Below are 56,069 nucleotides of genomic sequence, written 5' to 3'. Positions count from 1 at the left end.
TTAAGCGGCAAGTACCCCTTACGAAAGCCTGAAGACCTGCGCCACCACACCCTGCTGCACATCGACTGGAAGGACGCCGAGGCGAGCTGGCGCATGTGGCTGCTGGCCGCCGGTTTGCCCGGCATCGACCCGACCCGCGGGCCACACTTCACCATGGAAAACATGGCGATGCAGGCTGCGCTCGACGGCCAGGGCGTGGCGCTGGTCGGCGACATCGTCGCGGCCGACCATCTCGCCACCGGCCGCCTGGTCCGCCCCTTCGACCCGAGCCTCAGCACGCCGCTCTCTTTCTCATTTTATCTGCTGAGCGCGAAAGACAGCGCCGAGCAGCCCAAGGTCGCCGCCTTCCGCGACTGGCTGCTCGAGGAGGCCCGCGCCGCGCGGCCGGACGTGGATGAGGGGACTTGAGATCGGTGAGGGGGCGTGAGGTTGGGGCACGCGGCGACTTGTCCCCTGCGCTCAAATTGAAACAGATGACGCACAAATGAAGGCCTGACTTCGGCCAGGCTTCCCACGCTATTCTATTGCCTCGAAAATCGCAGTAACGCAGCGCCAAACAACGTGATCATGGTGGACACCACCTTCGCAAGATCGAGTTTCTCTTTAAGAAAGAAGACGCCGATCAGGAGCGCGATCACGATGCTTGTTTCGCGCAGCGCGGTGACCAGGGCGATCGGTGCTTGAGTGAAGGCCCACATCACCAGCGCATAGGCGGTAAAGGTTGCGCCGCCACCGATAACCGCAATGCGTTTGGCCCGCCTTGGCACGGCCCACAGCAAACCCGGCCGGGTGAGCGCGATAAACCCTGCAAACAGTACGACGTTGCCTATAGTAATCCAACAGTAGAAGCCGAGAGATGATCCGGCGAGGCGCGCGCCAGTGCCGTCCACCAGCGAATAGGACGCGATAAAACAACCCGTCAGCAGGGCCAGCAGGGTTGCCTTAGGATTGCGCTGCCCATCTCTTCCGCGCACCAGGCAGAGGCTCATGATCCCTGCCGCAATGATCAGAATCGCCAGCATCTCGTTGGGTTTCAGCTGGACGCCCAGAAACAGCACCGAGATTCCGCCGACCAACAGAGGGGCTGTGCCGCGGGCAATCGGATAAACCTGGGTCAGATCGCCGGTCCGGTATGATAGGAGCAGAACCAGATGGTAGCCGACGTGCAGAGCGATGCTGGCGACCAGATAAGGCCAGCTTTCAGGTGCGGGCGCTGGCACGAACGGCAGGAGCCCCACGGCTATTGGAAGTGACCCCAGGACCACGGCTGTCATGGCCAGATGCTTATCGTCGCCGCCTTTGACCAGTGCATTCCAAACTGCGTGAAGTATGGCGGCTGCGATGACTGCGAGAAACACGGTAACGCTCAACTGCGATCCTCTCCAACTGAAGTAAGCAGGCTAACTTGATTCTCGAATCTTATGTACCGAAGGTTTCTTCGGTGAATGACGCTAAACAGATCCCGCCGCTTAACGACGTTACGAACTCTGTTCCTTGACCCGTCGCTCGCGGTAGAAGGTATATATCCCCATGCCGACGACGACGAGGCTGCCGAGCAACGTCCAGCCGTCGGGGACCTCGCCGAACAGCAGCAGGCCCAGGAGGATCGCCCAGATCAGCACGGAGTAGCGGAAGGGAGAGACGAAGCTGACTTCGCCCACCCGCATGGTCATCACGGCAAAGAGGTAGCCGAAGAAGAGGAAGCCTGCCGCTCCCGCCAGCAGCGCCAGGGAGTTGCCGCTGACCGGCTGCCAGGGCACGGTCAACGACAGGAGGCCGCCGACCGACGTGATCGCGATGGAGGAACTGAGCGCGACATAGGCTGAGGGAACACCGGACGACAGGCGCCGGGTCGAGAGGTCCCGCAGCACGATGAAACCGACCGCCGCGACGGCCCAGAGCGCATAGGCGTTGAATCCCTCACCGCCCGGGCGGACGATGATCAGGACGCCGGTAAAACCCACCGCGATCGCCGTACAGCGCCGCCAGCCCACCTTTTCGCCCAGGAAAATTGCCGCCGCCAGGGTGACCGCCAGCGGCAGGGCCTGCAGGATGGCCGTCGCATTGGCGATCGGCATGTTGAAGAGCGCGGTCAGGAAACAGAGGGTGCCGCCGACCTCCCCCACCGCCCGCACCGCCATGATTCCGGCGTCGCGGCGTGACGGCAGATAGAACAGCCCGCCGCGCTGCCGGACGAGCAGGCCCACCAGCAGCGTCGCAAAGATGCCGCGCAGGAAGATGATCTGAAAGAAACCGAGTTCCCCCGAGATCAGCTTGATGGTCGCGTCGTTCAGCGCAAAGCCCGCCATGGAAATGGACATAAAGAGGGCGCCGCGGACATTGTCGGAAAGGTTATGCATAGGCGGCGGAGATTAACCGATCGGCGATGCTGTTAGCCATGCTGCTTCTACATCACCCTCTCGCTCTGCTGCCGGAGCGACTCTAACTTTTCGAAAAAGGAGGGGAGGAGCTCATCCTGACGCTGATCACAGAGCGACACCAGATCCTGCTCAAACCCCGCTCAGTAATGAGATCAAGCAACCAATTAAAGTCGCGGGTAAGAAAGCAACGACACCGATACAACACATGGGCTCTCTTTTGATAGGTAGTGCCCATTGCAAAAACTTAATTAGCGGAGCCATCTGAGCGAGCAACCTAATTGTGAAAATGCCAGAGACGTACACCCAAAGCCAAATAGATGTAAAGAATGTGGAGTAAAATAGTATTCCAATTGTAAATGCAGAATTTCCAGCGGGAAGTAATAATATGCCTTCAGGGAAAACTGCCGAGAAAATTTTGGAGACAGAATAGTTTGCAGGATTTCCTCCTGCAAATATTATAATGCTTGAGGCGACGATAGGTAAAACCAAAAGGAAGATTGTTGATGTGAAAATGAGATCCAGAAGAAGGATGATTGCGATTGGAGCCTTCTTTGAGCTCAGCAGGTTTATAAGAAAACGAGTTTCAATTAGAGAAATATAATCTGGAACGAAGTTGATCGGAAACAAGGCTAAAATAAAAACAACCGTTGGTGTGAACCCCAGCGTTTTCATAACTACAAATAAAATGAATACGTCATCTGGATGGACTACATACCAGATAAAAATCATTATGCAAACAGACGCTGTGGACATTTGACAGGAGCGTAAAAAGAACTTCCAGTGGAAGCGATTTGCGCCGAAAAAACGATCAAACACTCGTATGAATTGTATCCATATGTTATCAGTTTTGCTTGAAATTTGAATTCCAAGTAAGTAGTTGGATAACCAATGTTTGAATTCTTTTTGCAACCATTTGTCGGATTTGCAAAACAAGCAAAGCAGCGCGGCGGGAAATACCGCGCCGATACCAATCCACTTGAGTGTATATTCTATCATGCTCAATGCCACTTTTCTGCAGTAAAAGTTGCGACCGCACCAGAATTGGCATTTCGACTAGCCCTAAAAATTCGATGGATTTCTACTTTTGGTCGGAATGTTGGAGCGTGAGAAGTCTCTAATATTGCGGCATGTAAGAAGTTACGTAGTCAAGAGGCGGTCGGTCAGGTCGATGCTCTTTTCGATGCGCCAAAGCCTGCATCGGGTGCGGTTTTTTGCCCCTTTTTAACACTCAAAAATCAAGTGCCTTAGGTGCGGTGGTTGCTGATTTAATCCTTTGATAGGCTAGTTCGTTCTTGATCTAGGGACAGTGCTTGCAATGCTGCAACGTCTGCCTTCTCGAGGTTTGCTCGAATAATTTTAATTTCGTCTTGTAAAATCTTATGAGTACTTGACTGCAATGCTTCAAGTTCCGACTCAGCTGATACATCACCATTCTCAACTCTTTTAAAGAGCGGAGCCGCCTCTCTATTAAACTCACCCTTAACACTTGCACGTAAAGATCGAAAAGCGCTGCCTGCCTCGACTTCTGCAACAAGCCTCTTATGATTCGACGTAATGGTGTCGAGAAACACGGCAATTAGCACCGATATGCCAATTGCCTGATGCCATGTCGCTAGTAAGCCGGTGGCGACGACGAGGCTTCCGCCTGCTCCTACAGTCTTTAAAGCGTAGGCAAAGGCAACGCGCCATTTTCTAATCTGTTCTCCTCGCCTTTGCCCTTTTACAGTGGTTTGATAATACTCATTTATCCCCTGTTCTATAATGGTCATCTCTGGCATCGCGGCCTCATTTTATTGCTCCAGTGTTTGGTTTGAGGAACTGGCGCTAGAAATTTGGACTCTAAGTTTCAACTGGTCAGTAACGCCGGTTGTATCTTGTATATTAATTACTAGGGATCCTGTGACGTGAGCCCAAAATTTCTCGTCGATTGAAAACCTCAAGCGCTCATGTGCTCTAACGATGTGTCCACCACAAGCTGAACATGGACCAAATCTTGGAGGAGGTGGATCATCAATAAAACAGCTCAATGTGACGCGGAACGGACCGTCGCCAGACAGGCTTAAATAGCGATGTTGGTTATTAAAAACCGGTTTTGGGTCAAATTCCTCAATGTTTATCATTGGAGATTCCCATTTATAATGAGTTTTGTATTTGCAATTCCGAATAATCGAAAGATGCGATTTTCAAAACTAGCCGATTTGATCACTTGCAATGAACTTCTTCGCAACCCAATGTCATAATCATTTTGCGAAGTAGATAGGACACATTACACCCGGAAAAAATGTAAGTCCAGATCTGCAAAGCAACTATTAATAGTGGTTCGGATGCAAAGACTTTGGGGATAGTGCTTATTGGTCGAGCGCAAATCTCACTTTACGCGACTTTTACCTGCGACTAATGCACAAATTTTAACTTGGTCCTGAACTCTCAACAGGACGTCAACAAATGCCTGACGTTAAAATTCTAGCAATTCGTCGTCCTCGTCTTCGTCGTCATATATGTCTTCGTAACTACCAGTCGGAGATTCTATTGCAGACATCACGCTAGTGGGTTCTTCAATATCCTCAAAAACAACCGGCACAGCTTCGGAATTATAAAATGAAACATCGTCATCATAGAGTGTTTTGAAGAACTCATACCCTTGTTGGTTCTTTGTCTTAATTTTAAAGCCAAATGCGCGATCTGCTTCATAGGCAAGTAGCCAGTTTGCTCCCAGCATTGGTTTGTCACCAATTCGATCCAATATGCTTTCTTTGGGAAGTCTAAAATTAAGCTCGCAAGATTTGTGAACATCTAGAGCTAGTGTGCTTGGGAAGGGGCCACATTTTGTGATCACGAGTTCAAAAGTTTGCTGAGAGATCTTTGTCTTAATTTCCTTAACTAACCACAGTGCCCACGTGACCTCAGAGTCGTTTCCTGTTCTGGCATTGTACACAATAGATTTCTCTGTTACTCGACCCCACAGGTTCAAATCAACACCCTCTACTCTGTGGCGCCAAGCAACTACTCTAGCGACGTAATCCCAGCAATGCGGGAAACTTATAGCAGATCTTACAAGGAACGGTTCAAGCAGATCCCAGTATTTGACCCAGATAGAGAGTTCGTCAATTTTTCTGAGTGCAAATTTAATAATCCCTTCGTCTGATTTTGCGTTTGAAGTTCGAATGATTTCATCGAGAAAATGGACGAAATCCGCACGCTTTTGACCTTTGCTTGAGCCATCAGAACCCGAAAACCGTTCAATTTCGCGGCGTATCTCGACCGGCCAAAAAGGTTCGAGATCTTCACTTGAGTTCAATATACAAGTCTTCGATTCATTGATGTCCAATTCAAAAGATCGAATTGCATCACGCATAGAACTAAGAAAGGTTGCTGCATCATCCTGATTGTCAGCGCCGATGAATACATCATCGACGAGACGGAGCATTGGTATTTCACGGCTGTGCATTTGCCGGAATTTTGTGTCAATCGCTACGCCAATAATCTCAGAAATAAGACGCGAAAAATCTGGACCAACTGGGATTCCAACAGTTTGTCCGTCTTGTGCCTGTCGCACAATGTAATCAAGTTGGTTGCCGAAAATCGTACTTGAATCGGGTTTTCGATCTTTTTTTGATTCTGATTTACCGTGGAGAGCCCAAGGTATAGCGTGAGTATATATTGAATGGTAAAAACGGGATATATCGGTTTTTACGACATATTTAGATGAAGAAAAGCACTGTCGGCGCATTTTGTGGAATTCTGGAAAGCTTGATATTGTGAGAGGCCTACCATCAGACACTTGAAATTTCGGGTTTGAGCAGGTGTCTGATGAAATTGATAAATGTTCGTCAATTGCTTCCTTGTGTTTTTTGAAAAATATAGCCGCGTCGATCATGAATACTGGGTTTGGCATCGTAAAAGTACGTCGCTGTCCTCCACGCTTAGAGGCATTGTATCGACATGCTTCCGTCGGGGCTTTGGAAATAAAATCACCGTCGCCGACGGGCCCTAGCGATGCTTCATGAAGGTTTGTGACTTGAAAAACTGGAGGTAGATTCTCGGGAAAAAATCCGCGCTCTAGCATCTCCTCTACGAAGTAGGTTTCGTTGTTGCCGATAAACGTCACCAATAGCTTTCCTTCCATACAGCATGGAATTGCAAGATAGCCGTACTATTATTAGGTGTTGAGATTGTAATGCATTAAAGCTCAAAATTGCAGGTATTTTGTATCGCGAAACTCTGGTAGCCTCGCTCATCTGCTTTCATGATCTTTAAATTGTTAGAAAATTTTGTTGAAAGTCACAAGGTAAACTCTATCCCTACAAACCCTTCCTCGCTGCCTCCACAGATTCCGCAATCACCTCGTCATCCCCAATGTGATTCGCCAGCAACAGCACCAGCCGGCTGTTGAAAGCCTGGCTCTGCTCGGGCGTCAGATCACGATGGGCGTCGATCAACACCTGATAGATGTCGTCCGGGCGGGTGAGGCGGGCTTCGCTTTTTAGCTGGGCAGTCATCTGCTGGGCGCTCATGCGGCGGTTCCTTCCTTCTCAGCGTCTGCCTCGGCACTCGCCGGGCCTTTCCCCAAGGCCCGCTGCAGCGCGCCCCGGATCGCCTGCGGGTCGGCCTGACGCCAGCGGGCGGTGACGTGCTGGTCGGGACGGATCAGGTAGAAGGTGCCGGGGCGGGAGTCATAGCGGGCGTCGGCGAGGTGGTCGCGGTCTGTGAGTGCGCCCGCCGGGGCCGTCGTGCCGGGCGGGAAGACGGCGACCAGTTTCACCGGCATCTCCAGGGCGGCGAGGTTGTCGCGCAGTTGGGCGAGGCTTTCGGCGGTTTCGGTTTCGCGGGCGAAGTAGAGGGCGCAGAAATCGCCGCCCAGGTGATGCAGCAGCCAGGTATCTTTGCCGTCCAGCGTCACCGGCGCATCGACGCAGGGTGCGCCGGGGATCATGGCGCCGATGAAGCCCGGGCTATCCGGTGAGTTCAGGCCGGAGTCACTGTAGGTCGAGGGCAGGGACAGGCGGCCCGAGTTCACCAGACGTCGCGCGAAGCCGTGGTCGCGGGCCAGGTCCAGGACGGCGTCGCGGAAGGCGCGGCTGGCGTCGCTTTTCGGGGTGATGAAATCGGTGCTGCGGGTGGAGTTCAGGATGTTTTCGTCGGCGGCGAAGGCGCGTTCGTCGTGGTAGCTGGCGAGCAGGCTTTCGGGGGCTTTGCCGTCCAGCACCAGATCCAGTTTCCACGCCAGGTTATCGATGTCCTGCAGTCCGCTGTTGGCGCCGCGCGCGCCGAAGGGCGAGACCTGGTGGGCGGAATCGCCGATGAAGAAGATGCGGCCATGGCGGAATTTTTCCAGGCGGCGGCATTGGAAGGTGTAGACGCTGACCCACTCCAGTTCGAAGTCCACGTCATTGCCCAGCATGGCCTTCAGGCGCGGGATGACGTTCTCGGGTTTGCGCTCTTCCTCCGGGTCGGCGTCCCAGCCGAGCTGCAGGTCGATGCGCCAGACGTCGTCGGGCTGTTTGTGCAGCAGGGCGGACTGGCCCTTGTTGAAGGGCGGGTCGAACCAGAACCAGCGCTCGGTCGGGAAGTCGGCCTTCATGATCACGTCGGCGATCAGGAAGCGGTCCTTGAAGATCTGGCCCTTGAAGTCCAGGCCCAGCAGGCGGCGGGTGGCGCTGCGCGCGCCGTCGGCGGCCAGCATGTAATCGGCGACCAGACTGTATTCGCCGTCCGGGGTTTCGATGGTGAGAGTAACGCCGTCTTCCCTGTTGTCGACACCGACGAGTCGGTTGTTCCAGCGCAGATCGATCTCCGGGTGCTTCAGGACTTCGCGCACCGTGAAGGCCTCAAAGTGGTACTGCTGCAGATTGATGAAGGCGGGCATGCGGTGGCCTTCTTCCGGCAGCAGGTCGAAGGCATAGAGCTGTTCCTCGCCGAAGAAGACCTTGCCCTTCTGCCAGGTCACGCCCTTTTCCACCAGCGCATCGCCGACGCTCAGCCGGTCCATGATCTCCAGCGCCCGCTTCGACCAGCAGATCGCGCGCGACCCGGTGCTGACCGTGTTGTCGTCGTCCAGCACCACCACCTTGCGGCCCCGTTGGGCGAGGTCGAGCGCGGCGGCGAGCCCCACCGGCCCCGCGCCGATGATCACCACCGGATGGCGCACCGGCGTCGCGGCCGACTGATCCGGCGAGGGCTGATAGGTGAAGTCGGTTGCTGCTGTGCCTTCGGACATAAGTGCGTCCTCTATTGTTTTGTTTAGCTCGGCACCGGCCCGCTCCCCCTCCCGGCCACCCACAGGATAATCGCATTGGGTGGCCGGGAAGGGGGAGCGGGCTGGTGCCGGTTTCGGCGCTAGCCGAAACTTAGTCAAACAACTTGCCGGAGCCGGTTCGGCGTCAGCCGAACTTAATCAACCTACGCTTCGGCAAATTTAACTTCCTTGTCGCGCTCCAGGGCGGCCCACATTTCCATGTCGCGTTCGGCGGTCCAGATGCGCGGATCGGTGATGCCCTGGGCTTCGTCGAAGGCGCGGGTCACGTCGAAGGGCATACAGTGCTCGAAGATCACCCACTCGCCGTATTTCTCGGACAGTTTGGCGAAGGTCTCGGCGTAGACGGCGTTCAGTTCCTTCTTTTCGGCCACGCCCTGTTTGACGGCTTCGAACATCTCGCTCAGGAAGGCCTGGGTGCCGTCGATGGCCTTGGCGACATCTTCCGGCGTTTCCAGCGCGTCGCCCCGGCCGGGGATCAGTTTCTGGGCGTCAAATTTGCGCAGGTTGGCGAGAGTGGTCGGCCAGTCGGTCAGGTAGGCGTCGCCGGTGTAGGGCGTTGCGCCGAACTCGACCAGATCACCTGAGAAGCAGATCTTGTCGTCGGGCAGCCAGGCGATGATGTCGCCCTTGGTGTGGCCGCGACCGATGTGTTTCAGTTGCACTTCGCGCTTGCCGAGGCGGATCGTCATCTCGCTCTCGAAGGTCATGGTCGGCCAGGTCAGGCCGGGCACGGATTCGACTGAGTCGAAGAGACGCGGGAAGCGCTGGACTTCCGATTTGAAATCCTGTTCGCCGCGCTCGACGATCAGGTCATAGGTGCCCTGGCTGGCGATGATTTCCTGCGCGCCGTAGGCCGAGGCGCCCATGACCCGCACCGCGTGATAGTGGCTGAGCACCACGTGCTTGATGGGCTTGTCGGTGACGCTGCGGATACAATTGATCAGGGATTGCGCCTGGACCGGCGTGGCCTGGGCATCCATCACCATCACGCTGTCATCGCCTATCACCACACCCGAGTTGGGATCGCCCTCGGCGGTGTAGGCGTAGACGCCTTCGGCCAGTTCGGTGAAGGTGATTTTCTTTTCCTGCAGGTCGCCCTGCGAAGCAAATTTGGCGGTCATGGTTCTCTCTCCTGCGGGGTGTTGTTTAGCTCTGGTGCTTCACGACCTGCTGGTCGATGGCGCCGAAAATGGAATGGCCGTCCTCGGCCAGCATCTCGATGCGGACCCGGTCGCCGAACTGCATGAAGGGGGTCTTGGCCGCGCCCTCGTCGATGATCTCCAGCATGCGCTGTTCCGCCAGACATGACGATCCGGCGGAGCGGTCCAGGTTCGAGACCGTGCCCGAGCCGATGATGCAGCCGGCCATCAGCTTGCGCGACTTGGAGGCGTGGGCGACCAACTGCGGGAAGTCGAAGGTCATGTCGACGCCGGCGTTGGGCTTGCCGAAGAGCTCGCCGTTCAGGTGCGTGACCAGGGGCAGGTTGACCTTGCCGCCGTCCCAGGCATCGCCCAACTCGTCGGGCGTGACCGCCACGGGCGAAAAGGCGCTGGAGGGCTTGGCGTGGAAAAAGCCGAAGCCCTTGGCCAGCTCGGCGGGGATCAGGTTGCGCAGGGACACGTCGTTGACCAGCATCAGCAGCTTGATGTGGTCCTTGGCGTTTTCCGGGGTGACGGTCATGGGCGTGTCGTCCAGGATCACGGCGATCTCGGATTCGAAATCGATGCCCCAGTCCTCGCTGCCCAGCACCACGTCGTCGCGCGGGCCGATGAAGTTGTCGGAGCCGCCCTGATACATCAGCGGATCGCTCCAGAAGCTCGATGGCATCTCCGCGCCGCGGGCCTTGCGCACCAGTTCCACGTGGTTGACGTAGGCCGAACCGTCGGCCCATTGATAGGCGCGGGGCAGGGGCGATTCCAGGGTGACCGGGTCCAGCTCGAAGGCGGCGCTGAGTTCACCGGCGTTCAGCTTGGCGTAGACCGCTTCCAGTTCGGGCGCCTTGGTCTCCCAGTCCTCGATGGCGGCCTGCAGCGTGGCGGCGATGCCGGGGACTTCGACGGCATGGGACAGGTCGCGGCTGACCACGATCAAGGTGCCGTCGCGGCTGGCGGATTTGATGCTGGCGAGTTTCATAGGGATCTCTCTGAGTCTTTTTGTGTTGGTTTTAGTTGTTTTCGATGGCCGTCAGGTGACGCACGTTAAGTGACGCGCCAGCTTTTCACGTAGTCCGGCTGTTCGATGCCGCTGGGCAGGTCACCGACCTCCAGGGCGTCGCGGGTATCGATCATCACCGCGTATTCGTCGGTCGCCGCCTTCTTGGGTTTGAAGGCACCCGCCAGGGCTTTCGGGTGCGGGCCGTGGGTGAAGCCGCAGGGGTGGAAGGTCATCATGCCAGGATGGATGTTGTCCCGGCTGAAGAAGTCGCCTGCGTGATAGAACAGCACTTCGTCGTAGTCGTCGTTGTTGTGATAGAAGGGCACCTTCAGCGCATCCGGATCGCTCTCGAAGGGGCGCGGCGCAAAGGTGCAGACCACGAAGCGATTCCCCACGAAGGTGGTGTGGGCCGAGGGCGGCAGGTGATAGCGGTCGCTCAGCAGCGGGCGGATGTCGCGCACGTTGATGCGCACCGGCGCCAGGTCGCCTTTCCAGCCCACCGCATCCAGCGGGTTGAAGGGGAAGGTCACGGTGCTGATCTGATTGCGGCGCTTGATGGCGACTTGCCAGGTCTTACCCGAGCCGTTCTCGCCAGATTCCTTGCCATCAGACTGCTGGTCCTTGAAGGTCTCGTTCAGCGCCGGGACGTCCAGCATGGCCGGATCGAAGATCGCGTGCGGGCCGAGCATGCCCTTGTCGGGCAGCATGTAACTGCCGTTGGTGGCTTCGATCAGCAGGGCGGTCATGGGCTCATCTGATTCCAGCCGCCACATGGTGCCGCGCGGGATCATGATGTAGTCGCCGGCTTCGACCTCCAGATGACCGAAGTCGCAGAAAAGGTCGCCCTTGCCCTGATGCAGGAAGATCAGCTCGTCGCCGTCGCCGTTGCGCGCGAGTTTGTCCATGGTCTCAGGGACTCGCCAAAACCGAACCTGAACCGAGGCATTGTGCAGCACGTCGCGGGCGTCCCAGGGCGAAGCCTCGATCTGGTTGATCAGGGTCAGGTCGAAGGCGCGGGGGCGTAAGGGGCCTTCCCAGTCTATCCAGCCGGTTGGCGGGTTCTTGTGATAGATGTGGGCGGCCGGGCCGAAGAAGCCTTCCTTGCCCATCTCCCGCTCGTAGGTGCCCTCGGGCAGCTTGGCGTGCGCCTGCCGGGACGCCAGTCCCTCGATATGTTGAAAAGAAATGTGGCGTTTCATCCTCTGGCGCTCCTTAGAATTGAGTTCGGGCCAAGCGGGGTGTGAGTCGGTTTGCCGGCGCGCGGATCACTTTTGGTGGGAGGGAATGGCGGGTGGCAGCCGGTCCGCTCTGTCGCCCTTTCAGCGCGGCGCCGGACGTTCTCTCCCTATGATCGCGTCTTCCGACTCTTGGTCTGACCCTCTGCCCGACTCTCGGTCTTACTCGCTGTATGACCATCCAGCCGGCGTTTCCTAACAGCGGTGTTTTCCTAGCGGCCCGTTTTTGGCTACTCTTCGGTTGCAACCAAAATGGTTTCATATGAAACTAATGTCAAGTCGTGTATCGCATCACCGGTGGAGTCTCGCCGGGGTGCCGGAAATTCGGAGGCCCTATGGCCGAAAAAGCTGACTCGATGGAACGCGCGAAACGCGGCCGCTCCGAACGGGGGCGCCAGGAGCGGGAACGCGGGACCCGCCGGCAGGAACGCCGCCCGGCGACGGAGCCTGCCGAGACGCAGGCCGCCGCTTCGCTGAAGCAGGGCTCCGATGCGGCCGTGTTGGAGCTGGACAACTTCCTGCCTTACCGCCTCTCGGTGCTGAACAATCTGGTCAGCCGGGCGCTGGCCTCGCAGTATCAGGCGCGTTTCGGCCTCTCGATCCCCGAGTGGAGGGTGATGGCCAATCTGGGCCGCGCGGCGCCCCTGTCTGCCAATGAAGTCGCTGAACGCACCTCTATGGACAAGGTGAAGGTCAGCCGCGCCATTTCCCGGATGCAGACGGCGGGTCTGGTCAAGCGCGAGACCGACGCGCGAGACAACCGGGTGAGCAGCCTGAAGCTTTCGGCCAAGGGCAAGCGCATCTATGACAAGATCGCGCCGATGGCATTGGCCTGGGAGCGGGAGTTCCTGTCGGTCCTCAGCGAAAAGGAAATCACGGCCTTCGATAAGATCCTGGAAAAGCTGGACAAACGCATCCGGGAGTAGTGATGTCTGTGACATTTTTCGGTCAAAACGACTTGTTTTGTCTCAAATTTGCGATATCGTCGGGATAGAAATTCGATTTTAGATTGATATTGGCGAGGTAGGCCTATGTTTTCGGCGACATCGCGTCAGGTTTCTCTGGCGCTCTTTTTATGTGCAATTGCGGTTGGAATCGCACCTGCGTCTCTCGAGGCGGAAGAGTCGACGCTCTATACGCTTGGGAAGTATACAGCGTTTGCGCGCCATTGTGGCCATCATGACTTGGTCAATGAACTTCAATCACGCTATGGCAGTCTTGAAGAATTCAAGACCGGCCGCCACAAAAACGATCTGCAAAAATACGACCGCGTCCGACTCCCTTGCGGCAAGTTAGAAAACGTACTTGAGAACTTCCTGGTGGAGGTGCGGTCGAAAGAAGCGAAGTAGTGGCGGGGAACGAGAGGCTGAAAGACTTCAGAGCGGGGTATAAAACGAAAAAACACCGCTCCTTCAAAAGGGCTGCGCGCCAGGTTGACTGCCAAGAATTAGCCGTGTCACTGGATGCCTTTCTCGATGGTGTGCGCGAAGGTGAGGCCTGGGCCGCTCCTGATTTAAAGCGCAACAGTCTCGTAGACCACCCGCACCCGGCATTCTTTGAGCCGGCGGGCAAGGCATCCGATGCTCCGCCGCAACCGCCTGTTTTCTGCAGACTTGGAACTTTCTTGGAGGTGGCTTAACCTCCTGATTGTTGCTTGGGTGGAGGCAAAAATGAAGTGGCGGGGGCGCAGGCAGAGTTCGAATATCGAGGATCGCCGTGGCAGCAGTGGTGGCGGCAGATCTGGGCGTATCTCGTTCCCCATGAATCTCGGACGACGGGGCAGGGGTGGCCGTCGCCGTGTGGGACGGCGCTCCGCCGTTGGTGGCTTCGGACTCGTTGCTGTGGTCGTCGTCGCATTGCTCTTCGGTGTCGATCCTTCCATGTTGCTAACTGGTATGCAGGAACCGGCAGGTGATGCTCCATTCACCCGCTCTGCATCGAGAGACTCCGGGTCTGATCCGCTGCGCGACTTCGTGGCTGTCGTTCTCGCCGATACCGAAGATGTTTGGCACGTCTTGTTTGAAACCCAGCTCAAGCAGCGATACCAGGAGCCAAAGCTCGTTCTCTTCTCCGATGGTGTGCGTTCAGCCTGTGGATCGGCCAGTTCAGCGGTGGGGCCGTTCTATTGTCCGGGCGATCGCAAAGTTTATCTGGACCTAGACTTTTTTCGTTCGCTAAGAGAGAGGTTCCATGCGCCCGGCGATTTCGCACAAGCCTATGTGATTGCGCATGAAGTTGGGCATCATGTTCAGACTCTGCTGGGAATCTCGCAACGCGTCCGCGAGGTCCAGTCCAGCGTGAGCAAGGTGCAGTCGAACGCTCTTTCCGTCCGGCTGGAGTTGCAGGCGGATTGTTTTGCCGGCGTATGGGCCAACCACGCTGAGAGAACGAAAGCGATTTTGGAGCAAGGAGATATCGAGGAAGCTTTGGGGGCTGCCAGCGCCATTGGCGATGATACTTTGCAGCGTCAGGCGGGTGGCCGGGTCGTGCCGGATTCCTTTACGCACGGCAGTTCCGAACAGCGGCAGCGCTGGTTTCGGCTTGGCCTCAAGAATGGGCGACTTGAGGCCTGCGATACTTTCAATGCGAACTCGCTTTAGCGGGAACCTTTAGTCTCGTCGGCGCCTATGCTCAGATCCTATCCCGCCTTTACGCAAAAGGCGCAGCAACTGCATCGACCACCCAGAGGCCGTCTTCCTGGCGCCAGCGGATGAACATCAAATCCTTGATGTCGGGCAGATCCGGTGGGGAAAACTGTTGTTCGCCACTGCGCTGCCAGGGGTGGCCGCGCGTCGTTTCGACGAAGTCTCTGATACTGTCACCGTCGCCTTCAAAAAAACTCTCATAAAGGCCACTGCGTTCTGCAAGGTCACGGCGCAGATCGAAGAGGCTGTGCACGCTGCGTGCTTCCGCTTCGCCGAGGGTGCTCTGGAAGGTCCAGACGCCGCGCTGAGGAAAGAGCGTCGCGAAGGCTGAAGTGTCCGAAGCCTTCAGGGCGGCAACGAAGCGATTCATGGCGTATTGCAACGCCTTCTGTTCGCCTTCCGTCAGAGCTGGCGGGGCGGGGTTGGCCTTCGCCGGCGGTTCAGGGGCTGTTTTCTCGGGGGCTGCGCAGCCGGTCAGGGCGAAGCCAAGAAGCAGTGCCAGCACGGGAACCAAGGATTTCAAAGTCATGTGACGATCTCCCGGTTTCAACGACAAACGATTTCGCGGCTGTACGCGGTCGGCCAGCGGAAGCCGAGCAGACGGCGTTTCGGATAGGCGCGGATCGAAACCTGATTGCTCGGGCCGCCTTCGTCACCACGCTGATTTCCACCCAGCAGGATAATATCATTGCCGTCCACACCGACAAAGAACGCGACATGCCCCTGCCAACCCCGTCGTGATCCACGCCACAAAATGGTGACGGCCCCGTACATCGGTGCATCGTCCGGCAGGGGATTGCCCCACTTCAACCAGGAGCGCGCGGTCGGTTTGTCGGTTCCCGGGATGGAATTTTGCTCCATCACCCAGTTGATAAAGGCCGAACACCATTCGGACTCGTCGTTCTGAAATTGCCACTTGGTTTTCATGGTCGAGAAATATTCGACGATCCGCGGATTGTGCGCGTTGCCGGGCAGTTCCTTGACGCCATATTCCTCCAACGCCTGCTCCATCCAGGGAAAGCGCATGAAGTTACTGGGCGACATCATGGTTGGACCAACGGCTTGCATGAAAAGCTCCTTCAATTCCAATTGTCACACACGCCGAATGTGTTGAGTGGCTCCGCCAGAATGCGGTGGAGTAGATAAAATTATATGTATACAAATATAAATCGAATATAGGACCAGACTCGGCAATAGGCAAGTCTCGGTTTTAGGCCTCTGGACAGCAACGCTTTGGCTTCCAGCTTTCCTCCGTCCATAATCTGCTCTCAATGGCAAAACCGCGGCGACCACGCAGCAACCTGTTTTGAGTATTGGAGGGACCCCATGAGCCGAACGGAGCTTTCAGGGCGATGCTTGTGCGGTGCCGTGCAGTACCGGATTACCGGTCAGCCAGACGATGCCTTCTATTGCCATTGTGAAAGCTGCCGGAGAAGTTCCGGTGCGCCGTTTGTAGCCTGGGGGCGCGTGCCTCAAACCCGCTTCGAGCTGACCCAGGGCGCATTGTCGAAATTCGCCTCGTCGCCGGACGTAACACGAAGCCGGTGCACCGGATGCGGTACCGAGATTCTGTACCAGCACAAGGATTGCCTGCCTGATCTCGACTTTCCTTTGGCAACACTGAATAACCCAGAAGATGTAGCACCCGCCTATCATGTTAGGACGGTGGAGAAGTTACCCTGGGTTCAGTTGGGTGACGGACTCCCGAAGTACGAGGCGTGGCGCCCGAAGAAAGACGCATAGGGTGTATTGCGCGGCTGTTTTAGGCCTTATGCCGCACCATCGCCTGCTGTGCCACCCGGCCGACGGCCGGGCTCTTGTCCTCGGGGGTTGCCAGGATCTCCTCGTATTCAAACCATTCGGCTTCCGAGACGTCATCGGCTGCAAGAGGCTCTCCACCCAGATAATCGCAGAGGACGGCGACCAGAACGTAATGGTGCTGCAGTTCGCCATTCTTGCCCCGGATAATCACATCGACCGAAGTCAGGGTGTCGCGCGCTTCGGCCTCGATGCCGGTTTCCTCGCGCAGTTCGCGGATCGCCGCTTCCATCACCGTCTCGCCACGTTCGATCTTGCCGCCGGGAAAGCCCCAGAGACCCTTGTCGGGCCTGTTGTTTCTGCGCACCAGCAAGAAATGCGACTCTCGAATGACAACGGCGAGGGCCGCTGGGATTGGTCTCTCTGTCATGCGGGGAAATCCGTCTGGCCTTGGAATGGCCAGACTACGTCACTGCCGCGCGAAAACAAAATGAATGCCTCCTGTCGGATTACTGACCGCTCCCGCGTCTAGAAAGTGAACGCACCGAAATGCAAACACGCGGTCGCGTGTATTTTGTTCGGTCGGTGCGACGGGAATTTTTGGAGGTAACCGCCATGACGCTTTCCATCACACCGCTCTTTGCGGGGCTCCTTATCGTGGTTCAGGTTTTTATGACCGCCTTTGTCGGGCTCTATCGGGTCAAGTCCGGCATTGAATTTCTTGATGGCGGAAACGTCACCATGACCCGGCGCATGCGGGCCCATGGCAACTTCACCGAGACCGTGCCGATTGCTCTCTTGGTCATGGTGTTGGCCGAGTTGCTCGGTGCGCCTGCCGTATTGTTATGGGCCGGCGGTGCGGTTCTGCTCATCGGGCGCTTGATGCATGCCTACACCATTGTGAAGTATGGGACCGCGGTGGGACGGGCTATCGGTATGGCCATGACAACTCTGCCCATGGCCGCATTCGGGGTTTTTCTGATTTGGGCCATGCTGGATCCTTCTGGTATCTGATTCAGTTGGCCATCTGATTCAACAGGGAGATGCCAATGCCTTACGACCCCCATCTTGCCGATTTGATGCGCGTGGCGCTGGAGCCGCGCCGGGGTATCACAGAGAAAGCCATGTTCGGCGGTTTCTGCTGGTTTCTGAACGGCAATATGCTCTGCGGCGTCGAAGTCGGCCGCTTCATGTTTCGGGTCGGGAAGGAACGGGAGGCCGAAGCGGTCACGCGGCTGGGTGCGGAAGCTGTCGTTTTCAGCGGGCGGCGTATGGGCGGCATCATCTGGGTCGATGCGGATGCCTGTCTGGACGCAGGACTGGATGGCTGGATCGACCTGGCGTCGCAGTTCGCCGGTTCCTTGCCGCCGAAATAACCGAAGGGAGCAGACATGCAGGCGAACGGTTTTCCCGGGTTCCCGGCTGCAGGGATCAAATTTCTGCAAGATCTGACCGCCAACAACAATCGCCCCTGGTTTGAGCAAAACCGGGCCCTCTACAAAAAAGAACTTGAGGCGCCCGCAAAGGCGTTTGCCGCCGCCATGGAAAGGGAATTGGCGCAACGCTTCGGCGTGGACTTTAAGGGCAAGATCTTCCGGCTGCACCGGGATCTGCGCTTTTCGAAGGATAAGACGCCATACAACACGCACCTGCGTATGGCGTTCTTTCCTTTTGACGCTGCGCAGGACGGCCAGGGCTTCTATTTCTCGCTTGAGCCGGAGTGCCTGATTCTAGGTGGCGGCGCGATGGGCTTTTCAAAATCCGGGCTTGAAACTTTCCGGCAGGCGGTTGTCGATGATGCGCAGGGCCACAGCGTCGAGGCTATGCTCGTGGGACTGGTCGAGGGGGGCTTTCGATTGGAGGCGCCGGAGTTGAAGCGTGTACCGGCCGGTTTCGACAAAGCTCACCCGCGCGAAGCCCTCTTGCGCAGAAAGAGTCTGACCCTGTGGCGCGACCTGTCAGACCATGACGGAGTAACGAATCCTCGGGCAGTGGCGTTTTGCGCAGGCGTTTTTGAAAACCTCCGGCCGCTGTATCAGTTCCTGGGCGCATTGCGAAGTTGACGGAGTGCATACGGGCCTCGCTCATAAATATTGCATGTATACGAATGAATAGCTATATTCACAACTTCGATATGGGTGAAATCGTGAGGAAAATCCTATGGCCGTCTCTCCAGCGTCGCCGTCCACAGTCAGCGCGATCGAAAAGGTTCTAAAGGACAGCAAGGCGAACAAGCTTGTGGATTTTATCCTGGGATCCATCCGCGTGACGCCGGCTCTAATTGCCGATGTGGGAACGGCCTTGAGCAGTGGGAAGATTGCCGTTGTTGTCGATCCCGCGCTCGCGCACAACGCCCGCTATCACGCGAAGCTCAATCAGTTTCAGTTGAAGAAGAACATCTCCACTCTCGATCTCCTGGACAGAGCCCTGTTGATCCATGAAGCGACCCATGCGGTCAACGACATGCGCAAGCTCGGCAAAACGCTTAACATTGACGATGAAGCCGCAGGCTACATTGCTCAGGCGCTCTATCTCTATGGCAATCATCCGGTAAAAACCGACCGCCTGAAGGACGCGAAGAATGCCGCTGCCGATAAGCTTTACGCGGCTGCCTACAGTGCGGCGGTCGCGATCGTCGGAAAGAAAAATGCGGCTGTCATTTCTCAGGAAGTCACAAAAGTCAAAGCCGCCTTGAAGCTGGTCCCCGAATACAAAAAGACCATCGGTATGTCGGCTATCCATGATGGCATCTGATCCCGAGGTTCAATGTTGGCGCTCTTGATCTCCAAACAGCGGTTTACATAGTTTCAGATGAAACTACTATGGCCGGATGCAGCAGCAGGCAGTCCGGAGGTCGATCGCGCCATGAAACTTTACAGCTATTTTCGCAGTTCGGCTGGATGGCGTGTACGTATCGCACTGGCGCTTAAGGGACTCGACTTCGATCTGGTCCCGGTTCATCTGCTGCGTGATGGCGGTGAACATCTCAAACCGGATTACGCGAAAACCAATCCACAGGGACTGGTGCCGGCACTGGAGGTCGATGACAAAGTCTTCACTCAGTCTCTGGCGATCATGGAGTATCTCGAAGAAACCTATCCCGAGCCCAGTCTGCTGCCGGGTGATGCCGCGCGACGGGCCGAGATCCGGGCCTTCTGCCAGGCAATTGCCTGCGAGATCCACCCTCTCAACAATTTGCGGATCCTGAAGTACCTGGTGCGCGATCTGGGTCATGACGAAGAGACCAAGCTGGCTTGGTACGCGCACTGGATTCGAGAGGGCTTCGGTCCGGTGGAGCGTCTGCTGGAACGCGAAGAGGGCCCCTATTGTTTTGGGGCTCAGCCGACATTGGCCGACGCTTGCCTGGTGCCGCAAGTTTTCAACGCCGAGCGCTTCAATGTGGATCTGTCGGACTTTCCCAAAGTCCGGGCGGTTAACGCGGCATGCCTTGATCTTGAGGCGATTGCGGCAACGGTTCCCTCGCTTCAGCCGGACGCCGAGTAGCGGCTGGAAGAGATTGCGCCGTGTTGGTTACTGTGAGCCGGCGAGATAAGCGGCAGCACCAGCGAGACCAGGGTAATCTGCAGTAATGACATAGCAGGGTATGGCGGTGACATAGCCGGACAGCCGGCCCTTATCTTCGAACCTCCGTCGAAAGTCGCTGCGGGCGAAGAAGTCACCAAGACGTGGCACGATGCCGCCGCCGATGTATATTCCGCCCCGGGCGCCAAGCGTGAGGGCGAAGTCACCTGCGAAGCCACCCAGCAAGGCGCAGAAAATCTCGAGGGTTTCGCCGCAAAGAGCGTCTTCCCGTGCCAGTGCCTTGGCGACGATTTCGGACGGCGTCAGATCCAGAACTCCAGCCCCATCGATTGCGCCGAGCGCCTGATAGAGCGCTTTCAGTCCAGGGCCGGACAGAACGCGTTCAGCAGAAACGCGGCTGTAATGTTGTTCCAAATGATGGAGGGCGGCTGTCTCGCGCAAACCGGAGACGGCAAGCGAAGCGTGTCCACCCTCCGCATCCAGAGGAATCCAGTCACCTTTATAGGGAATCAGGCCCGATACGCCGAGGCCGGTTCCCGGACCGACGACACCGATCGGCAGTTTTCCGACTTGGCTGATGCCGCCGACCTGCCGCAGGCTGTCCGAGGGCAAATGCGGGAGAGAGAGCGCAAGAGCCATGAAGTCGTTGATGATCTCGAGCCGCTGCAGACCGAGCTGTTCTTTCGTTCGCGCCCGGGAAAAATCCCAGCCGTTGTTGGTCATGCGGATCCGGTCGTCATGGGTTGGGCAGGCAAAAGCGAAGCAGGCCTGAACGGGTCTCGGTAGCCCCATAGTGTCCAAGTATGATTGAGCTGCATGGGCGGGATCGCGATAATCGGCGCAGGCAAGGGTCCGGGCCTTGCTGATCTTCCCATCGGCTGTGGCGACGGCAAAGCGGGCGTTCGTTCCGCCGATATCAGCGATCAAGCTGAGGTTTTCCGCGGTCTGGCCGGACTTTTCCATCGCCCGTCCGGTCGTGGTTCCCGCTTTCACTATCTTTAGTCCCATGCTTTTCGTCTTTCTGCGCGTCAATGACGGGCTCCGTCAGTCCGCTGTCACCGGCCGCTTTGTATCACGATCGCTGCGAGAGAGCTATGCTGGCTGTTGCGACTGCGTCCAGAGCGCGGTTCGGAGCCCCTATGTTTCGATGCTCTTTAATCACGGCGATACGATCAGGCGGCAAGGCTGACCGGCAGGTGCGAGACAACGCGGAAGCGCGCGCGATCCGGCCGCAAGGTGGGACCCGCTTGCTCGATCTTGTGAAAGCGGACGAGCAGTTTTGAAAAGGCGAGGCTGGCTTCCATGCGGGCAAGAGAGTTTCCGGCGCAGATGTGGATGCCGTTCCCGAAGGCCAGATGCCGGTTCGGTTTGCGGGCAATGTCGAATGCCTCCGGCGCGGGGAACTGCCGTTCGTCGTGATTGGCGGCGGCGATGCCGATGTGCAGGAAGGTACCGGCGGGCAATCGCTGACCGTGCAGGGTTACCTCGGTCATTGCGCGACGGTTGCCGATCTGCAGGGGGCTTTCATATCGCAGCATTTCCTCCACTGCACCTTTCATCCTGTCCGGTTCGGCGCGCAACAAGGCCATCTGGTCGGGAAACCGCAACAGCAGGTCCATACCGTTGGAAATCAATGTGGTCGTAGTGTCATGGCCGGCGTTCAGCAGAAAGATGCAGTTGTGCATCAGTTCCAGTTCGGTGAGGCCGTCCGGGCTGTCATGGTCGGCCAGCAGCGCCGAAAGAATATCGGTTTCCTCCCGCTCATTCAGGCGCGTGCGCTTCCAGGCGATCAGGTCACGCAGATAATCTTTGAAGGCATCCACCGCGGCATTGCCCGTCGCAAGTTGCGCCGGCGTGAGGCTGGGTTCCAAGCCGCCCAGGATGACGTTGGCCCAATTGCGCAATGGTTCGCGTTCGTCCTTAGGAATGCCCAGCATATCACCGATCAGGTTAAGCGGGATGGCATTCGCGAAGTCGTTGACCAGATCGATCGTGCCCGCAGCCTCGGCCTGATCCAGCAGTTCGTCGATCATGGCCGCGACATTGGCTTCAAGAGCCCTGAGGGTGCGCGGTGTGAAGAAGGGCGCGAGGAGCCGCCGGACCCTTGTGTGGTAAGGCGGGTCGTTGAATACGAGAGAAGTCGTGTGGTGCTCATAGAGTGGCCCGTCGCCGAATTTGGGTTTGAAATCGACTTTTTTGTCAGAGCTGTAGCTCTGATGATCTTTAAGAATCGCTGCGACATCTCCGTAGCGGCTTATGAAGTAGGAGCCATCAGACTGCTGGCACAGCGGCGCCGTGTCACGAACCTTGCGGTAGATCGTATAGGGGTCCTGATAAAAGCCCTCACCCAGATTTGCCAGCTCGAACCCCGTCATGTCCGCGATCATAGTTAATCCTGTCTTAATACTTATTACCGATGATGTTGCTGCGACCCTGCGGTTGCTGCACCTGCGAAAACACCCTATGTTAATACTGCCTGCCGCTGCCATGCGCTTTGACTGGCAATGACTACTCCGCGGCAATCACTACCCGGCTTCTGCGATTGTTCAGCTATCCGAATCTTCCACAAATTGACCTGAGTTTGTCATCCAAAACGTCGCAGAAAAGATCAAGCTGTCGCAGGTTCCACAGAGTTCTAACCCGGAAGGGCTAAAACTGCCGCTTTGCTGCCGGAACGCCGAATTGTTCGCTAGAGGCTGATTCTTCGCACTTTAAGAGCGGCGAAGATCCAAATTTATCTGTAATCGACCATAGACTAGGAACGCTCCAGATCATGATATCAGACACCATTGGCGGTCGCATTCGTCAGGCCCGCACCGAAGCCGGGCTGAGCCAGAAACAATTGGCTACACGCCTGGCCGTCACCAACAAGACCCTCGAGAACTGGGAAGAAGATCGCAGCGAACCGCGCGCGAACAAACTCGTCATGCTGGCCGGTGTTCTGAACATTCCCTCGACCTGGCTGCTGACCGGGAACGCGCCGAAGGACATGAAGCGCGATTTCGATTTCCAGGAAACCATGGGCATCTCGCAGAAATTGGAGCGCGCAATGGCCATGCAGGTGGCGATGGCATCCCTGCTGGAAGAGGTCTCGACCGACGTTTCACGCTTGCAGAACGAGCTGGACAGCGAACTCGAGCTGGAAGGCTGAGGCTTAAGTTCCGTCGGTATCGCCACAATCAGGCTCATATCTCGCCGCGCGCCGAGGCAACGCGGCGCACCAGATCGACCAGTCTGGGCCCGACTTCCTGTTCCATCCGTTCCTTATCGAGCATGAAGGCGGGGCCGCCGCAGTTGAAGGCCATAACAGGCGCACCGTCCCGCGGTACCAGCGGGACGCCAACGGCGTGGACGTCCGAGCGCCATTGCCCGAACGATGTACAGAAGCCCTTTCTGGCGATGTCTTCGCTGGCCTGGGCGATGCCCTCCTGAATCTGCGGCCAGTCATCGCCGCTGCGCTCCTGGATCCGCTCGGTCAGATACCCGCGTTCACCGTCGGGCAGGGCACAGAGAAACGCCAATCCGATCGACGTGGTTTCCAGCGGCACGCGTGCCCCGATTTCAAGCCGAAGTGTCGCGAGGCTTTCGGGGTGGCAGGTTTGCAGATAACGCATCGACATGCGGTCGCGCCCGCCCAGAGCCACTGACACACTTTCGCGATCCGCCAGTTCCTGCATGGCTGCGCGGGCGGTTTGGCGCACTTCCATGCCCGCAAGACTGGCGTAGCCGAGCGCGAGAACCGGCGTTCCAAGCTGATATTTACCAAGCCGTTCGAGATAGGTGATGTAGCCCAAGGCGCTCAAAGTGTAGGTCAGGCGGGAAATGGTTGCTTTCGGCAAGCCGGTTCGTTCAGCTAGCTCTTGATTGCCCAACGGACCATCGCCGGGCTCGAAAGCGCGCAGAATCTCCAGGCCGCGGGCCAGAGCCGTGACAAATTGCCGGTCGCCCGCCACGCCTTTTACGGCCCCGTCAGCCTGCAACTGATCCTTCAGTGATCCATCGATCTTCGGGTTTCCGTCGCGTCTCTTTCGCACGCTGTCGTTATCCCTTTATCCGTTTATTCCGCCTTCAGATCCTTCCGGGCGCCGGCGATAGCGGAACGCTGCCGGCCAAACAGACCGACCCCAGTTCACATGACGGGTCTTGTCGGCCGCTGCTGAATCGGTGTCATCGGATCTCGGGTTTCTCGCCGAAGCGCGTCGACTCGGAGCAGAGCAGGCACACTCAAGACGAATGAATCCCATAAAAGCATTGAACCGAAGGGTCTCACGCTTTAAACATAACGTCAAGATTTGCGGAAAAATATTTCGCATAGCGGAATTAATGGAGATTGCCATGTCGTCGAAGCCGGACTTCAAGTGGGACGATCCTTTGCTGCTGGATGATCAGCTCAGCGATGAAGAGCGGATGATCCGCGATGCTGCCCATGCCTATTGCCAGGATAAGCTGATGCCGCGGGTGCTGGAAGCTAACCGGCATGAACTGTTCCATCGTGAGATCATGGACGAATTGGGTGAACTGGGTCTGCTCGGTTCAACAATCCCCGAGGAATATGGCTGCGCCGGCGCCAATTACGTCAGCTATGGCCTGGTGGCGCGCGAGGTGGAGCGGGTCGACAGTGGTTACCGCTCGGCCATGTCCGTGCAGTCCTCACTGGTCATGCATCCGATCTACGCTTACGGCAACGAAGAGCAGCGCCATAAATACCTGCCCAAACTGGCCAGCGGCGAAATGGTCGGCTGTTTCGGGCTGACCGAGCCGGATCATGGTTCCGATCCCGGCGGTATGAAGACCACGGCGCGCAAGGTCGACGGCGGTTATATCGTCAAGGGCGCCAAGATGTGGATCACGAACTCGCCAATCGCCGATGTCTTTGTTGTCTGGGCCAAATCGGATCCGGACAATGCCATTCGCGGTTTTGTGCTGGAAAAGGGCATGAAAGGCCTCAGCGCACCGAAGATCGAAGGCAAGTTCTCCCTCCGGGCCTCTATCACCGGCGAGATCGTGATGGACGACGTCTTTGTTCCGGACGAGAATCTGCTGCCGAACGTTCAGGGCCTGAAAGGTCCTTTCGGCTGCCTGAACCGCGCCCGCTATGGGATCTCCTGGGGCGCACTCGGCGCTGCCGAGTTCTGCTGGCAGGCCGCACGCGACTACACCCTGGAGCGCACTCAGTTCGGCCGGCCGCTGGCGGCGAACCAGTTGATTCAGAAAAAGCTGGCGGATATGCAGACCGAAATCACCCTGGGCCTGCAGACCTGTCTGCGTGTGGGGCGCCTGTTCGATGAAGGGCGCGCGGCGCCTGAGGCTATTTCACTGGCCAAGCGAAATTCCTGCGGTAAGGCACTGGACATCGCCCGCACCGCGCGGGACATGCACGGCGGTAACGGTGTTTCCGACGAATATCACGTGATCCGCCACGTGATGAATTTGGAAGCGGTCAACACCTATGAGGGCACGCATGACATCCACGCCTTGATCCTTGGGCGCGCGCAAACCGGAATTCAGGCGTTTTTCTAGCAGAAATTGCAGAAATTCACCGACTTGCTTCGAGTCGGACTTTATGGAGCGAGGGGCCAGGTGCCCCTCGTTTTTTTATGAAATACCGCAGGCGTTTCAACTCAAGCAGGCTGCGCGCTTGAAGTCCCGGCTCCGTATGGTCTTGGTTTCAGCTGCGCGCCACCGATACAGGAAGCCGTCTTCCGACAGTGTGGAAGACACCTCCCGGTCATTCACGAATCGGGTGAAACGGTTAACAACAGAGGGATGGAAATCTGTCCTCGCGGCAGTCGTTAAGGTTAATCTTTAACGCCACTTTGGTTAACGAAAATGGTTAACAACGGGGACACAAAAACTTTATCACCAAAAGTTTGGCGAGAATGTGTCGGCAGCATGGTTGGTGAATGCTTGGGCATCGCAAATTGAACGGCGCGATGTGCGTGCCGGCGGATGCCTTGCGGCCCTTCTCAGTTCATCTCAGGAGTTATCACGTAAGGATATTGATTCCTATAGGATTTGCCTTGCATGAAAGCCACCCATTCTGACCTTTTACATCTCATGTATAAAATTTCGACAATATAAAATGAAGTAGTAATTCGATCGCTATACCTGGTCATGATTAAGGCGATTTTATGGCAAGGAAATACGTTAACCAGAATTGACTTATATTATTCAGTATAAAATAGATAAATATATAAGTAATAAAGTAAATATATTTGGTATTACGGAGCAAAATTGTCGAGCATTAGATATAAATTAGAGATAATTCTTTTTGACATTCGATATTAATCTCTTGTAAAGGTTTCTCCACGCATCGGGTTGGGGTCAGTTTCTTAACGAAATTGGTAACGGTGCAGAGGTTCTAGCGGTGGCCTCGTCACGGAAATAACACTGTGGTGAAGACCGATGATTAACGTTCTTGCGAAGAAAACCGACTTGCTGGGCCGGATCCAGCGGACCCCTTGGGTTGCCATCTCTGCCAGCTTTCTGGCGGGTGCTGTCTTTATGGGCGCTGCCGCTTCTGATCGTGCACCGGCTGTAATGGCTTTTGAGGCTCCGAACGCTTCCGCGAATGCTTCCGCACCTTCGAGCGCCTCTCAGCCCCCTGAGACCGAAAAGCTCCTCCACCTGGCCAGTGATGGTACGGCTGCCGGTGCTATTGCCGGTGCCGCCGAGGTGACCGAGGCGATCGAAAGCTTCAAGAAGACCGGCGCCGAGGAACTTCAGTTGCCGAAAGTCACGGATATCGGGCGCGGCGTAAATCTGGCGGTCGTCAAGGCTTCCCGGGCTCCGACCCAGGCAAAGGTCGAAGACGAGCTCTTCTGTATGGCACAGAACATCTATTTTGAGGCGCGGAGTGAACCTACCGCTGGTCGTCGTGCGGTAGCGCATGTGGTGATGAATCGTGTCGCCAGCTCCCGCTTTCCATCGACGGTCTGCGAGGTCGTGCGCCAGGGGGGCGAGAACCGGCGCTATAAGTGTCAGTTCTCGTGGTGGTGCGATGGTCTGAGCGACGATATTAAGAATGCAAAATCCTGGCGGGACGCCGAGCGTCTTGCAGCCTTCGTCTACTGGGGTCTGTCGATCGACATGACCGGTGGCGCACTCTTCTATCATGCAGACTACGTAAAACCGCGGTGGCGCAATGCCTTCAACAAGGGGCCACAGATTGGCCGGCATATCTTCTACAGCTATAAGAAGCCGACCAAGAAAGTGAAGGGCACGCAGCTCGCCAGCCGCGTATCCGAGGACTAAACGGGATTACCCTCCAGGATCCTGTTGCATCCGGTACCTGAAGTGAAATCGGCCCGCGCTTGTCGCGGGCCGAACTGCGTCTGGGGGTTTGTGATTGTTGCGGTACCTTCAGACGCCGGACTGAGTCGCCTTTTCCTGCCGGGTCTCAGTCGTGTCCAAGCGCAGTGACCCGGCGGTGAGAAGAGACGTCAATCCTGCACCGCCCGCGACTGCCAGGGCAATCCGGTAATCTCCGAAAGCTTCGTAGAGATAGCCGGCGAACCAGGGTGCCAGCAGTCCGGCTGCACCCCAGGCCGTAAAGATGCGCCCGTAGATCCGGACTGCGGCATCGGCCCCGAACAGAGTTGCGACGGCCGCCGGGTAGACCGTGATGACAGCGCCATAAGTGAAGCCGATGGCGGCGAGCCCCAACAATACGAAGATACCGTCCGGGAAGAGTGCGAGCGTGATGAGCACGGCGGCTGAAAGCGCCGGGAAGACCATGAGCATCAGCCTGACACCGGCCTGGTCGGCGAGCCTTCCACCTAAAAGACTGCCGAGCATATTGAGCAGGGCGATCACGATGGGTGCCATCAGGACTTGCCAGTCGGACAAGCCGCCCGCCCGCGCTATGCCTGTTGCATGGCCGATCGCCATCAGACCGGCCGCCGCAGCTGTGCCGTAACCGAGCCACATCTTGACGATGAGCATCCGTTGCGGTGGGGCGCCCTTGTTTTCTGCCGGTTGTGAGACCTTCAGTTCCGCACCAGCCTTCGCAAGAAGCCCTGCCGCTATCGGTGCGATGGCCACGAGGACGACCGCCAGGCCCATCATGGCAGCCGCAAATCCGGAGCGCTGCAGCAGAAATTCGAAGGGGACCGGCGCAATCACTGCACCTAACGCATAGGCCGCTGTGACGAGGCCCATAGCCAGACCCTTGCGTTTTGAATTGGCCTGGGCCGAAATCTGCAGTGCAAAGCCGTACCCGAGGCCGTTTGCCCCCCCGAACAGCAGGCTGTAACCCAGCCAGAGCTCTGCCAGGCTATCCGCACCCGCCGCCAGGGTGCTCCCCGCCGCAGCGACAAGACAGAGTAAAACCAGCAGGAACGCCGGCCGGATTCGGGCGTAAACGAGATGTCCGAACAAAACACCAACCGTCAGACAGGCCAATGCCAGCGAATAGGTCAGGCTGACGTCTGACCGGGCAGCACCGAAACGCGCTTCCAGAGATTCGAGAAAGACAGAAAAGGCATGAAGCGACCCGAGCACCAGAGACAGCATCATGCCGGCCAGTAACACCATAATTCCGTTGTGGTTTGAATGTCCGGTCATATCAGGCCGTCAGCTGCGTTTCCCCCGTGGTGCCGGCTACAGTGGCTCAGTTCCGCGGGCCTAAGAAGCGTTTTTCTTCGATTCTTGTGATTCGATGTAGGATCTTGGATGCGTGCAGAAGTCAAAATCTTCCTGATTTTTCGTGCCTGCTTGGCTCCTATGGCGATTACAGGCGCTATGGTCGGCAGGTTGTAGTTTTGACCAAACTGGTTAGTGTACGCGAGCCCATCTCCAGCAATCGTCAGGCTATTTATGCGCATTACCTATGTCGTGGTTTTTACCTTCATCGGGTTGCTGTTGTCCGGATGCGCGCCAGCTTTCTTTAAGTACCGCTATATTTCGATCGAAGATGTTGAGGGCATCGAAATCCTCGAATACGGAAAATCAGACGTGGGAAATCTCTTTTTCCACGGCGATATGCCAGTCAGCTATTTGTTGAAACGGGGCTCTTATAACCTGAAGTTCGACGTTGATACGGGTACGCATCTTCCGACGATGAAGGTAGGTGTTTTCAGCGAGGCTGCTGAAGTTCCTTTTTCTTTGCAAGCAGGTGACCACACCAGCAAATCAATCGGTGTTGCGTTCGATTACCCCAACGGTCTTCCTGTAAACGCTTTGAGGTTTGGCCCAAGCTATGAGTACAGGTTCCGTGAGCGCGAGACCTACACAGTCGTTTTCGACGTCGTGGATAGCGAGACCAATATGATCGCGCGGGAAGCAGTTGAGTTTCGATTGGAAACCAACGGAATCTACTACGAGATCGACGCTTTATAGAGTCTATGATAAACGCGAGTTCGCCTGACTTTTACTAACAATTTGTCGCTTCATAGAAATGTCTGAAACATTGGTCAGGATGAGAAGTTGACCAGCCGGTATGTTGATGCCTAACCCTCAGGATCATCCTTCCTGTGGGCGTCCAGATGATGGATCGCGCGATCGCGCTCCTGATCGTTCTTTTTCTTCTCTGCTTTGGTCAGCCCGAACCTGATTCGGTTCTCGCTCGCCTCCGTTTCCTTGGTGCGGCGCTTCCGGCGTTTGCGTTCCTGGCGCAGATTGACGATATCGCCCACGTAAAGCTCTCCCGGATCCGGTGAGGTCTGATCGATCTTGGTGCAAACTATACACCGAATCCGGGGTGCTTTTAACTCGGGATTGTCCCTTACGTGATGATTCGCCGATCAATTATAGGAGAAGCGGGGAAACCAGTCGGTGCCCCTTCCGTCCGGGGTCAAATCGAAGGCATTCCACAGTGGCCAGAGCATATCGGCGTGGCGTCCGTGCTGGCCTTCTTCCCAGGGGGCGTAAAGCAGCTCGCTGTTGTAGGCGTGAAGGATGCCGTCCGATGTCTTGCGGAAGATGTTTATGGCAGGGATCTGGCCGCCATCCGGGGTTTCTCCAAAGTAGTCGGCGTTGTAGCTGTTGCCTTCCGACGACAGCAGGCGGAGGTTGTTCCAACCACGCCCTTCGGCCCAGTCGAGGAGCCGGGGCAAGGGCGCCTTGCCGACAACCGCAAAACTGATGCGGGCGCGGATGTGCGGGGCGCTGCCGTTAAGACCGTCCAGCAAGGAGGTGCAGGCGGGGCAAGGGTTCTCGTCATTGCCTGCGAACATGAAGCTGTAGACAAAGAGGCTGTCTTTACCGTTTTCGAAGAGCTCGCTGAAGCGGGTTTGCTTGGCGGCATCCGAGCCTGAAGCTTCCGTGAAGGCATAGTCTTCTTTCAGAGGGCCGCCGGGTGGTAGCGCACGCCGTTGCGCGGCAACCTCTTCGATTTGTCGGCGCAAGTTCAGTTCGGCTGTTAAAAGGCTGTCGCGCGCTGCGCGGTAGTCGTCACTTTCGCCGGGAAAACGCTTGTCGTGATGTTCACCCATCGTTTTGCTCCTTTCCTTGGTCGTCCGCGTTCGCGGGTTTTGGGGAGGTGTCGGCGGTCTTGTCGAGATAGCTGGCCAGGGCGTCGAATTTCCGTTCCCAGAAGCTGCGGTAAAAAGCGATCCAATCGGCAGCCCCCATGAGCGGCTGTGGCTGGAGACTGCAGTAGATTACCCGGCCCTGCTTTCGCTTCGTCACCAGGCCGGCGGCTTCAAGGACGCGCAGATGCTTGGAGACGGCCGGCAGTGACATCTCGTATGGCGCCGCGAGATCGGTGACCCGGGTCTCGCCTTCGGCCAGTCTGGCCAGGATCGCGCGGCGCGTGCCGTCACCCAGCGCCGAGAAAACTGCGTCGAGACTGTTGATCGAATATTTAACCATATGGTTTACAATATATCTATGACGAGTCTTGTCAACTGCCATCGCCAGCCTCGGCCGTAACCTGCGCTCTGGCACGACTGCCCTCTGCTCAAGTCTGGTTCACCCACCCAGCCCACTTGCCCGACCGGCCTGTCCGGTTCGATTGAATTGGTAGAGATTTCCTGTGCAGCCAAGCGTTAACAGATATTTAATGAAAAGGTTAATTACGGGTTAAATAAACGGATAAACGTCCAACTGGGCTGGGAATTTCGATGTTGTAATTAACAATGTGGTTAAATGATTGGTGACGTAGGAACCATAGATGCCTGTACCCTGGTAGGCGGGACGAAGGGATGGATTTGCGGTTGACCTTCGTAAGGATCGGGGACATTTGCTTATCTCGGTTCACGAAACTCGTGCCGTCGCAACAAGACAGCCCAAGGACACCGGTCATGCAGATGCCGCCCGAAGCCCCAAAACACCCTCAGACGCATCACCTTCACGACCGGGTGCGAAAGGACGACTATGCCTGGATGAAGGACCCGGATTGGCAGAAAGTCATGCGTACGCCTGAGGTGCTGAACCCGGAGATCCGCAGTTACCTGGAAGCAAACAACACGTACACCAACGCGGTTCTCGCACCCCAGAAGGATCTGATGGCGGCGCTGTTCGAGGAGATGAAGGGGCGGATAAAGGAAGACGATTCCAGTGTACCTTCGCCGGATGGCCCTTTCGAATATTACCATCGATACGAAGAAGGCGGGCAACACCCGGTCTTTTGCCGGCGTGCCAACGACGGCGCCAGTAAGGCGGAAGAGCAGGTGGTTCTGAACGGGAACCTGCTATCCGAGGGTACGAGTTTTTTCCGTATCGCCGCGTGCCGCCACAGTCCGGACCATCGTCTGCTGGCCTATGCGGTAGACCTTAGCGGGTCCGAATACACGACGATCCGCATTAAAGACCTGGAGAGCGGTGAACTGCTGACGGACGAAATCGGCAGTGCTCAGGGCGATCTGGCCTGGTCGGCAGATAGCTCGACGATCTTCTATACGATTTTGGACGACAATCACCGTCCCTGCGAAGTCCGGCGCCATCGCCTCGGCGACGACCCAAAGAAGGATGCCCTGGTCTACAGCGAGGAGGATCCAGGCTTCTTTGTCGGCGTCGGCAAGACCGAGAGCGGACGCTTTGTCGCCATCTCTAGTCATGACCATACTACGTCCGAGATCCGGGTCATTCCGGCGGATGCGCCCGACGCGTTACCACAGGTGATTGCGCCGCGCCAAAGTGACGTGGAGTATGATGTTGCGGACCACGGTGACCGCTTCTACATCCTGACCAATATCGACGGCGCCGAAGACTTCAAGGTGGTCACGTGTCCCATAAGCGAGACTGCACCGGCATCCTGGCAGGACCTGATTGCGCACGAGCCCGGACGCCTGATCAAGCATATCCGGCTGTTTGCGAACCACATGGTGCGCCTGGAGACCGTCGAGGGCCTGCCGCGGATCATGATCACGGATCTGAAGACGTCGGAAGACCACGCCATCGCCTTCGATGAGGAGGCTTACGATCTCGGCGTGTTGCCGGGTTATCTCTTCGAGACAGCGCTCCTGCGTTTCACCTACAGCTCCATGACGACGCCGCTGCGGGTTTACGATTATGACATGGCAACGCGGAAGCGTATCCTGCGCAAAGAGCAGGAAATCCCAAGTGGTCACAAGCCCGAGGATTACCTGACGGCACGGATTACCGTGGCCAGTCATGACGGCACCGCGGTTCCCGTTTCCCTGCTGTACCGCAAGGACCTAAAGCTCGACGGTTCGGCGCCGCTGCTGCTGTACGGCTACGGGTCCTACGGTCACTCCATGCCGGCGAGCTTTTCCACCAACCGCCTGAGCCTTGTCGATCGGGGCTTCGTCTACGCCATCGCCCATATCCGGGGCGGCATGGACAAAGGCTACCACTGGTACAGCGCCGGCAAGCTGATGACCAAGAAGAACACTTTCCTGGATTTCGTGGCCGCCGCCGAAGGCCTGATCGCGGCCGGTTATACCAGCAAGGGACAGATTGCCATCCATGGCGGCAGCGCCGGCGGTATGCTGGTTGGTGCGGTGGCCAATATGCGGCCCGACCTGCTGAAGGCGGTGGTGGGCGAGGTGCCTTTTGTCGACGTGCTCAACACCATGTGCGACGACACGCTGCCCCTGACCCCGCCGGAATGGCCGGAATGGGGCAATCCGATCGCGGATGGCGAAGCTTATGACTATATCGCTTCCTATTCACCCTACGACAATGTGACGGCTCAGGCTTATCCGCATGTTCTGGCGACGGCGGGGCTGACGGACCCCCGGGTGACCTATTGGGAGCCTGCGAAGTGGGTGGCCCGATTGCGGGAACTCAAGACCGATTCGAACTTGCTGCTTCTGCGCACCAATATGGATGCCGGGCACGCCGGTGCTTCCGGGCGTTTCGACCGTTTGAAGGAAGTGGCGTTGGTTTATGGCTTTCTGCTGCGGGTTTACGGACTCGATTAAGCACGCGGTGGTTCTACCGCTCTTCGAACTCCCGAATCTTTGATCAGATCTTCCACAAGGCCGGCGGGAAGTTACGCTTTACGGCGAGAAAAACCGCGTTTAGCTTGCGCCCAGATGGTTTCGTCAAAGCGAACGCGATGACGGATGAAAAGGGAACACGGTGCGGCGTACCCATCAGGGACCAAGACCGTGGCTGCCCCCGCAACTGTGAGCGGCTAGGGAGCTCCACTGGCGCCACTGGGATGTGTGTTTTCATCCCGGGAAGGCCGGAGCTGGACCGAAGATCCGCAAGCCAGGAGACCTGCCATCTGAGAGGCCAACACTTTATGCCGTCGGGTGAGACGGAAGGGAGAGAATTATGAAGAGATTTATCAAGGGATTTGCGCTGTCCGGAGCTCTGACTGCGGCTTCAACACCGGCGCTGGCTCATCATGTCATGGACGGTGGTCTGCCGGAGACCTTCACGCAGGGCCTGTTATCCGGCTTTGGTCATCCGGTCATCGGAGTCGACCATCTGGCCTTTATCATTGCGGTGGGTTTGGCTTCGGCCTTCACACCGAACCGCTTCTTGACGCCTCTGGCATTCGTCGTTGCAACGCTGCTTGGCTGTGCCGCACTTTTGACCGGCGTGACATTACCGATCGCAGAGATCGTCATTGCCGGTTCGATCGTGGTGCTGGGCGCGATGGTTCTGTCGGGCAAGTCCATCAACGCCACGGTCTATATGGGGGCCTTTGCGGCCGCCGGCCTGTTCCACGGCTGGGCTTACGGTCAGAGCATCATCGGTGCCGAGACGACGCCGCTGACGGCCTATTTGATCGGCTTTGCCGTGATCCAATACGCTATTGCCGTTGGTGCCGGGGCTCTGGCCCGTAAAGTCTGGAAGGCTGAAAACGCGCTCGCCATTCAGCCACGCCTCGCCGGTGCGGTGGTTGCCGGTGTCGGTGCCGCGTTCCTTATCGAAAATATCGAAGGCATGCTGTTCAGCGTCTGATCACACTGCCGGGAATTTTTCCGGCTGCAAGCCATAGAAAAAGGGCGGTTCCTGTGAGCCGCCCTTTCTTTTGGTCAGCTGAAAATTTCAGTTCAGTTGGACTTCTTCTTCATGTCTTCGCCGTGCTTCATGCCCTCGTCATGTTTCATTTCGGTGCCGTGTTTCATTTCGGTGCCATGTTTCATGCCGCCGCTTGAACCCATAGCTTCCACCGTCACGGTGACCTCGACCTCACCGGCTTTTTCGAATGTCAGCGTCATCGGGAACTTGTCGCCTTCCTTCAAGGGCGCCGCGAGCTTGAACATCATGATGTGATGGCCGCCCGGCTTGAGCTCGGCTCCACCGCCGGCCGGTATGTCGATTGCCTCGATCGGGCGCATCTTGGCAACACCGTTCTCCATCAGATGCGTGTGCAGCTCTACTCGTTCGGCTGCCGGCGAGCTGGCAGCGACCAGCCTGTCGTCTTCGCTACCCATATTCATGATCTTGGCGTAGGCCGCACCCGGACGCTGCGGAATGCTGGCGCGTGCAAAGGGGTGGTCGATCATCAACGAGCCCTTTTTGAACTCGTGGGCCTGAAGGCTGGTGACCGGGCTTGTCCCGGTGATTGCGCTGACGGCGCCCAGGGCAAAGGTTACAGCTATCAGGGCGGCGGCGAAGGATTTTCGTTTCAGCATCTCTAATCTCCTGGTGCGACGGGACCTGATCGAGGTTGGTCGCGATGTTTCGTCATAGAAGTCTTGTTTCGGGGTTTGGCTTGCAAAGCTTTTGAACGCGGCCATTTTCGCTCGATGAATGGCGAAGACCGGAGGTTATCGGCTTCCTCTGGCCTGGGTCGAACCTAGCCGTCCGCACGAAGGATGAGGCGTAGACTCTGCACGATAATTTGCTTTGATGCGTGCTCAGGCCCGCTCGTAAGGTTTTCTATCTTGGAGAGGAGGCCCTCTTGGGAGCTTAGGACCGAGCGCGACCGCCAGGGGACGCGTAAAAGTCTGTGGAATAAGCTGTTGCTCATCCAGCCCGGCTTGCGGAAAGGCCCAGCCGGCCAATTGAACGCCGATGCCCATGCCGCAATGGATATGGCAAACATCGCATCGCGGATGCGTTTCCGTCTTCGGGTTTTCGCTAGCCTGTTCGATTTCAATGGTCTTGAAACCATCGGCTGAACAGATGACGATCGAGATCGATCCGTCTTCTTTAGGCAGCATGGCTGCAAAACTCGGCAGCGCAGCGGCAACTGCAAAGCAGAACAGCGTTACCCAAGCAAAGATGCGGCGACGATCCATGGGACACCAGAACGAAGAGGTGGCGCAGTCTATCCTTTTCGACCTAAGCGGTCCAAGGACAAAGCGCCGCGGGCCAATTGTGCCGCGGCGAAAGTTTCGAATTTTCTGAAAAAGCGAATTGAAACAGAAAGACCGCCGATCCTTGCCGGGCCTGGCCCGGTCGGAATCGGCGGTCAGTTGTGTACCGTTAGGTGAGATTGCGGCTTTATCGCGAACCGTCAATCTGCCATTCGGCTAACCCGGTACCAGTGACTTCAGTTCTTTACCCCGAGGGATGTGATCGAAGTCTCCACGGCACTAGGCCTCACCATAAGGTTAGACATCTGATCACCTCCTTTCTCTGTTGCACCAATGAAAACACTGCGACATTTCTTGCATCGCCTGTCAAGTCTTGTGTGATGTCTCTCGAGAATTGCTAGATATTGTGGTTTCGCGCACACAGTAAAAATCCCGCCGGCGCTGTCTCGGTCGCCGGCGGGATCAATATTGTCTGTGAATTGCGCTTAGGCTGGAGTGTGAATCACGTTCTTGACCGTTATGGTCAAGAACGATCTCACGTTAGGATGCGGCTGCGGTCTTCGGCTTTTCTTCTGCAGTCGCCTCAGATTCTTCAGCTGCTGCTTCCAGATCTTCCTCGGCTGCGATAACACCAGCTTCGATTTCCGCCAGACTCGCCATCACGACTTCCTCGCTGGGGAAATCTTTGGTCTTCTGGCTGATGCGCTCGATGATGTCACCGACTGGGGAGCGGGATACCGGGGCATCTTCGGCGGCCTCGGATTCGGTTGCGGCCTCGGGCTCCGCGGCTTCTGCCGTATCAGGTTCTAGAGCCTCGGTCTCTTCGACTTCAGTTTCGGCGACCTCAGAACCGGCGACTTCAGTTTCGGCGACCTCAATTTCCGCTACCTCGGCTTCCGCCGCTTCAATCTCTAGCTTCTCCGTTACGGCTTCTGCATCCGCTTCTGCCACCTCAGTTTCCTCAGCTTCGATCTCTCCCGAATCGTCAGCCAGTTCGGCTTCGGGCTCTTCCTGAACGGCGGCTTCGGCAGCGATGTCCATGTCGGCAGTTTCAGCGCCTGCGTCAGCCGCAGCGGCACTCTCCGCTGTATCGTCTTCGCCTAACTCTGCAGTTTCCAGATCTGCGGTTTCCAGATCTTCAACTTCCATATCTACTTCGTCGGTCTCCGGGATGTCCTCTGTCTCCGGGATGTCCTCTGTCTCCGGGACGTCCTCTGTCTCTGCGACTTCCTCGGCGGCTGGCGCTTCATCAATTTCTACGATGTCATCTTCTTCGGCGACCTCGGGTTCAGTAACTTCAGTCGCGAGATCAGCCGCTTCGGTTTCAGCAACCTCGAGCTCAGCAGCCTCGGGCTCAGGGGCTTCGAGCTCAGGAGTCTCGGGTTCGCCGGCTACTACATCATCGTCAACTACTTCACCGGCTGATTCATCTGTCGCGTCTTCGGCGGCATCCTCGACCAGGACAGCTTCGGTCCCTGTTGCTTCACCGGTGTCTTCGGTTGTATCGGCTTCCGCTGCAGATCCGCCCGCGGTCAAGGCCGTGACCATGGAATCAAGGCTGTGCATGGTCGTGTCGAGGCGGTCTTCGCTGTTGGATTCGATTGCCAACAGCAGTGAATGCAGCATACCGCGCAGCTGTTCGTTTTCAGCTTCGGCTTGTTCCAGATCAGCCATGCACTGTTCGAGTGCCGTCTGCTTACGGCTCAGGCCGCCCTCGACCGCGTTCATCAGACTGAGGAGGCGCGCACCGTATTTTTTCTGACGGTCATCGACCAAACCAAATTGTTCTTCTGCGGCTTCGACGCGAAGGCGGAGTTCATTGATATCGCTCATGAGCAGAATTACCCGAAGATTGTTAGTTCCGGAGCCCTGAAACGGGCTCAATGCCGCAGTATGATTGAGCTTCAATAATTTACATTTTATTAAAACACGGGATTTGAAACGCGGGTCTCCAGGTGTTTTTTTTACAGGCTTTCCCGCGTCCTTCCCTCTTGCACGTGTGGGGTACATCTGCATGATTACCTGCGGTTATAGGCAGCGTGTAGGATCGCCGTCCGTCAAGGGACCGGCTGGGTAACGTGCTTGTGGGACAGGAGACAACGCTATGAACGGCCAGTATGCAGGTGACGTCACGGTTCAGCAGGCGTGGGATCTGTTGCAGAGTGATGCGAGGACGGTGCTGGTGGATGTTCGCACCGAACCGGAATGGGCGTTCGTTGGCGTCCCAGCTTTGACAGGCATCGGAAAAAACCTCGTGCGTGTCTGCTGGAACGTCTTTCCGAGCATGCAGGTCAATGGGTCGTTTGCGCAGGATGTCGCGCAGCATGGGGTCGAGCCCGATGACAAAATCCTGATGCTCTGCCGTTCCGGGGTCCGTTCCATGTCCTCTGCAGCAGCCATGACCGCAGCGGGATACCAGAATTGCTACAACGTGCTGGGCGGTTTCGAAGGCCCGCACGACGACCAGCGTCATCGCGGCACCACTGACGGCTGGAAGGCAGCGGGATTGCCTTGGGAGCAGTCCTAACGCCAGATTGTTTCCAGTGACTCGGTAAACAGAGCGTTCCAATTCCTGCTTCGTATGATTACCAGGCGGTTCTCATGTTCGAGTGCATCAACTAAGCGCCGACTTCGAGGTGATTCTGATGAGACCCCAGTCGGATTTGTGACGATTTCGGGCCGCAATCATTTTCCATTGCCCGTCTTGGTTCGGCGTGCTACCAAACTCGTCGTGGTGATTTGGGCCGGCCGGCTTGCAGCCACGTTAAAAAAGTCGCTAAAAGGGCCGTGTTGGGAATCCAAACCGGTTGCGACTTGCAGCCGGTTTTTTTTATTGGGCCATGGCTGAGGTGAGTTTGCCATGAAGCAGTGATGCTTCGCCAAAATTCACTCGCCGCGGACGTGGGTTCCGAGATAGGACAAGGCATAAGAATGTTAGACGAAAAGGTGGTGAGACGACCTCAAACCGAGCTCGTGCGCGGCGGTCTGGCCCGTAGCCCCTTCGATGAGACCAGCGAAGCTATCTATCTCACATCGGGGTATGTCTATAGTTCAGCAGCGGAAGCGGCGGCCGCCTTTAGCGGCGATATCGAACGTTTCGTCTATTCGCGCTACGCTAACCCAACGGTGGGCATGTTTGAGGAACGCCTGCGTTTGCTCGAAGGCGCCGGCGCAGAAGTCTGCAGGGCCACGGCCAGCGGCATGTCGGCGGTCAATGCTGCGCTCATGAGCCAGCTTAAAGCAGGTGACCGCATCGTGTCCTCCCGCGCGTTGTTCAGTTCCTGCCAATATATCGTCGGCGAAATTTTGCCCCGCTTTGGGGTCGAGAGCGAGTTCGTCGATGGTAAGGATCTTGACGCCTGGGAAGCTGCGCTTTCGCGCGGTGCGAACTGTGTGTTTCTGGAAACACCGTCAAATCCGACCATGGAAGTCGTCGACCTGCGCGCGGTTTCCGAGATGGCGCATGCCGCCGGCGCTCTGGTCGTGGTTGATAACGTCTTTGCCACGCCGGTGCTGCAGCGGCCAATGGAACTGGGTGCTGATATTGTCGTCTATTCCACCACCAAGCATGTCGACGGGCAGGGTCGATGTCTCGGCGGCGCAATTCTCTGTTCGCAACAGTTCGCCGACGATCATCTGACCAACTTTCTCCGCCACACCGGACCGGCTGCCAGCCCTTTCAATTCCTGGGTTATGCTTAAGGGGCTGGAAACTCTGGATCTTCGGGTCGAACGGCACTGTTCAAACGCGCTTGAGCTGGCGACTTTCATAGAAGGCCTGTCTGGCATCCGAAGGGTGATCTACCCAGGCCTGGAAAGCCATCCACAACATGCGCTGGCGATGCAGCAAATGGCGAAGGGCGGTACCTTGATCGCCGTCGAAGTCGACGGCGGAAAAGAACAGGCGTTCGCCGTTCTGGATGCCCTGCGAAATGTCGACATTTCCAATAATCTAGGAGATGCGAAAAGCCTGGCGACCCATCCGGCAACGACGACGCACCAGCGGTTTTCAGAAGAAGAGCGCGCCGCAGTGGGAATCACTGACGGCCTGATCCGGCTCTCGGTCGGGCTGGAGGATGTCGAAGATCTGAAAGAAGATTTCGCGCAGGCACTTCGGATCTAGCGGCGGGAAATCACGCGGCGGTAATGCGGGGAAAGGGGCGGCTGCGGGCCGCCCCAGCTATTTTTATGTTCCGTATCCCCGCGGGGCGGGATAAGTTCGATTCTGCAGGCAAGGAATTTTCAATGCCGGCTTTATTTATAGCTTAACATTAAGGCGATAGGTCTGTTTTGGGGCCGGAGAGATTTTGCCGAAGCAGGCAAAGTCTAAACAGGAGTGGCGGATGATACTGGTCCAAGGACTGAAGGCATTTCTGGCTGCCGAACTTCCGCCTCGCGTGCAGGACGCGATCGATCAGCGACGCCGAGATATTAAAGCCAGTCGCTTCTCGGCACAAAACCAAGGCGATACCTACGTTTGTGTCTATTGTGACCACAGCCACGCGCGTTTTATGCCGTCGGGCATGAGTTATCCGGTCATCAGAGAAAAACAGATCGTCGCCGGCGGTCTGCGCGACAATGTGGTTTGCCCTGTGTGCGGCTCGATGGACCGTGAGCGGCTTGCGCGCCTGATGCTGGATGAACGGATGGGGGTGCTGCCGCAGCATCACGTTCTGCATGTCGGACCGGAACCGAAACTCCACGAATATCTGATCGAGATCATCACTGGGCGTCTTGTTGCCTGCGACCTCTTTCCGGAAGATCGGCCGGGGGTACCGAACATTATAAAGCAAGACTTGACCAAGCTCGATTTCGGCGACGAGGTCTTTGATTTCGTCATCTGCAATCACGTCCTGGAGCATATTCCGACCGATGATCTGGCCATGTCGGAGATCAAGCGGGTATTGAAGCCTGGCGGAAAAGCCCTGTTGCAGGTGCCCTATTCAGAAGCGATAGAGACGACAGAAGAAGATTTCTCGGTCATCACAAACGCGGAGCGGATCGCCCGCTACGGCCAGTCGGATCATGTCCGGATATATGAGAAACAGGACTATGTCCGGCGCCTCGAAAGTGCGGGTTTCCAGGTTGATGTGATGGAACTCGATGCTCTCGAGGATTATCGTCGATTTGCCATCAACCCTGAGGAATGTGCCTTCATTGCGCAAAAGCCCCAGTAATCTACCTCCGCTGAAACCCCAAAAAACTATATAAACGAAGCCGGATCCCCAGTGTCATCCTCATCCAGCACAGCGTCGCGATATGTCGACAGCTACTACGCACGCACTGTTGCGGCGCATAGTCCGCGTCCTGCCCTGACGCAATCACGGGAAACGGAAGTCTGCGTTGTGGGCGGTGGACTTGCGGGCCTGTCGACCGCACTCGGCCTTGCGCAGCGGGGCGTGAAGGTCATTCTGATCGAGGCCCGCCGGGTCGGATGGGGGGCTTCGGGACGCAACGGCGGATTCGTTTCTGCAGGCTTTTCACTTTCGTCCCGGCAGATCGTGAAGGACCTGGGCAGACAGCAGGCGCGCGAAGTCTACGATTTGAGCCGCGATGCGGTCGGCCTCATCCGCGATCGCATTGCTGCGTTCGACTTACCCGGGGTTCCCGTGATTGACGGCCGTATGAAGGTTTTGCGCTATCACGATCCTGAATACTTGGCCCGTGACCGCGATTTTATGTCCGAGGTCTTTGGAGTCGAGTCCGAACTCTGGTCACGTGAGCGCCTGCGGGAAGTTCTCCTGACCGAGAGATATCACCATGCACTCTACAACGCTTCCGGCTTTCATTTTCATCCGCTGAACTATGCGCTGGGCGTCGCCGCGGCGGCGGAAAGCAGGGGCGTGGAAATCTACGAGGATACGCCGGCGGTCTGGCTCGACCTGGAGAGCCCTGAAAAATCGGTTCAGACGGTCTCCGGGTCGATCAGGGCCAAACAGGTCGTCATTGCCTGCGGCGGTTACATCGATGGATTACAGCCGGCACTGGCGGGTGCCACACTTCCCGTAGCGACCTATGTCGTCACCACCGAACCGCTCGGCGAAGACATCAAGCGGGCGATCCGGGTGCCCTATGCCATCTCCGATACCCGGCTGGCCGGGAATTATTTCCGCACGGTGAGTGGCGGCCGAATCCTTTGGGGCGGTGACATCACGGCACGCACACGCGCACCGCGGCATCTGGCAAAGCAGATGATCGCGGACCTGGTGTCTGTGTTTCCCCAATTGACCGGCGTCCAGGCCGAAGATGCCTGGATGGGGCTGATGGGCTATCCCGTCCACAAAATGCCGCAGCTCGGACAGCAGGCGCCCGGTGTCTGGTACTGTATGGGTTATGGCGGACACGGCATGGCGGCGACCACCATGGGCGGGGAGCTGATCGCCTCTGCTATTGCGGAAGGCGACGACCGTTACCGCCTGTTTGCACGCTACGGTCTGCAATGGACCGGCGGCCGGATCGTCGGGGCGATCGCGGCACAGGCGACCTATAGTTACTATCAGCTGCTCGACCGTTTGCAGGAATCGCGGTCAACTGCTTAAAGCAGCAGTCTGACCTGCGTTGTCTTTAGGAAGATGGAAACCGCCTTGAATCCAAAGCCGATCTTGAGCATCGATGTCCCTGTCGTCGAGACCGAACGTCTGTTGTTGCGTGGGTTTCGTTTCCAGGATTTCAATGAACATGCTGCGATCTGGGCCGATCCGGACGTGACCCGCCACATCAGCGGCAGGGTCTTTTCCCGCGAAGAGTCCTGGGGCCGTTTTCTGCGGCATGGCGGTCATTGGTCTATGATGGGATATGGTTACTGGGCGCTGGAGGAGAAAGCCTCCGGCCGACTTGCAGGTCAGGTCGGCCTTGGAGATTTCAAGCGTGATATCGAACCCTCCATTGAGGGGATACCGGAAATGGGCTGGGTGCTTGCAACCTGGTCCCATGGCAGGGGCTATGCAACCGAAGCCGTGCTGGCTGCCCTTGGTTGGGTGGAGGCAAATCTTGGGCAGGGCTGCCGGACGGTTTGTCTGGTGGACCCGGACAATCTGGCCTCTTTACGTGTTGCGGAGAAATGCGGCTATCGCGAATACGCACGTACGCGCTATCACGACGGGCCGACTATCCTGCTGGAGCGATGATGTCACGATTGCCCGTTGCATGCGGTGCGTTGGCCTATGCGAAACTTCCAGCGTCCCATCGCAAGCGCAAACAGCCCGAGGCTAATGAGGGTGAAGCTGCCTGGTTCTGGGATGGCGACAGGATTTGGAGCCTGCGCAACCGTCGTCAGATTGAGTTGTGTTGGCTGTTGCTGTCCCAAATTGGAGAATCCAAAGAGCAATTCCGTCTCGCCTGAGAGGCTCGTCAGCGCACCGCCCAGTGCAAAGTCGCCGCCGATGGCTGCGTTGAGGTCAAGCAAGGCAAGCGCATTTAAGGCGACGGAGAGCACGCCGCTGGTCAAATCCGTCGACAGCGTGCCGAAGCCGTACCGCCTGCCGCTTCCAAGATCGTCGAAGGCTGCCCTGCCGCCGCTGCCGTCGATCAGGTCCGGAAGACTTTCCGTGACGTCGAAGAATGCGATGCTTTCGCTGGGGTCGGGACTCAAAGCAACGGTGCGGTTCAGCGATAGTGTCAGAACCGCCTCGGTGACCGTGCCCGTGACGCCGCTCAAATCGAAATTGAAGAAGCTGCGGAACTCGGCACCATTCGCGAGACCACCGGTTATGTAGTTGCCGACCGATGTCCCGGACCCGGCTGTACCGAACAGGCCGTTGTCGCGATAGGTGCCGCGCTCTGTGGCGTTTAGCGGTGTCGCGCCGGTATCCGTGGCGGCGCCAAGAAACAGGACGGCCAGACAGGCCGACGCAAGAATGAATTTCCGGAACATCTTATTCTCCATACCTAGAGCGACCGGAACCCAATCCGTGCTTATCTGCGTCAACGCCGCTGTTTACACCGTGCAGATTGGGAGAAATATCGGGACGGGACTGCTTGTCTCAATCCTGATTTCCCTCCATCCGGACTCGATTTAAGTCAGGCCGGTTCGAAGGAAATCTTCATTTTTGTTCAGGCCTATACATTTTCGCATAGGCTCTATCGAAAGACAGCTTCAGCGCAGCATTTCCGCAGCCAGCGCAGCGGCATTGTTGCCGGAGCGTACCGCGCTCTCGATCGTGGCCGGATAGCCGGTATCGGTCCAATCGCCGGCGAGCAGAAGATTATGCCAAGCGGTCCTGGCGCCAGGGCGCAGTTTCAGGGCCGCCGGTGTTTGTGCAAAGGTCGCCCGACGTTCTTTCACCACGCGGACTTCGTGGGCCGTGGCGGGGTCCAACATCAGTGCTTGCGCTGTCTCTGCCCAGGCCTGCTGCGCAATCTGTTCAGCCGGCTGCTCGGCCAGTTCGGCGGCGGCACTGACCGTCAAGCTGGCTACGTCCCTCCGGAGGAATACCCAGTCGAAAGACCCACCGGTCAGTCCCAGAAACGGCAGATTGAGAGGCAACAACGGGGAGGTCGTGGAATCCAGATCGATCCGAAGGTGGACGTTCACGATTGGGCGGCTGTCGTCCGGAGTCTTGAGGCCCGGCAGGACCTGTCCTGCATTTCCAGGTGGCAGAGCAACTACGACCATGTCGTTGGCGCCAAGTTCGATCCGCCTGTCGCCGAAGTCGAGAGTGACAATCCGGCTGCCGTCGAACTCAAAGCTGCGGAGCCGGTGATTGAAGCGCACGAAGTTACCGCTGGCCTGGATAATCCTTAGTGCGGGGTCGACGAAACTATCGCTGAGCCCATCTTTCGGCACCAGCGGCAAGCAGGCCCCAGATCCTTTGGCGAAGGTTTCCCTGATGGTCCGCCACAGAAGCTGAGCGGAGGCTTCTTCCGGCGCCGTGTTGAGCGCCGATGTGCAGAAGGGGCGCCAAAAGCGGTCCCAGAGCAGGTTGCGTTTCGGCAGTGCAGCGGCGACGGTCATGTCTGCGCGCGCCGCCGCGAGCTGGAGGAACGAGATGTAGTCGAACGGGTGGCTGCCGGGAACGCGCCGGTCCCTTTGAAAGATCCACCAGGGAATAGGACTGGGGCCCGGCGAAATCGTCCAGCGTTCACCGGTCGAAAGATCGACGAAGGGAAAGCTGGCCTGCGGGGGACTGACGAAGCGGTTCCGGGCGCCGATTTCGCCGAGATAGTCCAACGTCGCATGATTGGCGGAGAGCAGCAGGTGATTGCCGTTGTCGATCCGCCGGTCGAGCTTACCGTCCCAATAAGACCGGCAGCGGCCGCCGGCCTGGGCTGCCGCGTCGTAAAGCGATACCGTTGCACCTGCACGGCTAAGGCGGAGGGCACAGGAAAGGCCCGACAGGCCGGCACCGATGACATGGACCTGTTTCAAAATTCAGAACAGCCCGAAGCGCAGGATGAGCAGGAATTTCTCGTGCCTTGGGACGCGGACTCTCTGCTCGCCGTTCGGCCAGCCAACGGCCTCCAACCGATCGAGCAGCCGGCTGTAGAGTTCCAGCATAAGGCGGGCCGGCCGCAGGGCAGAGCCCTCAACCTGCCGGATCAGGCCGCGCGCCCGCACGAAGCGGGTTCGTGCCTCCGCGCACAAGGCAGCGTAAACCGTCGCGAACTCCGGGTGAGCGAGGACGGAGGCCGGATCGAAATCTGAAATACCCTGCTGTTCCAGCATTTCCTGCGGGATATAGAGCCGCCCGCGGGCGGCGTCTTCCTTGAGGTCGCGCAGGATGTTGGTGATCTGAAGCGCCTCGCCTTCAATGACCGCCAGTTCTTGCGCAACTCCGTCCCTGGCGCCGAAGGCATGGACGGAAAGCAGACCGACTGACCCGGCAACGCGCCGGCAGTAAAGGGTGAAGTCTTCTCTGGAAGGTGCACGGATCGGCGTTCGAACGTCCATTTCCATGCCGTCGATCACGGCCAGGAATTCCTCTTTCGGCAATTCGAATGCGCTTGTAGCTTCCTGCAGGGACCGCATGATCGGATGCTTCGGGTTTCCTGCAAAGAGCATATGCACTTCCTGCCGCCAGGCCTCGAGCTGCGCATATTTCCGCGTTTCCTCGGCAGTGCCGTCCGCGATATCGTCAACCGCTCGGCAGAAAGCATAGATTCCATACATTGCCCGCCGTCGGGATGGCGGTAACAGCCTCATGCCCCAAAGAAACGATGAGCCCGCCCGTCGGACCAGGTCGCGGACATAGTCGTCGGGCCGGTCGCCGCCGGTTGTTTCCAGGAGATCGAAACTGTCAGCCATGAGGTCCTGCCGTTTCGATGTCCGGGGCGTTTCGGGATCCGAGCAGCCGGCCGGCGAGAACCGCCAGGATGCCGCGCAATGCGCAAATCAAGAAATCTAATTTAGAAAGCGAAACATTTACTGCTAGCGGATCTTCTTTGCGCAAACGCGCGGAAAGGCGCAGCGCCAGACGCAAAATGACCGCAGACTCCATCGAGAGGCCTCGGTTTTTCATCTGCCGGGGTAAAGAAACGGCGTCTTCGAGCAGACTGTCGACGCCGTCCAGGCAAAGGTTGATTACCCGGCGGAGCGCCGGTGGTGTCCGATCGGAGCGCAGAACCTCTTCAGTCAGGCCTTGCGATGTCAGCCAGTCCATCGGCAGGTAGACTCGATTGAGCTGCCGGTAATCCTTGCCGCAGTCCTGCAGGTGGTTGAGCACCTGTAAAGCGCTGCACAGAGCATCGGATGCCACATAGGCGGCCGGCTCCTCTCCATGCAGGTCCAGCAGGTAGCGCCCCACGGGGTTTGCCGAAAGACGGCAATAGTCCAGAAGGTCATCCCAGGATTCGCGCCGGGATTTACGGGCGTCCTGCATGAAGGCGTAGAGCAGGTCGAGGCAGCGCACCGGCGCAATCGCCGTTGCTGCAAGGCTCTGGCGCATGTCCGCAACCACATCTTTTTCGCGGTCCGCGGCATTGGTCAGCCGATCTTCGAAGAGAGAGAGCAGCGAGATCTTGTCGCCAGCCGCCAGATCCGGATTGTCGGCGATGTTGTCGGCTGCCCGGGCGAAGCGGTAGTAGGTCATGATATGAGGCCGCAGCCGGGCTTCGATCAGCCAGGAGCCGACGGGAAAATTTTCGTCGCGCGCCGTCTTGCCCGAAGTCAGTTCGGTCGGCGAACTTGGGATCGCCTGTGGCTTGGGGCTATGCGGCACGGAGCGTTTTCGCCTTGAGAGTTTCGCCGGTCTGCGGTTCAAACAGCGCTCGAGCCGCGCGGACCGCGGGAGTTTAACCGTGTGGCGGACCGTGACGCAAACTCCGTCGTGACAGGCACATCTGCCGGATCATTCGCGAGAGTCATTCGGTGAGCGCGGAGAAGCGCAAGAGGAAGGACGTCTTTGCCTCATCAGGCTCCATCGGAACCAGCAGTATTTCCTCGCCCTCGACCGCGTCGCCGAAGAGACGCTTCGCCTCGCTTGGCGCAAAACCCGCGAGTTGGGTGGCCTCAAGGTAGGCAGCGGCCCGATCCGCGCGCTTGATATCGCGGGCAATGTCCCGCGGGATTGCGGCAGGGAGACCGAAGCGCAGGTGGACCGCGGCGAGAAGCCGGTTTTCAAGGTCTTTGTAGTCGGGACCGATGGCCGATTTAAAGGGCGTGATCATGTCGCCGACCACGTATTCGGGCGCATCGTGCAAAAGGGCGGCGCGCAGCCACTTGGTCTGTGTCTCGGGCTTCAACCTGCCGACCAGATCCTCAACCAGCATCGAATGCTGTGCTACGCTGAAGGCCCAGTCGCCCGAGGTCTGACCGTTCCATCGCGCCACCCGGGAGAGGCCCTGAGCAATATCCTCAATCTCGATATCGAGAGGCGAGGGGTCGAGCAGATTGAGCCGCCGGCCACTTAACATGCGCTGCCAGGCTCTCGGTGAAGCCATCAATACCCCTCTCGCGTTTTGCCTTTGTCACATTTGCGGTTCCTTATGCTGGCGGGATCACTTTGCCGTCAATCGGGATTTACTACAGGAATCGCTGCAACAGTGGTAATCTTGGGAAAATCGGCTCGAAACAGCGGCGGCATCGATTAAGACCGGCGGGCGGTCCGTGAGGTGGAATGGGGAGTAGAGATGACGGCGGCAGCGACCTATCGCCCGCAGTTTACGGATAATGGTGCGTCGTGATGCTGGTGCAGTACGACCCGGCTCTGATTGCACTTTCCCTCGCCGTGGCGATTATCGGGTCCTACACGGGCCTGCATATGGTCGAGCGCATGGTGCTGCTGTCCGGTGTCGTCCGCAAGTCGATTCTGGCGGCCTCGGCAGTCGCGATCGGTGTGAGTATCTGGTCGATGCACTTCATCGGAATGTTGGCCCTAAAGCTGCCGGTGACCATCAATTACGACATCCTCACCACCTTGATTTCCGCCCTGGTTTCGATCCTGATGACCGGTGCCGGTCTCGCGCTGATCAGTTACGGGCGCGTGACGACGATAAAGCTGGCTGCCGCGGGCGTCGCCATGGGCGGCGGCATTTCCACCATGCATTACGTCGGCATGTCCGCGGTCCGGGCCAACTGCAGCATCGCCTATACGCCCTGGCTGGTCATCGCCTCGGTTATGATCGGGGTTCTCGCCTCGACCCTGGCGCTTTATCTGGCCTCCCGCGACAAAAAACGCTGGCAGGTCGTCTGCGCCGCCATCGTGATGGGGCTCGCAATGGCGGGCATGCATTATGTTGCCATGGGGGCCGCGACCTTCGTACCGTTAGAGTATCTGGTCTCGGTTGCCGAACCCATTTTGGACCCCTCGACCCTGGCCATTATCGTCGCCTTGACCACTTTCTTTATTCTGGGCTTCGCCATTCTTTCGGTTCTGCCCGACGGCCAGAAGCGGCAGACCGCAAGCAGCCTCGACCATTCGATCTTGAATCCGGGCCTCGCAGATGCAACGGCGCAGGGGAATCAAGCAGGGACAGGACAGGAACATGCGGCGCATATCAACTCTGATGTGAAGATCCCGGTCGATCTCAACAATAAGACCCTGTTTCTGGACGCCGATACGGTAGCCGCCATTCAGGCTGACGGCCGTTACACCAAGATCTTTACCAACGAACAGAGCTACTTCTGCGCATTCTCCATCTCCGAACTCGAATCCCTTCTGGACTCCGGTAAGTTCCTGCGAGTGCATAGAAGTCATATCGTCAATCTGGAAGCCATTGAATCCTTTGAACGTAAGAACGAGAACGGCGCCGTCCTGCTTCGGAGCATGGCTCACAGGGTTGTACCGGTCAGCCGGGGCAATGTGACGCGCTTGCAGGCGGTTCTTGCGGGTTGAGGTTTGGATGTACGTCGCGCGTACGTACACTTGGTCGACCGTCTTTTGATAGGCAATTCAACGCATAAGACATAACATGTCTCATTTTCCGATTGTTGTGATTGATCATGGCGTATCCGGTTTTTCGCTCAATTCTGTACGCATGACTCGTGGAAAATCTTCCGTCGTTCGTGCGCACGAACCGCCATTCATTAAAAAATCTGGGGTGTTGGTGCCGCTCTGCTAGCGGGCCGTTCTGCGCTGTGGATGAATCCTGACCATCTGCACGCAAAGAGGGACATTCGAGAATCCCCAGCGGGCCGGGAGGATGTTTTGAACTCAAGTCGCATCACTAATCGTTATTTCAGGCTGGCGCCTCAAACCGCTGCCTGAAAACCTGTGTCTTGATTTTGGTGAAAGTTCCAAGCGGTCAGGCAATGGCCGCCATTCAGTTAAGTCCTTCTCCCGCAGCTTTCTCGAACCCTCGTTACGCGTGTCCGAACGACATAGGGTTCATAGGGAGCTTTGACTGATGAGGAGGCTGGCATGATTCCGGGCGATTTCGAATATCACCGTCCCAATTCGATAGGCGAGGTCGTGAGCTTGCTCTCGACCCACGGCGACGAAGCGCGCGTCATTGCGGGCGGACACAGCCTGATTCCGATGATGAAATTGCGTTTGGCCGCTCCAGAGCATCTGGTTGATCTGCAGGATGTCGCCGGTCTGGTGGGAGTGTCCGAGGATGGCGGCGCAATCACCATCGGTGCCATGACCACTCAGACCGAATTGATCGCTTCCAAGGTTCTGGCCGAGAACTGCCCGATCATTCGCGAGGCAGCCTTGCTGATCGCAGACCCCCAGGTGCGCTACTGCGGCACCCTCGGCGGCAATGTCGCCAATGGCGATCCCGGCAATGATATGCCCGCGCTGATGCAGTGCCTCGGCGCAACCTATCTGTTGCAGGGGCCGGACGGTACACGCGAAGTCGATGCGCGAGACTATTACGAGGCAGCCTACTTCACGGAGTTGAAGGACGGTGAACTCCTGACCGGGGTCCGCTTCGAAAAGCCTGTGGTGGGACATGGCTACGCTTACAAAAAGCTGAAGCGCAAAGTCGGCGATTACGCGACAGCCGCGGCAGCCGTCATTCTGTCGATGAACGGCGGGAGCTGTGTCTCAGCGTCGATCGCGCTTACCAATGTGGGGGATACGCCGCTCTACGCCCAGGCGGCATCCGACGCTCTGGTGGGAACCGCACTCGATGCGGCGACCATCGATCAGGCCGTGGCCCTGGCAGAATCCATTACCGAACCCGCGTCAGATGGCCGCGGGCCGGCGGAATACCGCACCAAGATGGCGGGCGTGATGACGCGCCGGGCCATCGAAGAAGCCAAGGAGCGGGCCCAATGATCCACAGAGCAACAAACAGCAAAACTGGCGCTCAGACAGGGAGGCGCGAAGCATGAACAAGAAACACGTGAAAATGACCGTGAATGGCAAGACGGTCGAAGGCGACGTCGAGGCGCGAACGCTTCTGATCCACTTCCTGCGCGAAGATCTCGGGCTGACCGGCCCGCATATCGGCTGCGAAACCAGTCATTGCGGCGCCTGTACGGTGGATCTCGATGGGCGCTCGGTGAAATCCTGCACCCTGTTTGCGGTTCAGGCCGAAAACGCCGATATCACGACGGTCGAGGGCATGGCTGCCGCTGACGGCACGCTGCACGCGATCCAGGAAGGTTTCATGCAGGAACACGGCCTGCAATGCGGCTTCTGCACGCCTGGCATGATCATGCGCACCCATCGGCTGCTGCAGGAAAACCCAAACCCCACTGATGAGGAAATTCGCTGGGGTATCTCAGGCAATCTCTGCCGCTGCACCGGATACCAGAACATCGTCAAAGCCGTGCGTTATGCGGCCAACAAGCTGAACGATACAACGCGGGAGGCGGCTGAATAATGAGTGATGCACAGACAATGACGCTGGAAGAGCGCGAAGCGACTCTAGGTGGTGTCGGTACCGCCCGCAAGCGTAAGGAAGACGTCCGCTTCATCCAGGGCGCCGGCAATTACGTCGATGACGTCAAACTGCCGGGCATGGTGTTCGGTGACTTCGTGCGCAGTCCCTATGCCCACGCCCGCATCAAATCCATCAATGCCGAAGCGGCGCTGGCGGTGCCCGGGGTCAAGGCGGTCCTGACCGCGGCCGATCTCAAACCATTGAATCTGCATTACATGCCGACTCTGGCCGGTGACGTCCAGGCGGTGCTGGCGGAAGAAAAGGTGCTGTTCCAAAACCAGGAAGTGGCCTTCGTCGTCGCCGACGACCGCTACATTGCATCTGACGCGGCAGAACTGGTCGAGGTGGATTACGAGGAACTGCCACCGATCGTCGATGCCTTCAAGGCCATGGACGAAGGTGCGATCTGTCTGCGTGAAGATATCCAGGGCAAGACCGAGGGTGCCCATGGCCTGCGCAAGCACGACAATCATATCTTCGAGTGGGAAATCGGCGATCTGGAGGGGGCGGATAAAGCTCTTGCGGACGCCGAGGTGACGGTCAAGGAACTGATCACCTACCAGCGTGTGCACCCTTCGCCGCTGGAAACCTGTGCCTCGATCGCCTCGATGGATAAAATCAAGGGCGAGCTGACGGTCTATGGCACCTTCCAGGCGCCCCATGTGGTGCGTACGGTGGCGTCCCTGCTGTCCGGGATTCCAGAGCACAAGATCCGCGTGATTGCGCCTGACATCGGCGGCGGCTTCGGCAACAAGGTCGGTGTCTATCCGGGCTATGTCTGCTCGATCGTCGCGTCCATTGTGCTGGGTATTCCGGTAAAGTGGGTCGAGGACCGGATCGAGAATCTCTCGGCCACCGCCTTTGCCCGCGATTATCATATGACCGGCGAGCTGGCGGCGACCAAAGATGGCAAGATCACCGGCCTGAAGTGTCATGTACTGGCCGATCACGGTGCCTTCGATGCCTGCGCCGATCCGACCAAGTGGCCGGCCGGCTTCTTCAACATCTGCACCGGGTCTTACGATATCCCGGTGGCCCATGTTTCGGTCGACGGCGTCTATACCAACAAGGCGCCGGGTGGTGTGGCCTACCGCTGTTCCTTCCGGGTGACCGAAGCGGCCTATATGATCGAACGCATGATTGACGTGCTGGCTCAAAAACTGGAGATGGATCCGGCTGAACTGCGGCTGAAGAACTTCGTGCAGCCGGCCCAGTTCCCCTACAACTCCGCGCTCGGCTGGGAATACGACAGCGGCGATTATCCCACGGCTATGAACCAGATGATGCAGGCGGTCGACTATGCCGGCCTGCGGAAGGAACAGGCTGAGCAGCGGGACAAGGTGGCACGTGGCGAGAGTCGCTCGTTGATGGGTATCGGTGTGGCCTTCTTCACCGAGATCGTCGGCGCGGGTCCGAGCCGTAACTGCGATATCCTCGGCGTGGCCATGTTCGATTCCTGCGAGATCCGGGTCCATCCGACAGGCAGCGCCATCGCAAGGCTCGGCACCAAGTCGCAGGGGCAGGCACACGAAACTACCTATGCACAGATCCTGGCCACCGAGATCGGGATTCCCTCCGAAGACATCGGCATCGAGGAGGGCGACACCGACACGGCGCCTTACGGTCTGGGCACTTATGGATCCCGGTCGACTCCGGTTGCCGGTGCAGCGGCCGCGCGTGTGGGCCGGAAGATTCGGGCCAAGGCGCAGAAGATCGCCGCTCATTTGCTTGAGGTCGCCGAGGGCGATCTGGAGTGGGAGATCGACCGCTTCAAGGTCAAAGGTCTGCCCGAGAAAGAGGCGACCATGAAGGAGATCGCCTGGGCTGCTTACAACAATCTGCCGGAAGGCATGGAGCCGGGTCTGGAGGCGGTCGACTACTACGACCCGCCCAATATGACTTACCCCTTCGGTGCCTACCTCTGTGTGATCGACATCGACATTGACACGGGTGAGTCTGCCATTCGGCGTTTCTACGCTCTGGACGACTGCGGTACCCGCATCAATCCGATGGTGATCGAAGGGCAGGTGCACGGCGGCCTGACCGAAGCCTTTGGGATCGCAATGGGGCAGGAGATTGCTTACGACGAACTCGGCAATGTCCAGGGGGCCAGCCTGATGGACTACTTCCTGCCGACGGCTGTCGAAACGCCGATTTGGGAAACCGACTTCACGGTGACCCCGAGCCCGCACCATCCGATCGGTGCCAAGGGTGTTGGCGAAAGCCCGAATGTCGGCGGTGTGCCCGCGTTCTCGAACGCGGTCATCGACGCCTTCTCGCATCTCGGTGTGAAGCATATGCCGATGCCGCACACCGCCTGGCGTGTGTGGAAACAATGTCAGGAGCTGGGGCTGACGAAGTAACGGAGCGTAAGCGACCGGTCCATGAAGGAAGAACGCAAAGATATCCTGCGGCGCTTTGGCGAGACCGGTTATGTGGCCGATCCTCAGCTGGCTATGGCCGTTCTCATGATGCAGCGGCTGCAACGGCCGCTGCTGCTGGAGGGCGATGCCGGGGTCGGCAAGACCGAGGTCGGCAAGGGCCTTGCGCGCGTTCTGGATACGCGGCTGATCCGACTTCAGTGCTACGAAGGTCTCGATGCCAACGCCGCGATTTACGAGTGGAACTATCAGCGGCAGTTACTGGCCATCAAGATCTGGGAGCAGGAAGAGATCAGTGCTTCTGAAAAGGAGCAACATATCTTCCAGGAAGATTTCCTGCTGCGCCGGCCTCTGCTGGAGGCCATCAGTCAGGAAACGCCACCGGTATTATTGATCGACGAGATTGACCGGGCCGACGAGGAGTTCGAAGCCTTTCTGCTCGAGGTGCTGTCCGATTTCCAGATCTCGATTCCCGAGCTAGGGACGATCGAGGCCAAGTCGGTCCCCTATGTGGTTCTGACATCCAACGGAACGCGCGAGCTCTCGGACGCCCTGCGCCGACGGTGCCTCTACCACTACGTCGACTATCCCGACGAAGGAAAAGAAATCCGGATTCTGCAGGCCCGGATGCCTGGAATAGATCTTCGGCTGGCCGGCCAGGTGGTCCGTTTCGTTCAATCCATCCGCAAGGAAGACATCGACAAAAAGCCGGGGATTGCCGAGACCCTCGATTGGGCTGCGGCACTCGTTGGTTTGGAGATCGCCGATCTGCGGGAGGACCCCGAGGCGGTGTATGACAGCCTGCTTTGCCTGCTGAAGACCGACCACGACCGGCGGGCTGTATCGCCCGAGATCACCGAGCGCATCGTCGGGAAAGTGGCCTGAGTCATGGCCTCCGCTCAAAACATACCTGCGCTCCCTGTTTTGTCCGATCCTCTTCTGCGTCTGGTCCGGTTTTTGCGCATGCTGCGGGACAACGGCTATGTGGTCGGTGCCGCCGAAGCCCATGACGCCGCGAGGTTTCTCGATGGCGATGAGATGCTGTCGGCCGATGAATTGCGCCAGGGGTTACGCTCCCTGCTTTGCACGACGACGGCCGATTGGCGGCGTTTTGATGAGATGTTTGATGCCTTCTGGCTGCGCCGCGGCTTAAAGCGGGTTGCCACAGTCAGCGGATCGGGGCCTCAGGGTCTGCGCCGTCTGCCAGGCAGCGGGCCTGCAACCAAGCCCAGTGTTCTGGCCGCCGCCGTTGAGCGAAGTGCGGCGGATGGTGGCGAACAGGCCGGTCCGGCCGGAACCCGCCAGCGCGGAGCCAGTGCGGCAGAATCGCTCGAAAAAGCCGATCTACGGCAGATCAGTGATCCAGAGGAACTGGCACGGGTGCACGAGCTGACGGCCCGTTTGGCCGCACGCATGCGCAGCCGCCTGTCGCGGCGGGAAAGGGAACGCCGGAAAGGCCGTCGAATCGACCTGCGCAAGACGATCCATCGCAACATCGCCCACGGCGGCACGCCGATTGAGCTCTTTCGCCGGCAGCGCCGGGACAAGCCATTGCGGATTGTCGTGCTGTTGGACGTGTCGGGCTCGATGAACCACTACAGCCTTTTCTTCCTGCGCTTCATCCTGGGTGTGCTTGATAACTTCCGGCAGGCGGAGGCCTTCGTCTTCCATACCCGCCTGGTCCATATCTCCGAGGCGCTCAAGGAACGTAACGCCGAAAAGGCGCTGGAGCGCATGACCCTGATCTCGCAGGGCTGGAGTGGCGGTACCAAGATCGGTGAGAGCTTGGATGCCTTTAACCGCCTCCATGCTCAGCGGGTCTTGAATTCGCGCAGCGTGGTGATGGTCGTCAGCGACGGCTACGATACCGGGTCTTCCGACAAGCTTGGCGAGTCCCTGATCAAGCTGCGCCGGCGCTGTAAGCGTATCGTCTGGCTCAACCCTATGATCGGCTGGTCCGGTTACGAGCCGGTCGCCGGAGGGATGGCAGCCGCGCTGCCGCATATCGATCTCTTCGCGCCGGCCCACAACCTGGAGAGCCTTGCGGCACTCGAACCCTATCTGGCGAAGCTCTGATGACCGGTCCCTACGGCGACGAAATTATGGACGAGATGGCCCGATTGCGTGGGACGGGAGAAGCGTTCGCGCTTGCCACGGTGGTGAGGACCCGCGATGCGACCTCTGCAAAGGCAGGTGCCAAGGCCATTGTCCGGCAAAGCGGTGACATTGTTGGCTGGATCGGTAGCGGCTGTGTGCAGGGGGCGGTGCGAAAAGCGGCCGCTGAAGTCATAACAGGTGCCGAGGCCCATCTCATCCGCGTGCGCCCCAAAGATCAGGTTGTCGCGCCGGTCGATGTGGACGGAGTCGAACTCCATAAGAGCGCCTGTCCGAGCGGGGGAACGGTTGAAATCTTTGTCGAGGCGATGCTGCCGCGCCCGCAGCTTGTCGTGTTCGGCGCCTCACCTGTAGGGGTTGCCGTTGCCGAATTGGGACGGCGCCTGGGTTTCAGTCTTGTCGTTCTTGCGCCTGACGACATGCAGGCGCGTTTTGCGGAGGCTGACATCCGAAAGACCGATTATGGTCTGGAAGACCTCGCCAGGCCGGAGCAGTCCTTCATCGTGGTCGCCACTCAAGGGCGGCGGGACCGGGAGGCATTGGCTGCAGCTCTTCGATCATCGGTGCCTTATGTGGCTTTCGTCGGCAGTGGGAAGAAGGCGGAGGTTCTGTGCGTACAGCTGCTTGAACTGGGCCTGGAGAAATCGCTGGTTGCGCGCCTGAAGGCACCCGCCGGATTGAACATCGGTGCTATCGGGCATGAGGA

General features: G+C 57.8%; 56 protein-coding genes and 2 riboswitches (2 of these 58 running past the window's edge). Of the genes, 28 read left to right on the top strand and 28 right to left on the bottom strand.

Annotation, left to right across the window (positions count from 1 at the left end):
- Nucleotides 1–408: the 3' end of a transcriptional regulator GcvA gene (locus tag QMZ18_RS30890; RefSeq protein ID WP_282610267.1), read on the top strand. It extends 519 nt beyond the left edge of the window; the window shows 408 of its 927 coding nt (coding positions 520–927); the start codon falls outside the window, past its left edge; the stop codon is at nt 406–408.
- Between the two features lie 113 nt (nt 409–521).
- On the opposite strand, the gene QMZ18_RS30885 is transcribed toward QMZ18_RS30890, so the two are convergent.
- The 10 genes from QMZ18_RS30885 to QMZ18_RS30840 all read right to left on the bottom strand — a co-directional run bounded on the left by QMZ18_RS30885 (nt 522) and on the right by QMZ18_RS30840 (nt 11,990).
- On the bottom strand, nt 522–1,370 hold the full coding sequence (locus QMZ18_RS30885; RefSeq protein WP_282610266.1) for a DMT family transporter: 849 nt from the start codon (nt 1,368–1,370) through the stop codon (nt 522–524).
- A 108-nt stretch (nt 1,371–1,478) separates the two neighbouring features.
- Nucleotides 1,479–2,360: a DMT family transporter gene (locus QMZ18_RS30880; RefSeq protein ID WP_282610265.1), complete on the bottom strand. Its 882-nt coding sequence runs from the start codon at nt 2,358–2,360 to the stop codon at nt 1,479–1,481.
- 150 nt (nt 2,361–2,510) lie between these two features.
- On the bottom strand, nt 2,511–3,383 hold the full coding sequence (locus QMZ18_RS30875; RefSeq protein ID WP_282610264.1) for a hypothetical protein: 873 nt from the start codon (nt 3,381–3,383) through the stop codon (nt 2,511–2,513).
- A 263-nt stretch (nt 3,384–3,646) separates the two neighbouring features.
- The gene (locus QMZ18_RS30870) at nt 3,647–4,159 is read right to left on the bottom strand and encodes a hypothetical protein (RefSeq protein ID WP_282610263.1); all 513 of its coding nucleotides are present in this window, start codon (nt 4,157–4,159) and stop codon (nt 3,647–3,649) included.
- A 677-nt stretch (nt 4,160–4,836) separates the two neighbouring features.
- Nucleotides 4,837–6,489 carry an RNA-directed DNA polymerase gene (locus tag QMZ18_RS30865; RefSeq protein WP_282610262.1) on the bottom strand — a complete coding sequence of 551 codons (1,653 nt, stop codon included), beginning with the start codon at nt 6,487–6,489 and terminating at the stop codon, nt 4,837–4,839.
- A gap of 193 nt (nt 6,490–6,682) precedes the next feature.
- On the bottom strand, nt 6,683–6,895 hold the full coding sequence (locus QMZ18_RS30860; protein WP_282610261.1) for a DUF2783 domain-containing protein: 213 nt from the start codon (nt 6,893–6,895) through the stop codon (nt 6,683–6,685).
- A complete protein-coding gene (locus QMZ18_RS30855) occupies nt 6,892–8,598 on the bottom strand; it encodes an FAD-dependent oxidoreductase (protein WP_282610260.1) in 1,707 nt (568 codons plus the stop codon). Before QMZ18_RS30855 ends, QMZ18_RS30860 begins: the two co-directional genes overlap by 4 nt.
- A 182-nt stretch (nt 8,599–8,780) precedes the next feature.
- The gene (locus tag QMZ18_RS30850; RefSeq protein WP_282610259.1) at nt 8,781–9,758 is read right to left on the bottom strand and encodes an MBL fold metallo-hydrolase; all 978 of its coding nucleotides are present in this window, start codon (nt 9,756–9,758) and stop codon (nt 8,781–8,783) included.
- A gap of 25 nt (nt 9,759–9,783) precedes the next feature.
- The gene (locus QMZ18_RS30845) at nt 9,784–10,770 is read right to left on the bottom strand and encodes a fumarylacetoacetate hydrolase family protein (protein ID WP_282610258.1); all 987 of its coding nucleotides are present in this window, start codon (nt 10,768–10,770) and stop codon (nt 9,784–9,786) included.
- A 65-nt stretch (nt 10,771–10,835) separates the two neighbouring features.
- Nucleotides 10,836–11,990, bottom strand: coding sequence for a homogentisate 1,2-dioxygenase (locus QMZ18_RS30840; protein ID WP_282610257.1), 1,155 nt, complete (start codon nt 11,988–11,990; stop codon nt 10,836–10,838).
- Nucleotides 11,991–12,361: 371 nt separating this feature from the next.
- Between QMZ18_RS30840 and QMZ18_RS30835 the strand changes: the two genes are divergently transcribed.
- The 3 genes from QMZ18_RS30835 (at nt 12,362) to QMZ18_RS30825 (ending at nt 14,626) form a co-directional block, all read left to right on the top strand.
- Entirely contained in the window at nt 12,362–12,952 is a 591-nt protein-coding gene (locus tag QMZ18_RS30835) for a MarR family winged helix-turn-helix transcriptional regulator (RefSeq protein ID WP_282610256.1), read from the top strand.
- 105 nt (nt 12,953–13,057) lie between these two features.
- Nucleotides 13,058–13,375, top strand: a complete 318-nt coding sequence (locus QMZ18_RS30830) for a hypothetical protein (protein ID WP_282610255.1) — start codon at nt 13,058–13,060, stop codon at nt 13,373–13,375.
- A gap of 321 nt (nt 13,376–13,696) precedes the next feature.
- A complete protein-coding gene (locus QMZ18_RS30825; RefSeq protein WP_282610254.1) occupies nt 13,697–14,626 on the top strand; it encodes a neutral zinc metallopeptidase in 930 nt (309 codons plus the stop codon).
- A 49-nt stretch (nt 14,627–14,675) separates the two neighbouring features.
- Here the strand turns inward: QMZ18_RS30825 and QMZ18_RS30820 are convergent, their stop codons facing one another.
- Nucleotides 14,676–15,200 (bottom strand): hypothetical protein, encoded by a 525-nt coding sequence (locus tag QMZ18_RS30820; RefSeq protein ID WP_282610253.1) that lies wholly within the window; start codon nt 15,198–15,200, stop codon nt 14,676–14,678.
- A gap of 17 nt (nt 15,201–15,217) precedes the next feature.
- Nucleotides 15,218–15,739, bottom strand: a complete 522-nt coding sequence (locus QMZ18_RS30815; protein WP_282610252.1) for a TIGR02594 family protein — start codon at nt 15,737–15,739, stop codon at nt 15,218–15,220.
- Nucleotides 15,740–15,997: 258 nt separating this feature from the next.
- On the opposite strand from QMZ18_RS30815, the gene QMZ18_RS30810 reads away from it, so the two are divergent.
- Entirely contained in the window at nt 15,998–16,414 is a 417-nt protein-coding gene (locus tag QMZ18_RS30810; RefSeq protein ID WP_282610251.1) for a GFA family protein, read from the top strand.
- 19 nt (nt 16,415–16,433) lie between these two features.
- Here QMZ18_RS30810 and QMZ18_RS30805 read toward each other — a convergent pair whose 3' ends face one another.
- Nucleotides 16,434–16,859, bottom strand: coding sequence for an NUDIX hydrolase (locus QMZ18_RS30805; RefSeq protein WP_282610250.1), 426 nt, complete (start codon nt 16,857–16,859; stop codon nt 16,434–16,436).
- A 185-nt stretch (nt 16,860–17,044) separates the two neighbouring features.
- On the opposite strand from QMZ18_RS30805, the gene QMZ18_RS30800 reads away from it, so the two are divergent.
- From QMZ18_RS30800 to maiA, 5 genes are all read left to right on the top strand, one after another.
- On the top strand, nt 17,045–17,443 hold the full coding sequence (locus tag QMZ18_RS30800) for an MAPEG family protein (protein ID WP_282610249.1): 399 nt from the start codon (nt 17,045–17,047) through the stop codon (nt 17,441–17,443).
- A gap of 35 nt (nt 17,444–17,478) precedes the next feature.
- On the top strand, nt 17,479–17,805 hold the full coding sequence (locus QMZ18_RS30795; protein WP_282610248.1) for a TfoX/Sxy family protein: 327 nt from the start codon (nt 17,479–17,481) through the stop codon (nt 17,803–17,805).
- A gap of 15 nt (nt 17,806–17,820) precedes the next feature.
- Entirely contained in the window at nt 17,821–18,492 is a 672-nt protein-coding gene (locus QMZ18_RS30790; RefSeq protein WP_282610247.1) for a DUF2461 domain-containing protein, read from the top strand.
- A gap of 97 nt (nt 18,493–18,589) precedes the next feature.
- Nucleotides 18,590–19,183, top strand: a complete 594-nt coding sequence (locus tag QMZ18_RS30785; protein WP_282610246.1) for a hypothetical protein — start codon at nt 18,590–18,592, stop codon at nt 19,181–19,183.
- Nucleotides 19,184–19,240: 57 nt separating this feature from the next.
- A complete protein-coding gene (maiA, locus tag QMZ18_RS30780; protein WP_322097462.1) occupies nt 19,241–19,933 on the top strand; it encodes a maleylacetoacetate isomerase in 693 nt (230 codons plus the stop codon).
- A 27-nt stretch (nt 19,934–19,960) separates the two neighbouring features.
- Here the strand turns inward: maiA and QMZ18_RS30775 are convergent, their stop codons facing one another.
- Both QMZ18_RS30775 and QMZ18_RS30770 read right to left on the bottom strand, forming a co-directional pair.
- Nucleotides 19,961–20,980 carry a glucokinase gene (locus QMZ18_RS30775; protein ID WP_282610245.1) on the bottom strand — a complete coding sequence of 340 codons (1,020 nt, stop codon included), beginning with the start codon at nt 20,978–20,980 and terminating at the stop codon, nt 19,961–19,963.
- Between the two features lie 164 nt (nt 20,981–21,144).
- Entirely contained in the window at nt 21,145–22,359 is a 1,215-nt protein-coding gene (locus QMZ18_RS30770; protein ID WP_282610244.1) for a cytochrome P450, read from the bottom strand.
- A gap of 386 nt (nt 22,360–22,745) precedes the next feature.
- Between QMZ18_RS30770 and QMZ18_RS30765 the strand changes: the two genes are divergently transcribed.
- Complete coding sequence (locus QMZ18_RS30765) at nt 22,746–23,123, top strand: helix-turn-helix domain-containing protein (protein WP_282610243.1); 378 nt, start codon at nt 22,746–22,748, stop codon at nt 23,121–23,123.
- A gap of 34 nt (nt 23,124–23,157) precedes the next feature.
- On the opposite strand, the gene QMZ18_RS30760 is transcribed toward QMZ18_RS30765, so the two are convergent.
- Nucleotides 23,158–24,006 (bottom strand): IclR family transcriptional regulator, encoded by an 849-nt coding sequence (locus QMZ18_RS30760; protein WP_282610242.1) that lies wholly within the window; start codon nt 24,004–24,006, stop codon nt 23,158–23,160.
- 301 nt (nt 24,007–24,307) lie between these two features.
- On the opposite strand from QMZ18_RS30760, the gene QMZ18_RS30755 reads away from it, so the two are divergent.
- Together QMZ18_RS30755 and QMZ18_RS30750 are read left to right on the top strand one after the other, a co-directional pair.
- A complete protein-coding gene (locus QMZ18_RS30755; RefSeq protein WP_282610241.1) occupies nt 24,308–25,492 on the top strand; it encodes an acyl-CoA dehydrogenase in 1,185 nt (394 codons plus the stop codon).
- A gap of 885 nt (nt 25,493–26,377) precedes the next feature.
- Entirely contained in the window at nt 26,378–27,226 is an 849-nt protein-coding gene (locus QMZ18_RS30750) for a cell wall hydrolase (RefSeq protein ID WP_282610240.1), read from the top strand.
- A 108-nt stretch (nt 27,227–27,334) separates the two neighbouring features.
- On the opposite strand, the gene QMZ18_RS30745 is transcribed toward QMZ18_RS30750, so the two are convergent.
- Nucleotides 27,335–28,537, bottom strand: coding sequence for an MFS transporter (locus QMZ18_RS30745; protein ID WP_282610239.1), 1,203 nt, complete (start codon nt 28,535–28,537; stop codon nt 27,335–27,337).
- Nucleotides 28,538–28,789: 252 nt separating this feature from the next.
- Between QMZ18_RS30745 and QMZ18_RS30740 the strand changes: the two genes are divergently transcribed.
- On the top strand, nt 28,790–29,311 hold the full coding sequence (locus tag QMZ18_RS30740; RefSeq protein WP_282610238.1) for a hypothetical protein: 522 nt from the start codon (nt 28,790–28,792) through the stop codon (nt 29,309–29,311).
- 110 nt (nt 29,312–29,421) lie between these two features.
- On the opposite strand, the gene QMZ18_RS30735 is transcribed toward QMZ18_RS30740, so the two are convergent.
- The 3 genes from QMZ18_RS30735 to QMZ18_RS30725 all read right to left on the bottom strand — a co-directional run bounded on the left by QMZ18_RS30735 (nt 29,422) and on the right by QMZ18_RS30725 (nt 30,784).
- Nucleotides 29,422–29,607, bottom strand: coding sequence for a DUF4169 family protein (locus QMZ18_RS30735; protein ID WP_282610237.1), 186 nt, complete (start codon nt 29,605–29,607; stop codon nt 29,422–29,424).
- Between the two features lie 108 nt (nt 29,608–29,715).
- Complete coding sequence (locus tag QMZ18_RS30730; RefSeq protein WP_282610236.1) at nt 29,716–30,405, bottom strand: DUF899 family protein; 690 nt, start codon at nt 30,403–30,405, stop codon at nt 29,716–29,718.
- The gene (locus tag QMZ18_RS30725; RefSeq protein WP_282610235.1) at nt 30,398–30,784 is read right to left on the bottom strand and encodes a helix-turn-helix transcriptional regulator; all 387 of its coding nucleotides are present in this window, start codon (nt 30,782–30,784) and stop codon (nt 30,398–30,400) included. The genes QMZ18_RS30730 and QMZ18_RS30725 overlap by 8 nt, the downstream gene beginning before the upstream one ends.
- A 431-nt stretch (nt 30,785–31,215) precedes the next feature.
- Between QMZ18_RS30725 and QMZ18_RS30720 the strand changes: the two genes are divergently transcribed.
- Nucleotides 31,216–33,300 (top strand): S9 family peptidase, encoded by a 2,085-nt coding sequence (locus tag QMZ18_RS30720; protein WP_282610234.1) that lies wholly within the window; start codon nt 31,216–31,218, stop codon nt 33,298–33,300.
- A gap of 98 nt (nt 33,301–33,398) precedes the next feature.
- Nucleotides 33,399–33,624: riboswitch (cobalamin riboswitch) on the top strand.
- A 34-nt stretch (nt 33,625–33,658) separates the two neighbouring features.
- A complete protein-coding gene (locus tag QMZ18_RS30715; RefSeq protein ID WP_282610233.1) occupies nt 33,659–34,294 on the top strand; it encodes a HupE/UreJ family protein in 636 nt (211 codons plus the stop codon).
- A gap of 92 nt (nt 34,295–34,386) precedes the next feature.
- Here QMZ18_RS30715 and QMZ18_RS30710 read toward each other — a convergent pair whose 3' ends face one another.
- The 3 genes from QMZ18_RS30710 to QMZ18_RS30700 all read right to left on the bottom strand — a co-directional run bounded on the left by QMZ18_RS30710 (nt 34,387) and on the right by QMZ18_RS30700 (nt 37,431).
- Nucleotides 34,387–34,971 carry a copper chaperone PCu(A)C gene (locus QMZ18_RS30710; RefSeq protein WP_282610232.1) on the bottom strand — a complete coding sequence of 195 codons (585 nt, stop codon included), beginning with the start codon at nt 34,969–34,971 and terminating at the stop codon, nt 34,387–34,389.
- 225 nt (nt 34,972–35,196) lie between these two features.
- The gene (locus QMZ18_RS30705) at nt 35,197–35,580 is read right to left on the bottom strand and encodes a DUF2946 family protein (RefSeq protein ID WP_282610231.1); all 384 of its coding nucleotides are present in this window, start codon (nt 35,578–35,580) and stop codon (nt 35,197–35,199) included.
- A gap of 558 nt (nt 35,581–36,138) precedes the next feature.
- Nucleotides 36,139–37,431, bottom strand: a complete 1,293-nt coding sequence (locus QMZ18_RS30700) for a hypothetical protein (RefSeq protein ID WP_282610230.1) — start codon at nt 37,429–37,431, stop codon at nt 36,139–36,141.
- Between the two features lie 271 nt (nt 37,432–37,702).
- Here QMZ18_RS30700 and QMZ18_RS30695 point away from each other — a divergent pair, with 271 nt between their 5' ends.
- The 5 genes from QMZ18_RS30695 to QMZ18_RS30675 all read left to right on the top strand — a co-directional run bounded on the left by QMZ18_RS30695 (nt 37,703) and on the right by QMZ18_RS30675 (nt 42,724).
- Nucleotides 37,703–38,125 carry a rhodanese-like domain-containing protein gene (locus QMZ18_RS30695; RefSeq protein ID WP_282610229.1) on the top strand — a complete coding sequence of 141 codons (423 nt, stop codon included), beginning with the start codon at nt 37,703–37,705 and terminating at the stop codon, nt 38,123–38,125.
- A gap of 194 nt (nt 38,126–38,319) precedes the next feature.
- Nucleotides 38,320–38,399: riboswitch (SAM riboswitch) on the top strand.
- 148 nt (nt 38,400–38,547) lie between these two features.
- Nucleotides 38,548–39,720: an O-succinylhomoserine sulfhydrylase gene (metZ, locus tag QMZ18_RS30690; RefSeq protein ID WP_322097460.1), complete on the top strand. Its 1,173-nt coding sequence runs from the start codon at nt 38,548–38,550 to the stop codon at nt 39,718–39,720.
- Nucleotides 39,721–39,940: 220 nt separating this feature from the next.
- Nucleotides 39,941–40,774 carry a class I SAM-dependent methyltransferase gene (locus QMZ18_RS30685; protein ID WP_282610227.1) on the top strand — a complete coding sequence of 278 codons (834 nt, stop codon included), beginning with the start codon at nt 39,941–39,943 and terminating at the stop codon, nt 40,772–40,774.
- Nucleotides 40,775–40,825: 51 nt separating this feature from the next.
- Nucleotides 40,826–42,136 carry an FAD-binding oxidoreductase gene (locus tag QMZ18_RS30680; protein ID WP_282610226.1) on the top strand — a complete coding sequence of 437 codons (1,311 nt, stop codon included), beginning with the start codon at nt 40,826–40,828 and terminating at the stop codon, nt 42,134–42,136.
- A gap of 45 nt (nt 42,137–42,181) precedes the next feature.
- Nucleotides 42,182–42,724 (top strand): GNAT family N-acetyltransferase, encoded by a 543-nt coding sequence (locus QMZ18_RS30675; protein ID WP_322097458.1) that lies wholly within the window; start codon nt 42,182–42,184, stop codon nt 42,722–42,724.
- Between the two features lie 2 nt (nt 42,725–42,726).
- Here the strand turns inward: QMZ18_RS30675 and QMZ18_RS30670 are convergent, their stop codons facing one another.
- The 5 genes from QMZ18_RS30670 to QMZ18_RS30650 form a co-directional block, all read right to left on the bottom strand.
- Nucleotides 42,727–43,470: a hypothetical protein gene (locus QMZ18_RS30670; protein WP_282610224.1), complete on the bottom strand. Its 744-nt coding sequence runs from the start codon at nt 43,468–43,470 to the stop codon at nt 42,727–42,729.
- A gap of 222 nt (nt 43,471–43,692) precedes the next feature.
- Nucleotides 43,693–44,964 (bottom strand): hydroxysqualene dehydroxylase HpnE, encoded by a 1,272-nt coding sequence (gene hpnE, locus QMZ18_RS30665; protein ID WP_282610223.1) that lies wholly within the window; start codon nt 44,962–44,964, stop codon nt 43,693–43,695.
- Between the two features lie 3 nt (nt 44,965–44,967).
- Complete coding sequence (hpnD, locus tag QMZ18_RS30660; RefSeq protein ID WP_282610222.1) at nt 44,968–45,840, bottom strand: presqualene diphosphate synthase HpnD; 873 nt, start codon at nt 45,838–45,840, stop codon at nt 44,968–44,970.
- On the bottom strand, nt 45,833–46,753 hold the full coding sequence (hpnC, locus tag QMZ18_RS30655; RefSeq protein WP_282610221.1) for a squalene synthase HpnC: 921 nt from the start codon (nt 46,751–46,753) through the stop codon (nt 45,833–45,835). The genes hpnD and hpnC overlap by 8 nt, the downstream gene beginning before the upstream one ends.
- Before the next feature lie 142 nt (nt 46,754–46,895).
- Nucleotides 46,896–47,474 carry an HD family hydrolase gene (locus QMZ18_RS30650; RefSeq protein ID WP_282610220.1) on the bottom strand — a complete coding sequence of 193 codons (579 nt, stop codon included), beginning with the start codon at nt 47,472–47,474 and terminating at the stop codon, nt 46,896–46,898.
- Nucleotides 47,475–47,716: 242 nt separating this feature from the next.
- Between QMZ18_RS30650 and QMZ18_RS30645 the strand changes: the two genes are divergently transcribed.
- From QMZ18_RS30645 to QMZ18_RS30615, 7 genes are all read left to right on the top strand, one after another.
- On the top strand, nt 47,717–48,868 hold the full coding sequence (locus QMZ18_RS30645; protein ID WP_282610278.1) for an MHYT domain-containing protein: 1,152 nt from the start codon (nt 47,717–47,719) through the stop codon (nt 48,866–48,868).
- Nucleotides 48,869–49,393: 525 nt separating this feature from the next.
- A complete protein-coding gene (locus QMZ18_RS30640; RefSeq protein ID WP_282610219.1) occupies nt 49,394–50,257 on the top strand; it encodes a xanthine dehydrogenase family protein subunit M in 864 nt (287 codons plus the stop codon).
- 52 nt (nt 50,258–50,309) lie between these two features.
- Nucleotides 50,310–50,807: a (2Fe-2S)-binding protein gene (locus QMZ18_RS30635; RefSeq protein WP_282610218.1), complete on the top strand. Its 498-nt coding sequence runs from the start codon at nt 50,310–50,312 to the stop codon at nt 50,805–50,807.
- Nucleotides 50,807–53,230, top strand: a complete 2,424-nt coding sequence (locus QMZ18_RS30630) for an aerobic carbon-monoxide dehydrogenase large subunit (RefSeq protein WP_282610217.1) — start codon at nt 50,807–50,809, stop codon at nt 53,228–53,230. Before QMZ18_RS30635 ends, QMZ18_RS30630 begins: the two co-directional genes overlap by 1 nt.
- A gap of 21 nt (nt 53,231–53,251) precedes the next feature.
- Nucleotides 53,252–54,133, top strand: coding sequence for a MoxR family ATPase (locus QMZ18_RS30625; RefSeq protein WP_282610216.1), 882 nt, complete (start codon nt 53,252–53,254; stop codon nt 54,131–54,133).
- Between the two features lie 3 nt (nt 54,134–54,136).
- Nucleotides 54,137–55,324 carry a VWA domain-containing protein gene (locus QMZ18_RS30620; protein ID WP_282610215.1) on the top strand — a complete coding sequence of 396 codons (1,188 nt, stop codon included), beginning with the start codon at nt 54,137–54,139 and terminating at the stop codon, nt 55,322–55,324.
- On the top strand, nt 55,324–56,069 hold the 5' portion of the coding sequence (locus QMZ18_RS30615; protein WP_282610214.1) for an XdhC family protein. The gene runs 151 nt beyond the window's last position; 746 of the gene's 897 nt are visible here — the first part of the coding sequence; its start codon is at nt 55,324–55,326; its stop codon lies off the right edge, out of view. The genes QMZ18_RS30620 and QMZ18_RS30615 overlap by 1 nt, the downstream gene beginning before the upstream one ends.

Origin of the sequence: Pelagibius sp. Alg239-R121, assembly GCF_947331435.1 — a bacterium.
Taxonomy (GTDB): Bacteria; Pseudomonadota; Alphaproteobacteria; order Kiloniellales; family Kiloniellaceae; genus Denitrobaculum.
Note: the sequence above shows the minus strand (reverse complement) of the source record. Positions and strands in the feature narration are given on the sequence as shown.

Coding starts and splice junctions, on each gene's coding strand:
- QMZ18_RS30880 (WP_282610265.1), bottom strand. CDS start 2,360: ATGCATAACCTTTCCGACAATGTCCGCGGCGCCCTCTTTATGTCCATT.
- QMZ18_RS30870 (WP_282610263.1), bottom strand. CDS start 4,159: ATGCCAGAGATGACCATTATAGAACAGGGGATAAATGAGTATTATCAA.
- QMZ18_RS30860 (WP_282610261.1), bottom strand. CDS start 6,895: ATGAGCGCCCAGCAGATGACTGCCCAGCTAAAAAGCGAAGCCCGCCTC.
- QMZ18_RS30855 (WP_282610260.1), bottom strand. CDS start 8,598: ATGTCCGAAGGCACAGCAGCAACCGACTTCACCTATCAGCCCTCGCCG.
- QMZ18_RS30850 (WP_282610259.1), bottom strand. CDS start 9,758: ATGACCGCCAAATTTGCTTCGCAGGGCGACCTGCAGGAAAAGAAAATC.
- QMZ18_RS30845 (WP_282610258.1), bottom strand. CDS start 10,770: ATGAAACTCGCCAGCATCAAATCCGCCAGCCGCGACGGCACCTTGATC.
- QMZ18_RS30840 (WP_282610257.1), bottom strand. CDS start 11,990: ATGAAACGCCACATTTCTTTTCAACATATCGAGGGACTGGCGTCCCGG.
- QMZ18_RS30835 (WP_282610256.1), top strand. CDS start 12,362: ATGGCCGAAAAAGCTGACTCGATGGAACGCGCGAAACGCGGCCGCTCC.
- QMZ18_RS30830 (WP_282610255.1), top strand. CDS start 13,058: ATGTTTTCGGCGACATCGCGTCAGGTTTCTCTGGCGCTCTTTTTATGT.
- QMZ18_RS30825 (WP_282610254.1), top strand. CDS start 13,697: ATGAAGTGGCGGGGGCGCAGGCAGAGTTCGAATATCGAGGATCGCCGT.
- QMZ18_RS30820 (WP_282610253.1), bottom strand. CDS start 15,200: ATGACTTTGAAATCCTTGGTTCCCGTGCTGGCACTGCTTCTTGGCTTC.
- QMZ18_RS30815 (WP_282610252.1), bottom strand. CDS start 15,739: ATGCAAGCCGTTGGTCCAACCATGATGTCGCCCAGTAACTTCATGCGC.
- QMZ18_RS30810 (WP_282610251.1), top strand. CDS start 15,998: ATGAGCCGAACGGAGCTTTCAGGGCGATGCTTGTGCGGTGCCGTGCAG.
- QMZ18_RS30805 (WP_282610250.1), bottom strand. CDS start 16,859: ATGACAGAGAGACCAATCCCAGCGGCCCTCGCCGTTGTCATTCGAGAG.
- QMZ18_RS30800 (WP_282610249.1), top strand. CDS start 17,045: ATGACGCTTTCCATCACACCGCTCTTTGCGGGGCTCCTTATCGTGGTT.
- QMZ18_RS30795 (WP_282610248.1), top strand. CDS start 17,479: ATGCCTTACGACCCCCATCTTGCCGATTTGATGCGCGTGGCGCTGGAG.
- QMZ18_RS30790 (WP_282610247.1), top strand. CDS start 17,821: ATGCAGGCGAACGGTTTTCCCGGGTTCCCGGCTGCAGGGATCAAATTT.
- QMZ18_RS30785 (WP_282610246.1), top strand. CDS start 18,590: ATGGCCGTCTCTCCAGCGTCGCCGTCCACAGTCAGCGCGATCGAAAAG.
- maiA (WP_322097462.1), top strand. CDS start 19,241: ATGAAACTACTATGGCCGGATGCAGCAGCAGGCAGTCCGGAGGTCGAT.
- QMZ18_RS30775 (WP_282610245.1), bottom strand. CDS start 20,980: ATGGGACTAAAGATAGTGAAAGCGGGAACCACGACCGGACGGGCGATG.
- QMZ18_RS30770 (WP_282610244.1), bottom strand. CDS start 22,359: ATGATCGCGGACATGACGGGGTTCGAGCTGGCAAATCTGGGTGAGGGC.
- QMZ18_RS30765 (WP_282610243.1), top strand. CDS start 22,746: ATGATATCAGACACCATTGGCGGTCGCATTCGTCAGGCCCGCACCGAA.
- QMZ18_RS30755 (WP_282610241.1), top strand. CDS start 24,308: ATGTCGTCGAAGCCGGACTTCAAGTGGGACGATCCTTTGCTGCTGGAT.
- QMZ18_RS30750 (WP_282610240.1), top strand. CDS start 26,378: ATGATTAACGTTCTTGCGAAGAAAACCGACTTGCTGGGCCGGATCCAG.
- QMZ18_RS30745 (WP_282610239.1), bottom strand. CDS start 28,537: ATGACCGGACATTCAAACCACAACGGAATTATGGTGTTACTGGCCGGC.
- QMZ18_RS30740 (WP_282610238.1), top strand. CDS start 28,790: ATGCGCATTACCTATGTCGTGGTTTTTACCTTCATCGGGTTGCTGTTG.
- QMZ18_RS30730 (WP_282610236.1), bottom strand. CDS start 30,405: ATGGGTGAACATCACGACAAGCGTTTTCCCGGCGAAAGTGACGACTAC.
- QMZ18_RS30725 (WP_282610235.1), bottom strand. CDS start 30,784: ATGGTTAAATATTCGATCAACAGTCTCGACGCAGTTTTCTCGGCGCTG.
- QMZ18_RS30720 (WP_282610234.1), top strand. CDS start 31,216: ATGCAGATGCCGCCCGAAGCCCCAAAACACCCTCAGACGCATCACCTT.
- QMZ18_RS30715 (WP_282610233.1), top strand. CDS start 33,659: ATGAAGAGATTTATCAAGGGATTTGCGCTGTCCGGAGCTCTGACTGCG.
- QMZ18_RS30710 (WP_282610232.1), bottom strand. CDS start 34,971: ATGCTGAAACGAAAATCCTTCGCCGCCGCCCTGATAGCTGTAACCTTT.
- QMZ18_RS30705 (WP_282610231.1), bottom strand. CDS start 35,580: ATGGATCGTCGCCGCATCTTTGCTTGGGTAACGCTGTTCTGCTTTGCA.
- QMZ18_RS30700 (WP_282610230.1), bottom strand. CDS start 37,431: ATGAGCGATATCAATGAACTCCGCCTTCGCGTCGAAGCCGCAGAAGAA.
- QMZ18_RS30695 (WP_282610229.1), top strand. CDS start 37,703: ATGAACGGCCAGTATGCAGGTGACGTCACGGTTCAGCAGGCGTGGGAT.
- QMZ18_RS30685 (WP_282610227.1), top strand. CDS start 39,941: ATGATACTGGTCCAAGGACTGAAGGCATTTCTGGCTGCCGAACTTCCG.
- QMZ18_RS30670 (WP_282610224.1), bottom strand. CDS start 43,470: ATGTTCCGGAAATTCATTCTTGCGTCGGCCTGTCTGGCCGTCCTGTTT.
- hpnD (WP_282610222.1), bottom strand. CDS start 45,840: ATGGCTGACAGTTTCGATCTCCTGGAAACAACCGGCGGCGACCGGCCC.
- QMZ18_RS30650 (WP_282610220.1), bottom strand. CDS start 47,474: ATGGCTTCACCGAGAGCCTGGCAGCGCATGTTAAGTGGCCGGCGGCTC.
- QMZ18_RS30645 (WP_282610278.1), top strand. CDS start 47,717: ATGCTGGTGCAGTACGACCCGGCTCTGATTGCACTTTCCCTCGCCGTG.
- QMZ18_RS30640 (WP_282610219.1), top strand. CDS start 49,394: ATGATTCCGGGCGATTTCGAATATCACCGTCCCAATTCGATAGGCGAG.
- QMZ18_RS30635 (WP_282610218.1), top strand. CDS start 50,310: ATGAACAAGAAACACGTGAAAATGACCGTGAATGGCAAGACGGTCGAA.
- QMZ18_RS30630 (WP_282610217.1), top strand. CDS start 50,807: ATGAGTGATGCACAGACAATGACGCTGGAAGAGCGCGAAGCGACTCTA.
- QMZ18_RS30625 (WP_282610216.1), top strand. CDS start 53,252: ATGAAGGAAGAACGCAAAGATATCCTGCGGCGCTTTGGCGAGACCGGT.
- QMZ18_RS30620 (WP_282610215.1), top strand. CDS start 54,137: ATGGCCTCCGCTCAAAACATACCTGCGCTCCCTGTTTTGTCCGATCCT.